Annotated in this window: 51 protein-coding genes (1 of these 51 running past the window's edge); 19 read left to right on the forward strand and 32 right to left on the reverse strand. The window is 72.2% G+C overall.

From position 1 onward, the window contains the following. Both A4R25_RS31075 and A4R25_RS09935 read right to left on the reverse strand, forming a co-directional pair. Window positions 1-729, reverse strand: a 729-nt coding sequence (locus A4R25_RS31075; RefSeq protein WP_197494888.1) for a transposase, incomplete at its 3' end; no start/stop codon positions are given. A 168-nt stretch (window positions 730-897) separates the two neighbouring features. Beyond that, window positions 898-2115: an NADP-dependent isocitrate dehydrogenase gene (locus A4R25_RS09935; protein WP_043328372.1), complete on the reverse strand. Its 1218-nt coding sequence runs from the start codon at window positions 2113-2115 to the stop codon at window positions 898-900. A 139-nt stretch (window positions 2116-2254) separates the two neighbouring features. On the opposite strand from A4R25_RS09935, the gene A4R25_RS09940 reads away from it, so the two are divergent. Further along, the gene (locus tag A4R25_RS09940) at window positions 2255-3052 is read left to right on the forward strand and encodes an MBL fold metallo-hydrolase (protein ID WP_064446554.1); all 798 of its coding nucleotides are present in this window, start codon (window positions 2255-2257) and stop codon (window positions 3050-3052) included. 151 nt (window positions 3053-3203) lie between these two features. Here A4R25_RS09940 and mdh read toward each other — a convergent pair whose 3' ends face one another. Next, window positions 3204-4154, reverse strand: coding sequence for a malate dehydrogenase (mdh, locus tag A4R25_RS09945; protein WP_064446555.1), 951 nt, complete (start codon window positions 4152-4154; stop codon window positions 3204-3206). Window positions 4155-4252: 98 nt separating this feature from the next. Beyond that, the gene (locus tag A4R25_RS09950) at window positions 4253-5116 is read right to left on the reverse strand and encodes a bifunctional methylenetetrahydrofolate dehydrogenase/methenyltetrahydrofolate cyclohydrolase (RefSeq protein ID WP_043328369.1); all 864 of its coding nucleotides are present in this window, start codon (window positions 5114-5116) and stop codon (window positions 4253-4255) included. Between the two features lie 390 nt (window positions 5117-5506). Between A4R25_RS09950 and A4R25_RS09955 the strand changes: the two genes are divergently transcribed. The 5 genes from A4R25_RS09955 (at window position 5507) to A4R25_RS09975 (ending at window position 11138) form a co-directional block, all read left to right on the forward strand. After that, window positions 5507-7105, forward strand: a complete 1599-nt coding sequence (locus A4R25_RS09955) for an ABC transporter substrate-binding protein (protein WP_064446556.1) — start codon at window positions 5507-5509, stop codon at window positions 7103-7105. An 89-nt stretch (window positions 7106-7194) separates the two neighbouring features. After that, window positions 7195-8133, forward strand: coding sequence for an ABC transporter permease (locus tag A4R25_RS09960; RefSeq protein WP_064446557.1), 939 nt, complete (start codon window positions 7195-7197; stop codon window positions 8131-8133). After that, a complete protein-coding gene (locus A4R25_RS09965) occupies window positions 8126-9082 on the forward strand; it encodes an ABC transporter permease (protein ID WP_064446558.1) in 957 nt (318 codons plus the stop codon). Before A4R25_RS09960 ends, A4R25_RS09965 begins: the two co-directional genes overlap by 8 nt. A 6-nt stretch (window positions 9083-9088) precedes the next feature. Next, window positions 9089-10126, forward strand: a complete 1038-nt coding sequence (locus A4R25_RS09970) for an ABC transporter ATP-binding protein (protein ID WP_064446559.1) — start codon at window positions 9089-9091, stop codon at window positions 10124-10126. Then, window positions 10110-11138 (forward strand): ABC transporter ATP-binding protein, encoded by a 1029-nt coding sequence (locus tag A4R25_RS09975; protein WP_064446560.1) that lies wholly within the window; start codon window positions 10110-10112, stop codon window positions 11136-11138. The genes A4R25_RS09970 and A4R25_RS09975 overlap by 17 nt, the downstream gene beginning before the upstream one ends. A 207-nt stretch (window positions 11139-11345) precedes the next feature. Here the strand turns inward: A4R25_RS09975 and A4R25_RS09980 are convergent, their stop codons facing one another. The 3 genes from A4R25_RS09980 to purN form a co-directional block, all read right to left on the reverse strand. Further along, window positions 11346-11786 (reverse strand): hypothetical protein, encoded by a 441-nt coding sequence (locus A4R25_RS09980; protein WP_064446561.1) that lies wholly within the window; start codon window positions 11784-11786, stop codon window positions 11346-11348. 147 nt (window positions 11787-11933) lie between these two features. Next, window positions 11934-13508, reverse strand: a complete 1575-nt coding sequence (gene purH, locus A4R25_RS09985) for a bifunctional phosphoribosylaminoimidazolecarboxamide formyltransferase/IMP cyclohydrolase (protein WP_064446562.1) — start codon at window positions 13506-13508, stop codon at window positions 11934-11936. Further along, window positions 13505-14125, reverse strand: a complete 621-nt coding sequence (purN, locus tag A4R25_RS09990) for a phosphoribosylglycinamide formyltransferase (RefSeq protein ID WP_064446563.1) — start codon at window positions 14123-14125, stop codon at window positions 13505-13507. The genes purH and purN overlap by 4 nt, the downstream gene beginning before the upstream one ends. Before the next feature lie 180 nt (window positions 14126-14305). On the opposite strand from purN, the gene A4R25_RS09995 reads away from it, so the two are divergent. Then, window positions 14306-14602: a CD225/dispanin family protein gene (locus tag A4R25_RS09995; RefSeq protein WP_043328361.1), complete on the forward strand. Its 297-nt coding sequence runs from the start codon at window positions 14306-14308 to the stop codon at window positions 14600-14602. Between the two features lie 35 nt (window positions 14603-14637). Next, window positions 14638-15183: a DUF4190 domain-containing protein gene (locus A4R25_RS10000; protein WP_043328360.1), complete on the forward strand. Its 546-nt coding sequence runs from the start codon at window positions 14638-14640 to the stop codon at window positions 15181-15183. Window positions 15184-15261: 78 nt separating this feature from the next. On the opposite strand, the gene A4R25_RS10005 is transcribed toward A4R25_RS10000, so the two are convergent. Then, the gene (locus A4R25_RS10005) at window positions 15262-16587 is read right to left on the reverse strand and encodes a DUF6350 family protein (RefSeq protein ID WP_043328359.1); all 1326 of its coding nucleotides are present in this window, start codon (window positions 16585-16587) and stop codon (window positions 15262-15264) included. Between the two features lie 159 nt (window positions 16588-16746). Between A4R25_RS10005 and A4R25_RS10010 the strand changes: the two genes are divergently transcribed. Further along, a complete protein-coding gene (locus A4R25_RS10010; RefSeq protein ID WP_043328358.1) occupies window positions 16747-17016 on the forward strand; it encodes a hypothetical protein in 270 nt (89 codons plus the stop codon). Between the two features lie 56 nt (window positions 17017-17072). Here A4R25_RS10010 and sucD read toward each other — a convergent pair whose 3' ends face one another. The 3 genes from sucD to A4R25_RS10025 all read right to left on the reverse strand — a co-directional run bounded on the left by sucD (window position 17073) and on the right by A4R25_RS10025 (window position 19980). Continuing rightward, window positions 17073-17960, reverse strand: coding sequence for a succinate--CoA ligase subunit alpha (gene sucD / locus A4R25_RS10015; RefSeq protein ID WP_030501510.1), 888 nt, complete (start codon window positions 17958-17960; stop codon window positions 17073-17075). Between the two features lie 2 nt (window positions 17961-17962). Then, entirely contained in the window at window positions 17963-19141 is a 1179-nt protein-coding gene (gene sucC, locus A4R25_RS10020) for an ADP-forming succinate--CoA ligase subunit beta (RefSeq protein WP_043328357.1), read from the reverse strand. 434 nt (window positions 19142-19575) lie between these two features. Next, window positions 19576-19980: a cobalamin B12-binding domain-containing protein gene (locus A4R25_RS10025; RefSeq protein ID WP_030501512.1), complete on the reverse strand. Its 405-nt coding sequence runs from the start codon at window positions 19978-19980 to the stop codon at window positions 19576-19578. A gap of 402 nt (window positions 19981-20382) precedes the next feature. Here A4R25_RS10025 and A4R25_RS10030 point away from each other — a divergent pair, with 402 nt between their 5' ends. Next, the gene (locus tag A4R25_RS10030; RefSeq protein WP_043328356.1) at window positions 20383-21093 is read left to right on the forward strand and encodes a M23 family metallopeptidase; all 711 of its coding nucleotides are present in this window, start codon (window positions 20383-20385) and stop codon (window positions 21091-21093) included. Window positions 21094-21352: 259 nt separating this feature from the next. Further along, window positions 21353-22114: a M23 family metallopeptidase gene (locus A4R25_RS10035; RefSeq protein WP_176722804.1), complete on the forward strand. Its 762-nt coding sequence runs from the start codon at window positions 21353-21355 to the stop codon at window positions 22112-22114. Between the two features lie 60 nt (window positions 22115-22174). Here the strand turns inward: A4R25_RS10035 and pcrA are convergent, their stop codons facing one another. Beyond that, window positions 22175-24568: a DNA helicase PcrA gene (gene pcrA / locus A4R25_RS10040; protein WP_064446564.1), complete on the reverse strand. Its 2394-nt coding sequence runs from the start codon at window positions 24566-24568 to the stop codon at window positions 22175-22177. A gap of 288 nt (window positions 24569-24856) precedes the next feature. Here pcrA and A4R25_RS10045 point away from each other — a divergent pair, with 288 nt between their 5' ends. Next, a complete protein-coding gene (locus tag A4R25_RS10045) occupies window positions 24857-25210 on the forward strand; it encodes a chorismate mutase (protein ID WP_064446565.1) in 354 nt (117 codons plus the stop codon). 73 nt (window positions 25211-25283) lie between these two features. Here the strand turns inward: A4R25_RS10045 and A4R25_RS10050 are convergent, their stop codons facing one another. The 7 genes from A4R25_RS10050 to A4R25_RS10080 form a co-directional block, all read right to left on the reverse strand. Continuing rightward, complete coding sequence (locus A4R25_RS10050) at window positions 25284-26300, reverse strand: ABC transporter ATP-binding protein (protein ID WP_043328351.1); 1017 nt, start codon at window positions 26298-26300, stop codon at window positions 25284-25286. Continuing rightward, complete coding sequence (locus A4R25_RS10055; RefSeq protein WP_043328350.1) at window positions 26293-27321, reverse strand: ABC transporter ATP-binding protein; 1029 nt, start codon at window positions 27319-27321, stop codon at window positions 26293-26295. Before A4R25_RS10055 ends, A4R25_RS10050 begins: the two co-directional genes overlap by 8 nt. Window positions 27322-27346: 25 nt before the next feature. Continuing rightward, entirely contained in the window at window positions 27347-28330 is a 984-nt protein-coding gene (locus tag A4R25_RS10060; RefSeq protein WP_064446566.1) for an ABC transporter permease, read from the reverse strand. 75 nt (window positions 28331-28405) lie between these two features. Further along, a complete protein-coding gene (locus A4R25_RS10065) occupies window positions 28406-29332 on the reverse strand; it encodes an ABC transporter permease (RefSeq protein WP_013288523.1) in 927 nt (308 codons plus the stop codon). 146 nt (window positions 29333-29478) lie between these two features. Further along, window positions 29479-31122, reverse strand: a complete 1644-nt coding sequence (locus A4R25_RS10070; protein WP_064446567.1) for an ABC transporter substrate-binding protein — start codon at window positions 31120-31122, stop codon at window positions 29479-29481. Window positions 31123-31705: 583 nt separating this feature from the next. Then, window positions 31706-32383 carry a response regulator transcription factor gene (locus A4R25_RS10075; RefSeq protein WP_030501521.1) on the reverse strand — a complete coding sequence of 226 codons (678 nt, stop codon included), beginning with the start codon at window positions 32381-32383 and terminating at the stop codon, window positions 31706-31708. 1 nt (window position 32384) lies between these two features. Beyond that, window positions 32385-33656: an ATP-binding protein gene (locus A4R25_RS10080; RefSeq protein WP_082930979.1), complete on the reverse strand. Its 1272-nt coding sequence runs from the start codon at window positions 33654-33656 to the stop codon at window positions 32385-32387. Between the two features lie 155 nt (window positions 33657-33811). On the opposite strand from A4R25_RS10080, the gene A4R25_RS10085 reads away from it, so the two are divergent. From A4R25_RS10085 to A4R25_RS10095, 3 genes are all read left to right on the forward strand, one after another. Then, window positions 33812-35653, forward strand: coding sequence for a PspC domain-containing protein (locus A4R25_RS10085; protein ID WP_064446568.1), 1842 nt, complete (start codon window positions 33812-33814; stop codon window positions 35651-35653). Continuing rightward, window positions 35650-36051, forward strand: a complete 402-nt coding sequence (locus A4R25_RS10090; RefSeq protein WP_064446569.1) for a hypothetical protein — start codon at window positions 35650-35652, stop codon at window positions 36049-36051. The genes A4R25_RS10085 and A4R25_RS10090 overlap by 4 nt, the downstream gene beginning before the upstream one ends. A 159-nt stretch (window positions 36052-36210) precedes the next feature. Then, window positions 36211-37458, forward strand: a complete 1248-nt coding sequence (locus A4R25_RS10095; protein ID WP_043330939.1) for a phosphatidylserine decarboxylase — start codon at window positions 36211-36213, stop codon at window positions 37456-37458. 57 nt (window positions 37459-37515) lie between these two features. On the opposite strand, the gene A4R25_RS10100 is transcribed toward A4R25_RS10095, so the two are convergent. The 3 genes from A4R25_RS10100 to A4R25_RS10110 all read right to left on the reverse strand — a co-directional run bounded on the left by A4R25_RS10100 (window position 37516) and on the right by A4R25_RS10110 (window position 40767). Next, complete coding sequence (locus A4R25_RS10100; protein WP_043328345.1) at window positions 37516-38430, reverse strand: phosphatidylcholine/phosphatidylserine synthase; 915 nt, start codon at window positions 38428-38430, stop codon at window positions 37516-37518. 346 nt (window positions 38431-38776) lie between these two features. Further along, window positions 38777-39688, reverse strand: coding sequence for an NUDIX hydrolase (locus A4R25_RS10105; RefSeq protein ID WP_064446841.1), 912 nt, complete (start codon window positions 39686-39688; stop codon window positions 38777-38779). A gap of 131 nt (window positions 39689-39819) precedes the next feature. Then, complete coding sequence (locus A4R25_RS10110; protein ID WP_043328344.1) at window positions 39820-40767, reverse strand: NUDIX domain-containing protein; 948 nt, start codon at window positions 40765-40767, stop codon at window positions 39820-39822. Window positions 40768-40911: 144 nt separating this feature from the next. Between A4R25_RS10110 and A4R25_RS10115 the strand changes: the two genes are divergently transcribed. After that, window positions 40912-41223 carry a PspC domain-containing protein gene (locus A4R25_RS10115; protein WP_043328343.1) on the forward strand — a complete coding sequence of 104 codons (312 nt, stop codon included), beginning with the start codon at window positions 40912-40914 and terminating at the stop codon, window positions 41221-41223. Between the two features lie 6 nt (window positions 41224-41229). Here the strand turns inward: A4R25_RS10115 and guaA are convergent, their stop codons facing one another. Both guaA and A4R25_RS10125 read right to left on the reverse strand, forming a co-directional pair. Beyond that, window positions 41230-42786 carry a glutamine-hydrolyzing GMP synthase gene (gene guaA / locus A4R25_RS10120; protein WP_064446570.1) on the reverse strand — a complete coding sequence of 519 codons (1557 nt, stop codon included), beginning with the start codon at window positions 42784-42786 and terminating at the stop codon, window positions 41230-41232. 119 nt (window positions 42787-42905) lie between these two features. After that, window positions 42906-44588, reverse strand: coding sequence for an FAD-dependent oxidoreductase (locus tag A4R25_RS10125; RefSeq protein ID WP_064446571.1), 1683 nt, complete (start codon window positions 44586-44588; stop codon window positions 42906-42908). Between the two features lie 140 nt (window positions 44589-44728). Here A4R25_RS10125 and A4R25_RS10130 point away from each other — a divergent pair, with 140 nt between their 5' ends. Next, window positions 44729-45829 carry an LCP family protein gene (locus A4R25_RS10130; protein WP_064446572.1) on the forward strand — a complete coding sequence of 367 codons (1101 nt, stop codon included), beginning with the start codon at window positions 44729-44731 and terminating at the stop codon, window positions 45827-45829. A 4-nt stretch (window positions 45830-45833) separates the two neighbouring features. Here A4R25_RS10130 and A4R25_RS10135 read toward each other — a convergent pair whose 3' ends face one another. The 4 genes from A4R25_RS10135 to guaB all read right to left on the reverse strand — a co-directional run bounded on the left by A4R25_RS10135 (window position 45834) and on the right by guaB (window position 51584). After that, window positions 45834-47291 (reverse strand): M1 family metallopeptidase, encoded by a 1458-nt coding sequence (locus A4R25_RS10135; RefSeq protein WP_064446573.1) that lies wholly within the window; start codon window positions 47289-47291, stop codon window positions 45834-45836. Window positions 47292-47379: 88 nt separating this feature from the next. Next, window positions 47380-48774, reverse strand: coding sequence for a M1 family metallopeptidase (locus A4R25_RS10140; RefSeq protein WP_064446574.1), 1395 nt, complete (start codon window positions 48772-48774; stop codon window positions 47380-47382). 98 nt (window positions 48775-48872) lie between these two features. Continuing rightward, on the reverse strand, window positions 48873-49991 hold the full coding sequence (locus tag A4R25_RS10145; RefSeq protein ID WP_064446575.1) for a GuaB3 family IMP dehydrogenase-related protein: 1119 nt from the start codon (window positions 49989-49991) through the stop codon (window positions 48873-48875). Window positions 49992-50021: 30 nt separating this feature from the next. Further along, window positions 50022-51584, reverse strand: coding sequence for an IMP dehydrogenase (gene guaB, locus A4R25_RS10150; protein ID WP_064446576.1), 1563 nt, complete (start codon window positions 51582-51584; stop codon window positions 50022-50024). Window positions 51585-51781: 197 nt separating this feature from the next. Between guaB and A4R25_RS10155 the strand changes: the two genes are divergently transcribed. Beyond that, entirely contained in the window at window positions 51782-52186 is a 405-nt protein-coding gene (locus A4R25_RS10155; protein ID WP_043328334.1) for a DUF5319 domain-containing protein, read from the forward strand. Between the two features lie 12 nt (window positions 52187-52198). Here A4R25_RS10155 and A4R25_RS10160 read toward each other — a convergent pair whose 3' ends face one another. Then, window positions 52199-53011: a response regulator transcription factor gene (locus tag A4R25_RS10160; RefSeq protein WP_064446577.1), complete on the reverse strand. Its 813-nt coding sequence runs from the start codon at window positions 53009-53011 to the stop codon at window positions 52199-52201. A gap of 252 nt (window positions 53012-53263) precedes the next feature. On the opposite strand from A4R25_RS10160, the gene A4R25_RS10165 reads away from it, so the two are divergent. Then, window positions 53264-53647: a WhiB family transcriptional regulator gene (locus A4R25_RS10165; RefSeq protein ID WP_013288543.1), complete on the forward strand. Its 384-nt coding sequence runs from the start codon at window positions 53264-53266 to the stop codon at window positions 53645-53647. Between the two features lie 347 nt (window positions 53648-53994). On the opposite strand, the gene A4R25_RS10170 is transcribed toward A4R25_RS10165, so the two are convergent. The 3 genes from A4R25_RS10170 to groES all read right to left on the reverse strand — a co-directional run. Beyond that, window positions 53995-55776 carry a molybdopterin-dependent oxidoreductase gene (locus A4R25_RS10170; RefSeq protein WP_373888004.1) on the reverse strand — a complete coding sequence of 594 codons (1782 nt, stop codon included), beginning with the start codon at window positions 55774-55776 and terminating at the stop codon, window positions 53995-53997. 60 nt (window positions 55777-55836) lie between these two features. Further along, the gene (groL, locus tag A4R25_RS10175) at window positions 55837-57480 is read right to left on the reverse strand and encodes a chaperonin GroEL (protein WP_064446579.1); all 1644 of its coding nucleotides are present in this window, start codon (window positions 57478-57480) and stop codon (window positions 55837-55839) included. 70 nt (window positions 57481-57550) lie between these two features. Then, on the reverse strand, window positions 57551-57671 hold the final stretch of the coding sequence (gene groES / locus A4R25_RS10180) for a co-chaperone GroES (RefSeq protein ID WP_018222648.1). It continues 194 nt past the right edge of the window; 121 of the gene's 315 nt are visible here — the last part of the coding sequence; its start codon lies beyond the right edge, outside the window; its stop codon occupies window positions 57551-57553.

Raw genomic sequence — 57671 nt, forward strand, 5'->3', positions numbered from 1 at the left:
CCAGGCCACGACGTGGAATGCATCGGCGCAGCGCACGGCGTTCGGGCAGCGCCGTCGGATAACGGTGGTGATCCAGTCCGCGCCGTCGGCGGACACGTGCGTGATCTTCGCGGCCCGCTCATCGCCGAGCAGGTCGAAGAACGCGTTGAGGGTCGCCGCGCTCTTGCCGGGCGAGGCCCAGACCAGCCAGCCGGTGTCATGATCGACCACCACGGTCAGGTAGCGGTGGCCCTTCTTGTAGCTGATCTCATCGATGCCGATACGGCGCAGTCCCTCAAGGCGGTCCACCGCGGCACCGGTGTCGGCCCACACCCGCGCCACGATCGCCCCGACGGTGCGCCAACTGATGCGCATCAGCTGCGACACCGCCGACTTCGCGGTATGCACCGCCAACCACGACACCATCTGGTCAAACGCCCGGGTGTGCCCTGCCCCATGCCGAGCCCACGGCACTGCCGCGACCACAACCCCGTGCTCCGGACACGACACCCGCGGCACGTGCGCCTCGATCACCGCTCGCACCACGCCCAGATCCAACGCCCGCCACCGACGACGAACCCCAGCGTCATAGCGGGCACACCGCCGACGACAGTGCGGACACCGCCGCGACGCGCCCTTACGCACCCGCACCCGAGCCACCACCACCGACTCGACCGGATCGAACTCCACGCCCTCGACAACCGCCTGCTCGACCCCGAGCAGCCCAGCCCATACCCTGGCAGAACGCACGCCGTTCTCCCGCCCATCAAGTTCTGACCTTCGACAAGCCAGAACCTAGGCAGGACAACGGCGTGCGCCATCAACGACGCGCCCAACCACCCACAGACACGTCACAAGACCCTTAAAAAGGGTCCCTTCTACAACGCGAGGCGTTAAGAAGGGGCCCTTCCTTACACGTCAGGCGGCGAGCCGGCGCGCCAGGTTCTCGTCGAGCGCGTTCATGAACTCGTCGGTGGTCAGCCACGGGGCGTCCCGCGAGATGAGCAGCGCGAGGTCCTTGGTCATCTGGCCGCCCTCGACGGTGTCCACGATGACCTTCTCCAGCGTGTTCGCGAACTCGGTGACCGCCGGGGTGCCGTCCAGCTTGCCCCGGTGGGCCAGGCCCCGGGTCCAGGCGTAGATCGAGGCGATCGGGTTGGTCGAGGTCTTCTCGCCCTTCTGGTACTGCCGGTAGTGCCGGGTGACGGTGCCGTGGGCGGCCTCGGCCTCGACGGTGCGGCCGTCCGGGGAGAGCAGCACCGAGGTCATCAGGCCGAGCGAGCCGAAGCCCTGCGCGACGGTGTCGGACTGCACGTCACCGTCGTAGTTCTTGCAGGCCCAGACGTACCCGCCCTCCCACTTGAGCGCGGCGGCGACCATGTCGTCGATCAGCCGGTGCTCGTAGGTGAGGCCGGCGGCCTCGAACTCGGCCTTGAACTCGTTCTCGAACACCTCGGCGAAGATGTCCTTGAACCGGCCGTCGTACGCCTTGAGGATGGTGTTCTTGGTGGACATGTAGACCGGGTAGTTGCGGTCCAGGCCGTACCGGAACGAGGCGCGGGCGAAGTCCCGGATCGACTCGTCGTAGTTGTACATGCCCATGGCGATGCCGCCGCCGGGGAAGTTGGCGACCTCCATCTCCATCGGGGTGCCGCCGTCGGCCGGGGTGTAGGTGATGGTCACCGTGCCCGGGCCGGGGACGACGAAGTCGGTGGCCTTGTACTGGTCGCCGTGCGCGTGCCGGCCGATGATGATCGGCTTGGTCCAGCCCGGGACGAGCCGCGGCACGTTCGACATGATGATCGGCTCGCGGAAGACCACGCCGCCGAGGATGTTGCGGATGGTGCCGTTCGGCGACCGCCACATCTTCTTCAGGCCGAACTCCTCCACCCGGGCCTCGTCCGGGGTGATGGTGGCGCACTTGACGCCGACGCCGTGCTCCTTGATGGCGTTGGCGGCGTCGACGGTGACCTGGTCGTCGGTGGCGTCACGGTGCTGGATCGACAGGTCGTAGTAGTGCAGGTCGACGTCGAGGTAGGGCAGGATCAGCTGCTCCCGGATCTGCTTCCAGATGATCCGGGTCATCTCGTCGCCGTCGATCTCCACGACCGGGTTGTTTACCTTGATCTTCGCCATCGGCCGGCGCTCCTCTCGGGGGACACGTGCTCAAGCAGTACGAGCGTACTGGAAACTGGCCGGCAGTCCCCAGGCGGCCCGGGTGGGCCGCCGGAAAAGCGGGCTGCGCCGTACCGCGACCCGCTGGCATCATCGTGCGATGCCGCGCAGCCGCACCCTCGGGTCTATCACGGTCACCGCGCTGTCCGACGGCGAGGGGCCCTTCTTCCAGCCCCGCGGCGAGGCGTTTCCCGGCGCCACCCAGGCGCACTGGGCGGCTGCCGACCGGCTCGACCCGGGCGCCGTCACCGCCGACGGCCGGTGGTGGCTGCGGTTCCGCGCGTTCGCGGTGCGGACCGGCGACGGGCCGGTCACGCTCGTCGACGCCGGCATCGGCCCGGCCGACTCGCTCGCCGCGAGCTGGGCGCCGGTCCCCGGCCGGCTGCCGGCCGAGCTGGCCGCCGCCGGGATCGATCCGGCCGACGTCCGCACCGTGGTCCTCACCCACCTGCACACCGACCACGTGGGCTGGGCCGGCGCGCTGTTCCCGAACGCGGACCACCTGGTACAGCGCGCCGAGCTGGACGCGCTGGAGCTGTTCCACCCGGAGCTGCCGGCCCGGCTGCTGGGGCCGTTGCGCGCCGCCGGCCGCCTGCGGGTGGTCGACGGCGAGACGCCCCTCACCCCGGGGGTACGGCTGCTGCACACCCCAGGCCACACGCCGGGTCACCAGTCGGTGCTCATCGAGGCGGACGACGAGCGCCTCCTGATCACCGGCGACCTGCTCGTGCACGCGATCCAGTTGGTCGCCCCGGAGCTGGCGTACGCCCACGAGGTGGACCCGGACGAAGCCCGCCACTCCCGCACGACCCTGCTGGCAACCCTCTCCCCCGCCACCCTGGCCACTCCCCACCTGACCGCTCCCTTCACCCCCCACCCCCGACCGGCTCGATCATGAGGTTGGCGGCGGAATTGGAGATCGAATACGCCGTCAACTTCATGATCGACGGGGAGAGCGGGGAGAACTGGGAGGGCGGGGAGAGACGCGGGCGGGACAGCGGAAGGCCCGCCGGCGGAAGCCGGCGGGCCTTCTGCGCAGTTGGTCGGGCTCACATGCTGGCGACGTCGCCCTGCTTGGCGCGGACGGCCTCGGCGGCCTCCTTCAGCGCGGCCAGCTCGTCGGCGTCCAGGTCGGTCTCGACGACCCGCTTCACGCCCTCGGCGCCGATCTCGGCCTCGACGCCCAGGTAGACGCCGGAGATGCCGTACTCGCCGTCGACCCAGGCGCAGACCGGCATGACCTCGCCGGAGTCCTCGGCCACTGCCTTCGCCATCCGGGCCGCGGCGGCGGACGGGGCGTAGTACGCCGAACCGGTCTTGAGCAGCGCGACGACCTCGGCGCCACCGTTGCGGGTCTTGACGACCAGCTCCTCGATCTGCTCGGCCGGCATGACGTCACGCAGCGGCTTGCCGTTCACGGTGCTCTTGGACGGCACCGGGACCATCGTGTCGCCGTGCGAGCCGAGCGTCAGGGTCCGTACCGACTTCACCGGTACGCTCAGCGCCTCGGCGACGAAGTTGGTGAAGCGGGCGGTGTCCAGCATGCCGGCCTGGCCGAGCACCCGGTTCTTCGGGAACTGGGTGGCGAGCTGGGCCAGCGCGGTCATCTCGTCGAGCGGGTTGGACACCACGATGACGACGGCGTTCGGCGCGTACTTGGCGACGTTCTCGGAGACCTGCCGGACGATCTTGGCGTTGGTCTCCAGCAGGTCCATCCGGCTCATGCCCGGCTTGCGCGGCAGGCCGGCGGTGATGACGACCACGTCCGAGCCCTCGATGGCGTCGTAGCCCTCGCCGTTCGGGCCGGTGGTGACGCCGACAACCTTGGTCTCGAAGCCCTCGACCGCGCGGGACTGGTTGAGGTCGAGCGCGAGACCCGCCGGCTTGCCCTCCACGATGTCGGTGATCACGACGGTGTCGAAGACGTCGTACTCGGCCAGGCGCTGTGCGGTGGTCGAGCCGTAGAAGCCGGCGCCGACGACAGTGACCTTCTTACCCATGGTCGTCCCACTCCCTGATCCCAGTCGGTTTTCCGGACCGTATCAGCCATCCTGGCACCGATCGGGCCAGGGGCGGACGGTTATGACCTGGGTGGGTGTCAGCCCGCCCGCTCGGCCCGTTCGACCACGTTGGTGAGCAGCATCGCCCGGGTCATCGGACCGACGCCGCCGGGCATCGGCACGAGCTTGCCGGCGACCTCGGCGACCTCCGGGTCGACGTCGCCGGTGTAGCGGCCCTTGCCGTCGTCGCCGATCACGCGCGTGATGCCGACGTCGACCACTGTCGCGCCCGGGTTGACCATGTCGGCGGTGAGCAAACCCGGTACGCCGGCGGCGACGATGACGACGTCGGCGGCGCGGGTGTGCGCGGCGAGGTCGAGCGTGCCGGTGTGGCAGAGCGTCACCGTGGCGTTCTCGCTGCGCCGGGTCAGCAGCAGGCCCAGCGGACGGCCGACCGTGTTGCCCCGGCCGACGACGGCCACGTTCGCGCCGCGCAGCGGCACGTCGTGGCGGCGCAGCAGCTCCACGATGCCGCGCGGGGTGCAGGGCAGCGGAGCGTCGTACCCGAGGACGAGCCGGCCCAGGTTGACCGGGTGCAGCCCGTCGGCGTCCTTGTCCGGGTCGATCGACTCCAGCGCGCGCTGGGTGTCGAGGTGCCCGGGGAGCGGGAGCTGGACGATGTAGCCGTGGCAGGCCGGGTCGGCGTTCAGCTCGGCCAGAGCCGCGTCGAGCTGCTCCTGGGTGGCGTCTGCGGGCAGCGTGACCCGCAGCGAGGCGATGCCGACCTCGGCGCAGTCGCGGTGCTTGCCGTTGACGTACGCCTGGGAGCCGGGGTCCTCCCCGACCAGCACCGTGCCGAGGCCGGGGGTGATGCCGCGTTCCGCGAGCGCCTTGACCCGGGCCCGTAGCTCGTCCTTGATCTCCGCCGCGGTGGCCTTGCCGTCCAGGATCGTCGCCGTCACGTCGTGATCGTCTCACGCCCGCTGGCGGGCCCGGACGACGACGGCCGACGATCACGCTGCGCAACGTGCGCTAAGTCACGGAGAGTCACCAATCACGGTGACGCCGCAGCCCGGTCACACCCGGACGGGCAGGGACCGGACAGCGGGAACAGCCGTCGCAGACCGCCCGGCCACGCGCGGACCGGAACAGAGGCAACCAGGAAAGAACCAGGCAGGAGCGAGGTTTAGCACGCGCGAGCGGCAACGACAAGACAGGGCGAACACGATCCGTCATCGATCAACCACGCGCCAGTTGTCGATGGGCCGAACCGCGACCTACCGTTACCGCTCGTTGCGCAGAGTCACCCAACGTCGGGACGACCGCGCAGCGTGAGGAGATGAGGAGACCCCATGCGTGTTCGTAGGCTCGCGGCCTGGGCCGCGCTCCCGCTCGCGGTGACGCTCGGCCTGACGGCCTGCGGCTCGGGCGGCGGCAGCGGCGGTGCCGGCAACCCCGACGCGGCCGTGCGGATCGAGATCGCCGAGCCGCAGCACCTGGTGCCCACAAACACCAACGAGACGAGCGGCTCCCAGGTCCTGTCGGCCCTGTTCAGCCCGCTCGTCGACTACGACGAGGCGAACAAGCCGCACGAGGTGGCGGCGGACTCGGTGACGACGTCGGACAACAAGGTCTGGACGATCAAGCTGAAGCCCGGCTACACGTTCCACAACGGCGAGAAGGTCACCGCCGACAACTACATCGACGCCTGGAACTACGGCGCGTACGCCCCGAACGGCCAGAACTCCAGCTACTTCTTCGAGAAGGTGGCCGGCTACGACGACCTCCAGGGCGAGACGCCGAAGGCGAAGACGCTCAGCGGCCTGCAGAAGGTCGACGACCTGACCTTCACCGTGACGCTCAACGAGCCGTACGTGGACTTCAAGTCGATGCTCGGCTACACCGCCTTCTACCCGCTGCCCAAGGCGGCCTTCTCCGCGCCGGGCGTACTGGCCGAGGGCTACGAGCAGGCCCCGATCGGTCAGGGCCCGTTCAAGATGAAGGGCAGCTGGCAGCACGACGCCAAGGTCGAGGTGGAGCGCTACGACGCCTTCCCGGGCCAGCAGCCCAAGGTCGCCGGTGTCGAGTTCCGCATCTACCAGCAGCCGACCGCCGCGTACGCGGACGTGCTGTCGGACAACCTCGACGTGATCAAGACGATCCCGACCGAGAACCTGTCCACCGCCGCGACCGACCTGGGCGACCGCTACCAGGAGAGCCCGGCCTCGTCGCTGCAGGTGCTGGCCTTCCCGACGTTCCAGGAGGAGTTCAGCAAGCCCGAGGTGCGCAAGGCCATCTCGATGGCGATCGACCGGGACGAGATCACCAAGTCGATCTTCAAGGACTCGCAGCGGCCGGCCCGCTCGTTCGTCTCGCCGGTGGTCGCCGGCTACCGGGAGAACACCATCGGCACCGCGGGCGCGTTCGACCCGGTCAAGGCCAAGGCCATGTACGAGGCCGCGGGCGGCCCGAAGAAGATCGAGCTGTCCTACAACGGCGACGGCGGCCACAAGGACTGGATCGACGCCACCTGCAACCAGCTCAAGGCCAACCTGGGCGTGGACTGCGTCGGCACCGCCGAGCCGAAGTTCGCGGACCTGCTGACCAAGGTCAAGAAGAAGCAGCCGGTCGGCCTGTTCCGGATGGGCTGGGTCATGGACTACCCGTCCATGGAGAACTACCTCGGCCCGCTGTACAGCAGCACCGGCTCGTCGAACTACTACGGCTACAGCAACCCGGAGTTCGACAAGCTGCTCGCCGAGGGCGCCCGCGCGGCGACCGAGGACGAGGCGATCAAGAAGTACCAGGCGGCGGAGGACCTGCTCGCGCAGGACATGCCGGTGATCCCGCTGCGGTACGGGCAGAACAACTTCGGCCACTCGACCAAGGTCAAGAACGTCCACGTGGACCTCTTCGACCGGGTGGACCTGCTGAAGATCGAACTCGCCTGACACCCTGCTGACGGGCCGGGCCACCCCCACCGGGTGGCCCGGCCCTGGCATTGGCCCACATTTACGCCGTTTTCGGCAGACTTGCCAGCATGCTCCGCTTCATCCTGCGGCGACTCCTGCAGATGGTCCTCGCCTTCTTCGGGACCACTCTGATCGTCTACGCGCTGATGTTCGCCGGGCAGGGCGACCCGATCCAGGCCCTCGCCGGGGAGCGGCCGGTGACCCCCGCGCAGCGGGCCTACCTGACCGAGAAGTACCACCTGGACGCGACAGGGATCGGCGGCTTCTTCTACCGCTACTTCAACTACCTCGGCGGCCTGGTCCAGGGTGACCTCGGGCAGTCGCTGACCGGGCGGCAGATCAGCGACATCCTCGCCGCCGCCTGGCCGGTCACCCTCAAGCTGGCGGTGATCGCGATGGCGGTCACGGTGATCTTCGGAGTCACCGCCGGCGTGATCGCGGCCATCCGCCGCTCCGGCGTGTTCGACCACGCCACGCTCGTGCTCACGCTGCTGGTGCTCGGCATACCCACCATCGTGCTCGCGCCGCTGGCGCAGTACTTCCTCGGCGTACGGTGGCCGATCTTCCCGCCCACCGCCGGAGCGCAACCCTCCTTCTACGCGCTGCTGCTGCCCGGCATCGTGCTCGGCTCGCTGTCCCTGGCCACCGCGCTGCGGCTGACCCGTACCTCGGTGACCGAGAACCTGCGCGCCGACTACGTCCGCACCGCCCGCTCGAAGGGCCTGCGGCGACGCCGCATCGTCGGCGTGCACGTGCTGCGCAACTCGCTCATCCCGGTGATCACCTTCCTCGGCGTCGAGCTGGGCAACCTGATGGGCGGCGCGATCATCACCGAGGGCGTGTTCAACGTGCCCGGCGTCGGCTTCAACCTGTTCCGCGGCATCCGCACCGAGGACGGCCCCCTGGTGGTCGGCATCGTCAGCGTGCTCGTCGTGGTCTACCTGCTCTCCAACCTGGTGGTGGACGTGCTCTACGCCGTCCTCGACCCGAGGATCCGCTATGAGTGACTTCGAGACGGTGGCGGCCACCGAGAACCAGGCGGCGCGGCGCGGCGTCTCCGGCGAACCGGGCACGCCCGGCCGGGCCGGGCGGCCGGAGCGGGCCCGCAGCCTGGCCGGGGACGCGTGGCGGGACCTGCGCCGCAACCCGGTCTTCTGGATCAGCCTGCTCCTGGTGGTGCTCGTCGCCGCGATGGCGGTGGCCCCCGGGCTGTTCGCCGCGAACGACCCGCGCGACTGCGTGCTCTCCCGCCAGCACGCCGGGCCGTCCGGCGGGGCCATCTTCGGGTACGACTTCCAGGGCTGCGACACGTTCGCCCGCGCGGTCTACGGCGCCCGCGCCTCACTGCTGGTGGGGGCGCTCTCCGCGCTGATCACCGGCGTGATCGCGCTCGTCGTCGGGATGCTCGCCGGCTACTTCGGCGGCTGGGTCGACGCGGTGCTCTCCCGGGTGATCGACATCGTGCTCGGCATCCCGCTGCTGCTCGCCGCGATCGTGCTGCTCAAGCGGGTCAGCACCAGCGGCGACACGGTACGGCTGTTCGCGGTGATCTTCGTGCTGGCGCTGCTCGGGTGGACCACCGCGGCCCGGGTGGTCCGCTCCTCGGTGATCACCGCCCGGGAGCAGGACTACGTGGCCGCAGCCCGGATGCTGGGGGCCGGCAACGGGCGGATCATGTGGCGGCACATCCTGCCGAACGCGCTCGCCCCGGCCATCGTGGTGCTCACCATCGCGCTCGGCTCGTTCATCGCGGCCGAGGCGACGCTGAGCTTCCTCGGCATCGGCCTGAAGGCGCCGACCATCTCCTGGGGCATCGACATCGACGCCGGGCGGGTGCACATGCGCGAGTCGGCGACGCCGCTGATCGTGCCGTCGGCCTTCCTCGCCCTGACCGTGCTCGCCTTCATCATGCTCGGCGACGCGATCCGCGACGCCTTCGACCCGAAGCTGCGGTGACAACCCATGACCCAGTCGTCGGCCCGGCCCACGCCGGCCTCGCCCACCCCGCCGGGCGGGCACCTGCTGGAGGTACGGGACCTGCACGTCGAGTTCCGCACCCGCGAGGGCGTGGCCCGGGTCATCAACGGGGTGACGTACCACCTGGACGCCGGGGAGACGCTCGCGGTGCTCGGCGAGTCCGGCTCCGGCAAGTCCGTCACCGCCCAGGCGATCATGGGCATCCTGGACACCCCGCCCGCGTACGTGCGCGGCGGGCAGATCCTCTACCAGGGGCGGGACCTGCTGACCCGGCCGGAGGAGGAACGCCGTCAGATCCGGGGCACCGAGATCGCGATGATCTTCCAGGACGCGCTGTCGGCGTTGAACCCGGTCTTCCCGGTCGGCTGGCAGATCGGCGAGTCGCTGCGCGAGCGGGCCGGGATGTCCCGGGCCGACGCACGCAGGCGCACGATCGAGCTGATGGACCTGGTCCGGATCCCGGCCGCGGCGAAGCGGCTCGGCGACTACCCGCACCAGTTCTCCGGCGGCATGCGCCAGCGGGTCATGATCGCCATGGCGCTGGCTCTCGACCCGAAGGTGCTGATCGCCGACGAGCCGACCACCGCGCTGGACGTGACGGTGCAGGCGCAGATCATGGACCTCCTGGCCGACCTGCGCCGCGACCTCGGCACGGCGCTCATCCTGATCACCCACGACCTGGGCGTGGTCGCCGGTGTCGCGGACCGGATCGCGGTCATGTACGCGGGCCGCATCGTCGAGCACGCCGACGTGCACGCGCTGTACCGGGCGCCGGCCCACCCGTACACGAAGGGGTTGCTGGAGTCGATCCCGCGCCTGGACGTGCGCGGCCAGGAGCTGTCGAGCATCCGCGGCCTGCCGCCGAACCTGATGGCGATCCCCTCCGGCTGCCCGTTCCACCCCCGGTGCCCGTACGTCCAGCAGGTCTGTGTGGACGAGGTGCCGCACGACCTGGTGCTCGGCGACGGGCGGACCAGCGCGTGCCACTTCGCGCAGGAGGTGCACGATGACAGCGCCGGCTGACGCCACGAAGGTGCGCGGCGAGACCATCCTCTCCGTCGACCACCTGGTCAAGCACTTCCCGATCAGCCAGGGCGTGCTGTTCAAGAAGACCATCGGCCAGGTCAAGGCGGTCGACGGCGTCTCCTTCGAGCTGCGGCGCGGTGAGACGCTCGGCGTGGTCGGCGAGTCCGGCTGCGGCAAGTCCACGCTGGCCCGGCTGCTGATGCGCCTGGAGACGCCCACCGCCGGGCGGGTCACGCTGGAGGGCCGCGACCTGCTCCGGGCCGGCGGGGCGGAACTGCGCCGGCTGCGCCGCAACATGCAGATGGTGATGCAGGACCCGTACACCTCGCTGAACCCGCGCATGACTGTCGGCGACATCGTCGGCGAGCCGTTCGAGATCCACCCGGAGGCGGCGCCGAAGCGCAGCCGGCGGCAGCGGGTGCAGGAGCTGCTGGACGTGGTCGGGCTCAACCCGGAACACGTCAACCGGTACCCGCACCAGTTCTCCGGCGGCCAGCGGCAACGCATCGGCATCGCCCGGGCGCTCGCGCTGCGGCCCGAGATCATCGTCTGCGACGAGCCGGTGTCGGCGCTCGACGTCTCCATCCAGGCCCAGGTGATCAACCTGTTGGAGCAGCTCCAGGACGAGTTCGGGCTGTCGTACATCTTCATCGCCCACGACCTGTCGGTGGTGCGGCACATCTCCGACCGGGTCGCGGTGATGTACCTGGGCCGGATCGTCGAGATCGGCACCGAGGAGCAGATCTACCAGCGGGCCACCCACCCGTACACCCAGGCGCTGCTGTCGGCGGTCCCGGTGCCCGATCCGGAGGCCCGCGACCGGCAGACCATCATCCGGCTCAGCGGCGACGTGCCCAGCCCGGCCGACCCGCCGTCCGGCTGCCACTTCCGGACCCGCTGCTGGAAGGCCGAGGAGGTCTGCGCGGTCCAGGACCCGCAGACCGTGCCCCGGGCGGCGGACCCGCACCCCAGCGCCTGCCACTTCGCCGAGGTCCGCACCGACGTGTGAGCGTGACGAAGGCCCCGTCCCCCGGAGGAAGAGGGGGCGGGGCCTCCGCTGCGGCGGGTTGGGCGTGGACCCGGGGCGATCCCGGCGGCGTTGAGGCGCGCCGCCGTACGTGATCGGTGTCCCGCGACGGAACCGCCGGGTCGACGCGGCGGTCCGGTGCGGCTCGGGTGAGGTGTCCCGGCGTGCGGGTCCCGGGTCCGGCGTGGCTCAGGCGGCCGGCGGGGCGCGCGCGGCGAGCGGGCCGCGCGGCGGCAGCGGCACGACCGGCGGCCGGGGCGCGGGCACGACGGGTTCCGGCACGGCCGGACCGGCCACGCGCTGGAGCGCGGCCGGGGCCAGGTCGTCCGGTCCGTCGGCGTAGCCGAGGCCGCCGCCGTGGTCGTGCCACGGCCCGGCGGCAAGCTCCGACCAGGAGATTCCGGGGTACGCGGTACGCAGCGCGACCGGGCTCGTTCCGGCGGACGGCGCGGCGGCGAGCGTTCCGGCAGGCGGCGCGGCGGCGGGCGTATCGGCGGGCGGCGCGGCGGCGAGCGCGGCAACGATCGGGGCGGGGGCCGGTGCGACGGCGGGCGCGGCGGCCGATCCCAGTCCGGCCAGGACGAAGGCCAGCGTGACGACGACGGCGGTCAACCGGTCGCGAACGCGCATGGCACACCTGCCGGTCTCACGGGCGGCGGAGACGGTCGATCGTCGCCGCGCACACGCTAGCAACCGGTTCCGGCGGCGGGCAACGGCCCGGCGTCCGGGTGCGTCCGTCGGGTGGACGACCGACGCACCCGGGCGACTACGGCCTGGTCAGTGGAAGAAGTGCCGCGTCCCGGTCAGGTACATGGTGACGCCGGCCGCCTTGCAGGCCGCGATGGTCTCCTCGTCCCGGATCGAGCCGCCCGGCTGGACGATCGCCCGTACCCCGGCGTCGATGAGGATCTGCGGGCCGTCGGCGAACGGGAAGAACGCGTCGGAGGCGCAGACCGAGCCGCGGGCCCGCTCGTCGCCGGCGCGGCTGACCGCCAGCCGCGCCGAGTCCACCCGGTTGACCTGACCCATGCCGACGCCGACGGTGGCGCCGTCGCGGGCCAGCAGGATCGCGTTGCTCTTGACCGCGCGGACCGCCCGCCAGGCGAACGCCAGGTCGCGCAGCGTCGCGGAGTCGGCCGGGTCGCCGGTGGCCAGCGTCCAGCCGGACGGGTCGTCGCCGGGCGCGTCGACGGCGTCCCGCGACTGCACCAGCACGCCGCCGCTGACCTGCCGCCACTCGGCGGGCCGCACAGCGAACTCGGGCGCCCGCAGCAGGCGGAGGTTCTTCTTGGCCCGCAGCAGCTCCAGCGCGTCCTCGTCGAAGCCGGGCGCCACCAGCACCTCGGTGAAGATCTCCGCGACCTGGCCGGCCATCGCCGCGTCGACCGGCCGGTTCACCGCGATCACCCCGCCGAACGCGGAGACCGGATCGCAGGCGTGCGCCTTGCGGTGCGCCTCGGCCACGTCCGCGCCGACCGCGATGCCACACGGGTTGGCGTGCTTGATGATCGCCACCGCCGGCTGGTCCGGGAAGTCGTTGGCGGCCCGCCAGGCGGCGTCCGCGTCGACGTAGTTGTTGTAGGACATCTCCTTGCCGTGCAGCTGCTCGGCCTGGGCCAGCCCGGCCGGCGCGCCCGGATCGGTGTAGAGCGCCGCCGCCTGGTGCGGGTTCTCGCCGTACCGCAGCACGGCCTGGCGGCGCAGCGCCAGCCCGGCGAACTGCGGCCAGCCGTCCTCGGCCGGCGCCACGGTGGTGGCGAACCAGTCGGCCACCGCCACGTCGTAGTCGGCGATGTCGGCGAAGGCCCGGGCGGCGAGCGCCCGGCGCTGGGCGATCGTGAAACCGCCGTCGGCGAGCGCGGCCACCACCGCCGGGTACGCGGCCGGGTCGGTCACCACCGCGACCGAGGCGTGGTTCTTCGCCGCGGCCCGCACCATCGCCGGGCCGCCGATGTCGATCTGCTCGACACACTCTTCGGTGTCGGCGCCGGAGGCGACGGTGGCCTGGAACGGGTAGAGGTTGGAGACCAGCAGGTCGATGCCGGCGATGCTGTGCTCGTCGAGCTGGGCGGCGTGCGCGTCCTTGCGCAGGTCCGCGAGGAGACCACCGTGGATCTTCGGGTGCAGCGTCTTGACCCGCCCGTCGAGGATCTCCGGGAAGCCGGTGACCTGCTCGACCGGCGTGACCGGCACCCCGGCGCCGGAGATCGTCGACGCGGTGCTCCCGGTCGACACGATCTCCACGCCGGCCTCGTGCAGGGCGCGGGCCAGCTCGGCCAGGCCGGTCTTGTCGTAGACGCTGACCAGCGCGCGCCGGATCGGGCGGCGGCCGGCGTCCTCAGTGGCGTTCACGGGATGGTGACCTTTCTTCCGGTGATCGTCCAGCCTTCACGGACCAGGCGGCCGACCTGCTCGACGAGCTGGCGCCGCTCGGCGGACTTGATGCGCTCGGTGAGCGTGTCCTCGTCGTCGCCGTCGAGCACCGGCACGGCGACCTGGGCCACGATCGGCCCGGTGTCCATCCCGGCGTCGACGAAGAACAGCGTGGCCCCGGTGACCTTCACGCCGTACGCCAGCGCGTCACGGGGGCCGTGGATGCCGGGGAACGCCGGCAGCAGCGTGTTGTGCGTGTTGAGGTAGCGGTCGCCGAACGCGGCCAGGAACTCCGGCCCGACCAGCTTGAGGAACCCGGCGCTGATGACCAGGTCCGGCCGGTGCTCGGCGACCCGCGCGGTGAGCGCCTTGTCCCAGTCGGCGCGGGTGGGGTGGTCCTTGAGCCGCTCGACGAAGGACGGCACGCCGGCGGCGGCGGCCCGGTCCAGGCCGGCGATCCCGTCCCGGTCGGCGCCGACGGCGACGACCCGGGCGCCGAAGCCGGGGTCGGCGGTGGCGTCCAGCAGCGCCTGGAGGTTGCTGCCGGAACCGGAGACGAGGACGACGAGGCGGGCGACGGACGCGGGCTCGGTCACGCGGCAACCCTATCGGGCAGGTCAGGCGCCCCGGCCTCGGGGCGGCGGCTCAACGGTTGACCTCCCGGGTGGCGTGCTCGCGGTACGCTGCCGGTCGCCCGGTGTCCGGCCTCGCGCCCGGCCCGCACCCCCACGAAGAATCCGGCACGCCGCGTGCCGTCGGACCGAGGAGTACGTCGCATGCAGCCCGGATACCCCCCGCAGCAGCCGCAGCAGATCGACAACAACATGACGATGTCCATCGTCGCGATCTTCCTGTTCTGGCCGCTCGCGATCCCGGCCATCATCAACGCGTCGAAGGTCAACCCGCTGATCCAGCAGGGCGACTACGCCGGCGCCCAGGCTGCCGCCGCCGAGTCCAAGAAGTGGTCCAAGTGGGCCCTCATCGCCGGCCTGGCCTGGATCGCCATCATCGTGGTGGGATGTTGCCTCCTCGGCGGCCTGGCTGGTATCGCCGGCAACAGCGGCAGCAACTGACGCACAACCGAACCGAACCTGAGGAGCACCCAGACATGCAGCCCGGTTACCCCGGCCAGGACCCGTACGGCCAGCAGCCGAACCAGGACCCGACCGCTCAGCCGAACGACCCGTACGCCCAGCCGCCGCAGGCCCCGCAGTACGGCCAGCAGCCGCAGTACGGGCAGCAGCCGACGTCGGGCCAGCCGTACGGCCAGCCCACCTCGGGTCAGCCCGCCTACGGCCAGGACCCGTACGCGCAGCAGCAGCCGCCGTACGGTGCCGCGCCGCAGTACCCGACCGCCGGCTACCCGGCCGGCCCGGCGCAGGGTCAGGGCCAGAACAACACCATGGGCCTGGCCGGCATGATCGTCGGCATCGCCTCGATCGTGCTCGGCCTGTGCTGCCCGCTGCTGGGTGTCCCGGCCGGCATCGTGGCGGTCGTCCTCGGCGTGCTCGGCCAGAAGAAGGTCCAGGCGGGCGAGGCCAGCAACGCCGGCCAGGCACGGGCCGCCCTGATCTGCGGCGCCGTCGGCGTGGTCGTCGGCATCGTCAGCGCCATCGCGGGCGCTGCGATCAACATGAACAACTTCGGCGCCTGACCGTCGTTCGAACGAGGGGCGTCCGGCAACCGCCGGGCGCCCCTCGCGCGTCTCTCTCCCCGCGCGGCGCCGGACGGATCAGCGGGGCGCCGGGGTGGCGCGGGGCGGGGGTGCCGGACGCGCCGGGCGGGTCAGGGTGCGGGTGGCGGCCGCGCCGAGTACCGCGCCCACCGCGATCACCAGGGTGGCCACCACCGCCACCGGCCAGGGCGACGGGCCGACCTCGGCCAGCCGTCCGCCGCCGAGCGGCCCGCCGGAGACCGCCGCGACCAGCCCCAGCAGCACGCCGGCCACCGGTCCGGCGAGCGCGGCCGGCCCGAGCAGCGCCGGCCAGGCCACATCGGCCCGTTCCTCGGCGGCCGCCCGGATCAGCCGCCGGGCCAGGAGCCAGCCGGCCGCCATCGCGGCCAGCACCGGCACCGCGAGCAGCGCGGCGCCGAGCCCGTCCATCGGGCCGCGCGGCAGGCCGGCCAGCAACGGTACGGCCGGCAGCGCGCCGACCGACACCTCACTCGTGCGGACGGCGGTGTCGGTGCCGACGGCGAACCCGGGACCGAGCAGGTAGCTGGCCGACCAGGCGATGGCGTTCGGCGCGTACGCGAGGCTGACCAGGGTGATGCCGGCCTGACCGGCCACTCCGGTCCGGTAGGCGCCGATCATGTCGGCCGCGTCGCCGCCGCCGGTGGCCACCGCCAGTCCGGCCGCCCCCGCGCCCGCGCCGAGCAGCAGCAGCGCCGCGACCAGGCCGGTACGCAGGCCGTCGCGCAGCGGCGGTGGGCAGCGCGCGGTCAGCAGCGCCCAGACGCCTGTGGTGCGCAGCGCCCCGACCAGGGCGGCCGGCACGCCGAACGCGGCGAACGTGAGCGCGGCGGTGACCGGGGAGACCCGCAGCCCGCCCGCGTCGACGGCGAACGCGGCGAGCGCGCCGAGCAGCGCGTACGCGATCCCGACGGCGGCCGCGACGGTGAGCGCCTGGCGGGGCGAGCCGGCCCCGCGCGCGCCGACGGCCCGGCTGACGTGCACGCCGGCGCGGGTGAGCCGCCAGACGGCGAGCGCGCTCAGCGCGAGCGGGATCAGGCCCAGCGGCCCGGCTGTGGTCTGCAGCGGCACGCCGTGCCCGAGCAGCCAGCCGGCCAGGCCGGCGCGCAGCGCGCCGCCGAGCGAGCCGGCGTCCTCGCTGAGCTGGGCCAGGCCCAGCACGACGGAGACCGGCAGCCACGAGGTCAGCGCGGCCCAGAGCGCCGCCACCCCGGCCGCGACGGGCAACGGCGCCCGGCTGCGCGGCTCCTCGCCCGAGCGCGGCGCGGGCACCCGCGCGGCCGGGCGGGCGCGGCCGGGTGGCCGTTCCCCGGCTCGGGGACCGGAAGCCGGACGGCGTGGCTGGTCAGGGGTGACACGTGACATCGGGTCTACTCTGGCACGCCGCGGGAAGGACGGCAGTCCGATACCGGGTCGGCAGCGCGGCGAGTTCGCCGAACCCCCGCCTCAGCGGTGGTGATCCGGTCTAGCCTCGGCCTCAGACGCGACCATTCCCGTCGCGGCGCCTACCGTTCGGAGGAAGCCGTGCACGCTCCGTATCCGCCACCACCGCCGCCGCCGGCCGTCGGCCGGGACCGGACCACGCTCTGGGGCGTCCTCGGCATCGTCTTCGGCCTGTTCTGCTGCGGCATCCTGGGCATCGTCTTCGGCGCGCTGTCGATCCGCGACGCGCGGCGCAACGGCAAGTCGCAGCTGCTCGGCTGGCTGGCCATCGCGTTCGGTGTGATCAACATCGTCGCCAGCGCCATCGTGCGGGCCCGGGGCAACTCGTACTACCCGTACTGGTACCGCTGAACGCGAGGGGGCCGGCCGGTTCCCCGGTCGGCCCCCTCGGCGCGTGGTACGGCCGCTCAGCGGCCGGACATGAGCTCCCGCATCAGGTTGGCGGTCTCGGTCGGGGTCTTGCCGACCTTGACGCCCACCGCCTCCAGCGCCGCCTTCTTGGCGTCGGCGGTGCCCGCCGAGCCCGAGATGATCGCGCCGGCGTGACCCATGGTCTTGCCGGGCGGGGCGGTGAAGCCGGCGATGTAGCCGACCACCGGCTTGGTGACGTTGGCCTTGATGAACTCGGCCGCCCGCTCCTCGGCGTCGCCGCCGATCTCACCGATCATGACGATCGCGTCGGTCTCCGGGTCCGCCTCGAAGGCGGCCAGGGCGTCGATGTGGGTGGTGCCGATGATCGGGTCACCGCCGATGCCGACGCAGGTGGAGAAGCCGATGTCGCGCAGCTCGTACATCATCTGGTAGGTCAGCGTGCCGCTCTTGCTGACCAGGCCGATGCGGCCGGAGCCGGTGATGTCGGCCGGGATGATGCCGGCGTTGGACGCGCCCGGCGAGGCGATGCCCGGGCAGTTCGGGCCGATGATCCGGGTGCGCTCGCCCTTGGACTTGTTGTACGCCCAGAACGCGGCGGTGTCGTGCACCGGCACGCCCTCGGTGATCACCACGGCCAGGTCGATGCCGGCGTCGATCGCCTCGACCACGGCGGCCTTGGTGAACTGCGGCGGCACGAAGATGACTGTGACGTCCGCGCCGGTGGACTTCATCGCGTCCGCGACGGACGCGAAGACGGGCAGCTCGGTGCCGTCGAAGTCGACGGTGGTGCCGGCCTTGCGCGGGTTCACGCCGCCGACCACGTTGGTGCCGGCGGCGAGCATCCGCCGGGTGTGCTTGGAACCCTCGGAACCGGTCATCCCCTGCACGATGACCTTGGAGTCCTTGGTCAGCCAGATAGCCATTGTCAGACCCCCGCAGCTGCCAGCTCGGCGGCCCGCTCGGCCGCGCCGTCCATGGTGTCGACCCGCTGGATCAGCGGGTTGGCCGCGCCGTCGAGGATCGCCCGACCGGCCTCGGCGTTGTTGCCGTCGAGACGGACGACGAGCGGCTTGGTGGCCTTCTCGCCGCGCTGCTCCAGCAGCGCCAGCGCCTGCACGATGCCGTTGGCGACCGCGTCGCACGCGGTGATGCCGCCGAAGACGTTGACGAAGACGCTCTTGACCGACGGGTCGGACAGGACGATCTCCAGGCCGTTCGCCATCACCTCGGCGCTCGCGCCGCCGCCGATGTCGAGGAAGTTGGCCGGCTTGACGCCGCCGTGCCGCTCGCCCGCGTACGCGACCACGTCGAGCGTGGACATGACCAGGCCCGCGCCGTTGCCGATGATGCCGACCTCGCCGTCGAGCTTGACGTAGTTGAGGTCCTTGGCCTTGGCGGCCTGCTCCAGCGGGTCCACCGACGCCTGGTCGACCAGGGCCTCGTGGTCCGGGTGCCGGAACGCGGCGTTCTCGTCCAGCGTGACCTTGGCGTCCAGGAGCAGCAGCTTGCCGTCCTTGGTGGTGGCCAGCGGGTTCACCTCGACGAGCGTGGCGTCCTCGGCGACGAACGCCTGCCACAGCTTCACCGCGACGTCGACGACCTGGTCGGCGACCTCGGCCGGGAAGCCGGCCGCGGTGACGATCTCCCGGGCCTTCGCCTCGTCGACGCCGGTGTTGGCGTCGATCGGAGCCTTGACGACCTTCTCGGGCGTCTCGGCGGCGACCTGCTCGATGTCCATGCCGCCGGCCACGCTGGCGATGCAGAGGAAGGTGCGGTTCGCCCGGTCGAGCAGGTAAGAGAAGTAGTACTCCTCGGCCACGTCCGCGGTCACGGTGATCATGACCTTGTGGACGGTGTGACCCTTGATGTCCATGCCGAGGATGTCGGTGGCCCGGGCCACCGTCTCCTCCGCGCCCTCGGCCAGCTTCACGCCGCCGGCCTTGCCGCGGCCACCGACCTTCACCTGCGCCTTGACGACCACCCGACCGCCGAGGCGTTCGGCGATCGCGCGGGCCTCCTCCGGGGTAGTGGCGACGCCGCCGGCGAGCACGGGCAAGCCGTGCCGCTCGAACAGGTCCCGCCCCTGGTACTCGTACAGGTCCACGTTTGCGCGTCCCGTCCCGTCTCCGCGGCGCGCCGTCGCGCCGCCACCAGCGTTGGAAAATCAGTTTGACGCCTGTCATCAGAAGAGACAGGCCATTTGCCGCAGCCTAACGAGATGGGAACCGGCGGCAACCGAGCGGGTGCGGGGTGTGCGGTAATGCACAGCCCTCTTCGGCCGGCACCGGTTTCCGGCGGCGCCGGCACGCGGCGGCGGCCGCGGTTGTCAGCCGTCCGGGGGATGTGCCGGACCGGGCGTAACCGCCGGTCGGGGGCGTCGTTGAGTGTGATGTCGGAGCGCTGGTCAAGCGCGACGACGGGAGCGGCCGATGCCCTGTCGGTCGAGGGGTGGCGGCGGGGCATCGTGCATAGAGGGGCCGGGCGTGTGAGGGGTGCGTCCGGCCCCTCCCCCGTGCCCGGAGCCGCAAATGCGGCGGGTCAGCCGACCGGCTGGGCCACGTTCTCCCGCACCCATTCGACGATCGACCCGGTGGTCGCGCCGGGGGTGAAGATCTTCGCGACGCCGAGCCGCTCCAGCTCCGGCAGGTCGGCCTCGGGGATGATCCCGCCGCCGAACACCACGATGTCGGTGGCCTCGCGCTCGGCGAGCAGTTCGAGGACGCGCTTGAACAGCGTCATGTGCGCGCCGGAGAGCACGGACAGGCCGACCGCGTCCGCGTCCTCCTGGATGGCGGTCTCCACGATCTGCTCGGGCGTCTGGTGCAGGCCGGTGTAGATGACCTCCATGCCCGCGTCGCGCAGGGCACGCGCGACGACCTTCGCGCCCCGGTCGTGGCCGTCCAGGCCGGGCTTCGCGACGACGACCCGGATACGAGAGCTCATCTGCGCACACCTTTCACCAGGACACTGACCTGAACGAACGGTAACCCGGCGGAGCGGGGGGCGGAAAGCGGGGCCCGGACCGTCCCACGCCCGGGCTACCCTCCTACCGCTCAGGCGCGGACGCGGAAAGCCGGACACCTCCGCCGATCGGTCACTGTCCGCGACGAATGGACAGTCGGAGGCCCATCCGACCGGCGGCACGAGACATGACAAGCCAGGATGGAAACGGACATAACGAATCGCCAGTTCGGCGCTTCGGCTTGTGACAGGAGTGGCAGTTGGCTAACGTGTCCACGGTTGTCATCAGGTCCACGGACGGGTGACGACGCGACACCGGAGGTTCCACCGAGCTTCACCGAACGGTCCGGAGTCGCATCGGATCCCCGACAACGGAGGGTGTGCGTGCGCCAGCGCCTGTCGTCTGAGCCCGATCGCTATCGCGGCCGCCGTCGCGTACCCACCCCCCCGCGGAGCCGCTACGCGGCGGTGGTCACCACCGCGTTCGTCGGCGCCGGCATCGTCGCCATCGGCGCGAACGCCCTTCCTGACGCCAAGAGCGTCAACCCCTCGGTCCTCGACGAGCTCCGGCAGGCCTCGGTCGCCAGCCAGGACGCGGCGGCCCGTGCCGACAGCGCCGACCGCGCGTCCCGGTCCGACCGCACCGACAGCAAGATCACCGAGCAGGACCCGTGGCTCCTGCCGCTGCACGGCTACGACTTCAAGTCCCCCTACGGCATGCGCTGGGGCAAGCTGCACACCGGCATCGACCTGGTTGCGCCGGAGGGCACGCCGTACAAGGCGGTCCACGCCGGGACGGTCACCAAGGCGGGCTGGTTCGGCGGCTACGGCTACGCGGTGATCGTGAAGCACTCCGACGGCACCGAGGCCATCTACGGCCACTCCTCCGCCGTGTCGGTCAAGGAGGGCCAGGAGGTGAAGGCCGGCGACCAGCTCGGCCTGGTCGGCAACACCGGCCACTCCTACGGCTCCCACCTGCACCTGGAGATCCATGTCAAGGGCCAGCCGCAGGACCCGGTGGCGTTCCTCAAGGAGCGCGGAGTGGACATCCAGCTCGAAATCGAAGCGATTTACGGCGACGTAGCCGCCTCCTGACGCTCAGTACGCCCCGTCACCGCCCGGATCACACGATCCGGGCGGTTTCGTTTGGCGGAAGTCTGCCACGTCACACCCGCCGGTGTGAGCGGGACCACATCGGTAGGTGATCGTCTTCGCCGATGAACCGCCCGTCCGGTCCGCAACCGGGCACGCCGCGACGGCCCGCAGCCATTGCTCCGGCCACCCGATACCCGCCACCACCTGCGCCGACACCAGTATTTCGTGGTCACGTGCCCCTCGACTGGTGAAGGATCCCGTGCAGCACAGCAGCCCCACCCCGGACAACGCTCCCGCCCGGCACCGGCGTCCGCGCCGCGCCCGGCGCACCGCATACGTGGTCACCGGCGCGGTGGCCCTGCTCGGCCTCGGCATCGGCGGCGTGGTCACCGTCGCCGACCGGTCCGCGCCGACGCCGGCCGCCGTCGACCTCGGCGTACAGGCCCGCGTCGACGACGCGGCCCGCGCCGACCGCTCGGCCCGCGAACCGATCACCCCGTCCGCCGTCCCCGCCAGCCCCGCGCCGAGCCCGAGCGCGACCACCCCGGCGCCGAAGAAGACGGCCACCGCCAAGCCCAAGCCGAAGAAGACCGTGGCGAAGAAGGCGGTGGCGAAGAAGCCGACCTGGGTCATCCCGATGAAGGGCGCGGACATCACGTCCTGCTACGGGCCCCGCTGGGGCACCCAGCACGCCGGCATCGACTTCGCCATGCCGGCCGGCACCCCGATCCACGCCGCCGCGGCGGGCACCGTGGTCAAGGCCGGCGACGTGGGCGACGGCTACGGCATCTCGGTCTTCATCGACCACCACAACGGCTACCTGACCCACTACGCCCACCAGAGCCGGCTCGCCGTCGCCGTGGGCGACAAGGTCACCGCCGGTCAGGTCATCGGCTACGAAGGCTCCACCGGCGACTCCACCGGCCCGCACCTGCACTTCGAGGTGCACCAGGGCGCCATGTGGAACCAGATCGACCCGGCGCCGTTCCTGCGCGCACGGGGCATCGACGTGGCCTGCTGACCGCGCCACGACAGGGGCAGGGCCCGGTCCGGCCACGAGCCGGACCGGGCCCGCTCACGCTCAGAGCTTGTCGATCGGGGCGTGCCGCAGCACCAGCCACATCGTCTGGTCGCCGAAGTCGATCTGCGCCCGGGCGCCCGGCCCGGCCCCCTCCACCGCCAGCACCCGGCCCAGGCCGTACCGCTGGTGGTTGACCCGGTCCCCGGCCGAGACCTTCGGGGCCTGCTTCAGCTCACTCGCCGTGGACAGCCGGCTGGCGTCCACGCCCAGCCGCTTCGCCAGCTCGGTCGCCTTCGGCGTGCCGCCGGCGAAGCCGCCGCGGCCCAGGCGGTCCGCCCGGCCGCCGACGCCGCCGCCCCCGCCACCCCACGAGGTGTACGACCCCTCGGTGCGCTCCCAGCGGACCAGCTCCGGCGGCAGCTCCTCCAGGAACCGCGACGGCGGGTTGTACGCGGGCGCGCCCCACGCCGACCGGGTCACCGCGCGGGACAGGTAGAGACGCTGGCGGGCCCGGGTGATGCCCACGTACGCCAGCCGCCGCTCCTCCTCCAGCTCCCGGGTGTCGCCGAGCGAGCGCAGGTGCGGGAAGACGCCGTCCTCCAGGCCGGTCAGGAAGACCACCGGGAACTCCAGGCCCTTGGCCGTGTGCAGCGTCATCAGCGTGACCACGCCCTGGTGGTCCGGGTCGTCGGAGGGGATCTGGTCGGCGTCGGCGACGAGGGCCACCTGCTCCAGGAACCCGGCCAGGGTGGCCCGCTCGTCCTCGGCGCCGAGCGCCTCGATCCGTTCGGTGTACTCCCGGGCGACGCTCACCAGCTCCTGGAGGTTGTCCACCCGGCCGGCGTCCTGCGGGTCGAGGCTCTCCTCCAGCTCGGCCAGGTAACCCGAGCGGGTCAGCACCGCCTCCAGCACCTCCTCCGGCGTGCCGGTGGCGGCCAGCTCCCGCGCCGCGTCGAGCAGCGCGACGAACTCGGCGATGCCGTTCGCGGCCCGGGTGGAGATGCCGGGTGCGTCCTTGGCCCGGCGCAGCGCGGCGCCGAAGGAGATGCGGTCGCGCGCGGCCAGCGCCTCCACGCACGCCTCGGCCCGCTCGCCGATGCCCCGGCGCGGGGTGTTCAGGATCCGCCGCAGGCTGACCGTGTCGTCGTCGTTCACCACCGCGCGCAGGTACGCGAGCGCGTCGCGGACCTCCTTGCGCTCGTAGAAGCGCACCCCGCCGACCACCTTGTAGGGCAGGCCGACCCGGATGAACACCTCCTCGAACACGCGGGACATGGCGTTGGTGCGGTAGAAGACGGCCACGTCGCCCGGGCGGGTGTCGCCGTCGTCGACCAGCCGGTCGATCTCGCGGGCGACCCAGTCGGCCTCGGCGTGCTCGGTGTCGGCGACGTACCCGACGATCTGCTCCCCGGCCCCGGCGTCGCTCCACAGCCGCTTCGGCTTGCGCGAGGTGTTGCGGTCGATGACCGCGTTCGCCGCGTTGAGGATGGTCTGGGTCGAGCGGTAGTTCTGCTCCAGCAGGATCGTGCGGGCGTCGGTGAAGTCCCGCTCGAACTCCAGGATGTTGCGGATGGTCGCGCCGCGGAACGCGTAGATCGACTGGTCGGCGTCACCGACCACGCACAGCTCGGCCGGCGGGATCCCCTCGGTGCCGGAGACCAACTCCTTGATCAGCACGTACTGGGCGTGGTTGGTGTCCTGGTATTCGTCGACCAGCACGTGCCGGAACCGCCGCCGGTAGCTCTCCGCCACGTGCGGGTGCGACTGGAGCAGGTGCACCGTGGTCATGATCAGGTCGTCGAAGTCCAGCGCGTGCGCCTCGCGCAGCCGCCGCTGGTAGAGCGTGTACGCCTCGGCCAGCGCCCGCTCGTTCGGCCCCTTGGCCCGGCCGGCGAACTCCTCCGGGTCGACCAGCTCGTTCTTCAGGTTCGACACCTGGGCGGCCAGACCCCGGGCCGGGTAGCGCTTCGGGTCCAGGTCCAGCTCGCGGGCGACCATCTGCATCAGCCGGCGCGAGTCGTCCGCGTCGTAGATCGAGAACGTCGACTTCAGGCCGGCGTGCTCGTGCTCGGCCCGCAGGATGCGTACGCACGCGGAGTGGAACGTCGACACCCACATCATCCGGGCGCGCGGGCCGACGAGCGCGGCCACCCGCTCCTTCATCTCGCCGGCGGCCTTGTTGGTGAAGGTGATCGCGATGATCTCGCCGGGATGCACGTCCCGGGCGGCGAGCAGGTAGGCGATCCGGTTGGTCAGCACCCGGGTCTTGCCGGAGCCGGCGCCGGCCACGATGAGCAGCGGGGAGCCGGCGTGGGTCACCGCGTCCCGCTGGGGGCCGTTCAGGCCGTCGAGGAGGGCCTGCGGGTCCGACCCGGGGGCCCCGGGGCGGCGCGGCGGGGTCGGCCGGGACTCCGGCGCAGGCGGGGACGCGGGGATGTCGAAGAGAGGATGCATCGCAGTCCGAGTCTATGCCGTCGGCCGGACACTTCCCCGCCCGCGCGGCCGGTCGGCGCCCGGCGGCACGTCTCACCTGTTGGTGCGTCTTCTTGCGCGCCCGCCCGGGTGGTCGGCATACTCGACGACGTGTTCGATCAGCGCTTCTACTTTTACTACGGCACCGGGAGTCCGGCAGCCGTGGGTCGCGCCTGATCACAGACCTACGAAACGCCCCGGGCTCGGAGAGCCCGGGGCGTTTCCGTCCCGGGATCCGGGTACCGGGCCCGAGCCCCGAGAGGGACGACGATGATGACTGACGTGGTGGAGTCCAGCGGCAGCCCGGCGCGCAACGGCCGGCCGACCGACGCCGACCCGAGCGGCGCCGCGGCGTCCCGGACCGGCACCGACGACGCGACGGCCGCCGAGCGGATCGGTGAGATCCGGCGGCGGATCGACGAGATCGACAGCACGCTCATCGCGCTCTGGCAGGAGCGGGCCGCGCTCTCCCAGGAGGTCGGCGCGACCCGGATGGCCTCCGGTGGGACCCGGCTCGTGCTCTCCCGCGAACGGGAGATCCTGGAGCGGTTCCGGGCCGAGCTCGGCGCGGACGGCACCCAGCTCGCGCTCCTGCTGCTGCGCGCCGGTCGCGGCCCGCTGTGACGCCGTGACGCCCCCGGATACGACGAACCGCCTACCGGCGTCGAGTTGACGCCGGCAGGCGGTCCGGTTCGGTTCAGGCCGCGTCGTGGGTGACGACGATCTCCCGCTTCTCCGCGAAGTGGCAGGCGCTCGGGTGGTCCGAGCCCGGCCGGATCTGGAGCAGCGGCACCTCCTGGGCGCAGACGTCCTGCGCCTTCCAGCACCGGGTCCGGAACCGGCAGCCCGAGGGCGGGCTGACCGGCGAGGGGACGTCGCCCTGGAGCCGGATGATCGCCTTGCTCTCCCGCACCGTCGGGTCGGGCACCGGCACCGCCGACAGCAGCGCCTGGGTGTACGGGTGGGTCGGACGCTCGTAGATCTCGTCCTCGGTGCCGATCTCCACCATCTTGCCCAGGTACATCACCGCGACCCGGTCGGAGAGGTGACGCACCACCGACAGGTCGTGGGCGATGAAGACGTACGACAGGCCGAACTCGCCCTGGAGCTTCTCCAGCAGGTTCATCACCTGCGCCTGGATGGAGACGTCCAGCGCCGACACCGGCTCGTCGCAGACGATCACCTCGGGCCGCAGCGCCAGCGCCCGGGCGATGCCGATGCGCTGCCGCTGGCCGCCGGAGAACTGGTGCGGGTACCGGTTGATGTGCTCCGGGTTGAGGCCGACCAGGTCGAGCAGCTCCTTGACCTTGGTGCGCCGGCTGCCGCGCGGAGCCACCTCGGGGTGGATCTCGAACGGCTCGCCGATCAGGTCACCCACCGTCATCCGGGGGTTGAGCGAGGTGTACGGGTCCTGCATCACCAGCTGGATCTGCCGGCGCAGCCGCCGCAGCGCGCCACCGGAGAGCTTGGAGATGTCCTGGCCCTTGTAGAGCACCTGGCCGCCGGTCGGCTTCTCCAGGTTCATCAGCACCCGGGCCAGCGTGGACTTGCCACAGCCGGACTCGCCGACCACGCCGAGCGTCTCGCCGGCCTTGAGGTCGAAGGAGACGCCGTCGACCGCCTTGACGTGGCCGATGGTCTTCTTGAACACCACGCCCCGGGTCACGGGGTAGTGCTTGACCAGGTCACGAACCTCGATGATGTTCTCAGTCACGGTTCACCAGTTCCTCGGCGAAGTGGCAGGCGCTGGCCCGGCCGTTGCCCAGTTGCAGCAGCGGTGGGACCTTCTCCCGGCACACCGGCTGCGCCATCGGGCAGCGCGGGTTGAACGCGCAGCCCGGCGGGATGTTCATCAGGTTCGGCGGGAGGCCCTTGATCGTGCGGAGCTCCTGGCCCTTCTCGTCCATCCGCGGGATCGAGTTGAGCAGGCCGAGCGTGTACGGGTGTGCCGGCTTGCGGTACAGGTCGTAGACGTCGGCTTCCTCGACGATCCGACCGGCGTACATGACCGCGATCCGGTCCGCGACGTCGGCGACCACGCCGAGGTCGTGGGTGATCAGGATCATGCCCATCTGCCGTTCCCGCTGGAGCTCACCGAGCAGGTCCATGATCTGGGCCTGCACGGTCACGTCCAGGGCGGTGGTCGGCTCGTCGGCGATCAGCACCTCGGGGTCCAGCGCCAGCGACATGGCGATCATGGCGCGCTGCCGCATACCGCCGGAGAACTGGTGCGGGTAGTTGCTGAACCGGCCCTTGGCGTTGGGGATCTTCACCTGGTCGAGCATCTCGATCGCGCGCTTCTTGGCGTCCGAGCGGCTCATGCCGCGCCGGATGCGGAACTGCTCGGCGATCTGGAAGCCGACTGTGAAAACCGGGTTGAGGGCCGAGAGCGAGTCCTGGAAGATCATGGCGATGCCCTCGCCCCGGATCCGCCGCCGCTGCTCGGGGGACATGGTGAGCATGTCCTTGCCGTGGAAGCGGACCTGGCCGCCGGTGACGAACCCGGGCGGGGTGTCCAGGATGCCCATGATGGTCTGCGCGGTGACGCTCTTGCCGGAGCCCGATTCGCCGAGCACGGCGAGGGTCTCCCCCGCGTCGACGTGGTACGTGACTCCGTTGATGACCTTGGCGACGCCGTCCCGGGTACGGAACTCCACCCGAAGGTCGTCGACCTCGAGCAGCCGGCCCGAGGGGCGACCGGATCCGTCGGCGCCCGGCGCGGACTGCTCGGACACGAGAATGTCGGACAACTCAGTTCCCCTATCGAAGCTTCGGGTCGAGGGCCTCGCGGACCGCCTCGCCGAGCATGACGAAGCTCAGCACTGCGGCGACGAGGAACGCGGAGGGGAAGAACAGCAGGTACGGCGAGACCCGGATGTAGTTCTGCGCCTCGCTGATCATGATGCCCCAGGAGACGACCGGGGTCTTCAGGCCGATGCCCAGGAACGAGAGCGTGGCCTCCGCGCCGATGAACGAGCCGACCATGATCGTGCCGTAGACCAGAAGCGGGGCCAGGCAGTTCGGCAGCAGGTGCTTGAGGATGATCCGGCCGGTGCTGGCGCCGAGCGCGCGGGCCGCGACGATGTAGTCGGCCTCCTTGGTGGCGAGCACCGAGGAGCGCATCAGCCGCATCACCACCGGCCAGCTCAGCACGCTCAGGGACAGGATGACCAGGCCCATGATCGTCCACTCGCCGTTGTCGCTGCCGGACCCGTTGAACGTGGTCAGGATGACGATCGAGCCGAGCACGAACGGCAGGCCGAAGAAGATGTCCGCGACACGGGACAGCACCGCGTCCACCCAGCCGCCGCGGTAGCCCGCGATGATGCCCATCGTGCCGCCGACGAGCAGCGTCAGGACGGTGGAGACCACCGCGACCACGATCGAGGCGCGGGCGCCGTAGATGACCCGGGCGTAGACGTCGCGGCCCTGCACGTCGTAGCCGAACCAGGCGGCCGACGACGGCTCGACCCGGCTGCGGTCCAGCGAGCCGTTGACCGCGTCGCCGGAGGTGAACAGCCACGGGAACGCAGCCATCACGAGGAAGACCAGGATGATCGTCGCCGAGATCCAGAACAGCGGCTTGCGGCGCAGGTCGATCCAGGCGTCACCGAGCAGGCCACGCGGCTTGTTCTGCTTCGCGCTCTCCGGCAGGCCCGCGTTGGTGGGCGCGCCCGACCCCGCCTCGGTGGGCATGGTCGCGGGCGGCGTCGACACGATCGACGCGGTGTTCGGGTCACTCATGCCCGTACCTCGCTGCGCTCGGCGCGGGCGTGGTTGCCCGCGCAGACTGCTGGGACGTTTCGTACGCTGCGGCGGTCACTCATAGCGGATCCTCGGGTCGAGGGCGGCGTAGAGCAGGTCCACCACCAGGTTCATGATGAGATAGACGAGCACCAACACCACGACGATGCCGACAACGGTAGCGCTCTCCTTGGTGACGATCGAGCGGAGCACCTGCCGGCCGATGCCGTTGATGCCGAAGATGCCCTCCGTCACGATCGCGCCACCCATCAGCGCGCCGAGGTCGGTGCCGAGCAGGGTGACCACCGGGATGAGCGAGTTGCGCAGCAGGTGCACGCCGACCACGCGGCGCATCGGGAGACCCTTGGCGATCGCGGTGCGGACGTAGTCGGCACGCCGGTTCTCGGCGATGCTCGTACGCGCGACCCGGGCGATGTACGCCATCGATGCGCTTCCGAGCACGAAGCCCGGCACGATCAGTTCACTGAACCGCATCTCGTTGGACACGGTCGGGTTGATGATGCCCCACTTCACGCCGAGCAGCCACTGCAGCACGAAGCCGATGACGAAGACCGGGAGGGCGATCAGGAAGAGGGTGGAGACCAGGACCAGGTTGTCCAGGAAGCCGTTGCGCCGCAGGCCGGTGAGGATGCCGGCGCCGAGACCGATCACGGCCTCGATGGCGAGGGCGACCACCGCCAGCTTCAGGGTGTTCGGGTACGACGTGGCGATGATGTCGCTGATCTCGCGACCGCCGAACGTGATACCGAAGTCACCCTGCAGAAGGTTCTTCATGTAGCTGGCGTACTGCACCCAGATCGACTCGTCGAGGTTGTACTTCTCGGTCATCATGGCGCGGTAGTTCGGCGGGCAACCGCGGTCGCCGCACTTGCCGGCGAAGGGGTCACCGGGCACTGACCAGACGAGCCAGTAGATCAGGAACGTCGTACCGATGAACACCGGCACGAGTTGCAGCAGCCGTCTCAAGAGATAACGGCCCATGGGGTGGTCCTCCAGACAGGGAGCGCCGGGGCGGGCCGGCGCGGCGGCGACAACGTTGCGAGGGGTTCGTTGTACACCCCCTCGCGGAACGGCCCCGGGTCGGGCTCACCGGTAGGCGAGCCCGACCCGGGGTCAGAGCGTTCGGATCAGAGCTCGACCGAGGTGATGTCGAGCTCGCCGACGTTGGTCAGCTCGAGCTTCTTGATCTTCTCCGAGTGGCCGGACTGCTGGCCACCGAAGTAGATCGGCATCGACGGAACGTCCTGGTCGATCAGCTTGACGGCCTCAGCGAACTTCTTGTGGGCCTCCTCGATGCTGGGGGCCGCGGTGGCCTCCTTGGCGAGGGCGTCCACCTGCGGGTTGCTGTACTTGCCGTCGTTCGAGGAACCACCGGTGACGTAGAGCGGGTTGATCCAGTTCTCCACGTCCGGGTAGTCCTGCTGCCAGCCGGCCCGGTACGCGCCGGTCATCTTGTAGGCGTTGATGTTGGCGCGGAAGACCGCGAAGGTCGGCACGCCGACGGCGACCGCGTCGATGCCCAGGTTGGTCTTGATCTGCTGGGCGACGGCCTCCATCCACTCCTTGTGGCTGGCGTCCGCGTTGTACGACAGGGTCAGCTTGCCCTGGAAGCCACCGGACTCGGCGTAGAGCTTCTTGGCCTCGGCCACGTCGAACTTGCAGGCGGTGCAGTTGCCCGGCTCGGCGCCCGGGGTCAGCGGGTTGGCCCAGCTGTCGGCCGGCTTACGGGTACCGAAGAAGATCTTGTCGGTGATCGCCTGCCGGTCGATGGACAGCGAGATCGCCTTGCGCAGCTTCGGGTTCTGGAAGCGCTTGTCGTAGATCGGGAAGGCGATGATGCCGGTCGACGGGGTGGTCGAGGACATGGCCCGCTCGGCCAGGTCGGTCTTCCACTTGTCACCGGCCAGCGCGGAGACCGGAACCTGCTGCTGGAAGTCCAGGTTGCCGGCGAGCAGGTCGTTGTAGGCCGCCGTGTCGTCCTGGTAGATCTTGACGGTGACGTCCTTGATCTTCATCTTGTCGCGCAGGCTGTAGTCGTCGAAGCGGGTCAGCTTGATCTCGACGTCGTCCTGCCAGGAGACGAGCTTGACCGGGCCGTTACCGATCGGCTTCTTGCCGAACTCCGCCGGGGTGGTGGAGAAGAAGGCGTCCGGCAGCGGCACGAAGGCGCTGTAGCCGAGCTTGGTCGGGAACACGGCGGTCGGCGCGTTCAGCGTGACCTCGAAGTTCCAGTCGTCGACGACCTTGAGGCCGGACATGTCCTTGGCCTTGGGCTCCGGGGCCTTCTGCGGGCCGTCCGGGCCGTCCGGGTCCTCGGTGTAGACCTCGTCGAAGCCCTGGATGTCGGAGAAGAAGGAGGCGTTCTGCGCGCCGTTCGGGCCGTACGCCGCCCAGTTCCAGGCCTTGACGAAGCTCTCGGCCTTGACGGTGGTGCCGTCGTGGAACTTGGTGTTCTGCTTGATCTTGATCTTGAAGACCTTCGAGTCGCTCGTCTCGATCGACTCGGCGAGCAGGTTCTGCGGCGCCCCACCGTTGTTGGGGTACTCGACCAGACCGCTCCACATCCAGTCGATGATCGCGCCGCCACCGGTCTCGGTGGTGTTCGCCGGAACCAGGGGGTTCTCCGGCTGGGTACCGTCGATGACGATCGCGCCGTCCGAGCTGGCGCCGGCGTCGCCACCGTCGTTGTTCCCGCTGGAGCAGCCGGACGCGACGAGCGCGAATGCCGCGCCCACCGCGAGCGCGCCGCTCGCCCGCTTCGAGACTCTCATTCCGAGGGGCCTCCTCTTTCTTAACCTGGTTCCGTCGTGGGTTTCACGCACGTTTGGGGGTGACACCACCGGCGACCCGGACAAGCCGGACGTCGGTTTACCGCAGAGGATTTCGGGACACCCCAGGGGTACCGATCCGCCGGGCGCCACACCTTGGACGTGGGCACCGCGCAGGGTCGACAACCACGCGGCGACGCTGGTGGCGGCGTCCACGTGGTCGGCAGGCCCGACGAGATGCCTCACACCGGGGGGTGAGGTGCTGCCACTGTGACACCCACCGGCCCTTTCCGTGAAGGTGCCGTTATCAAGACGTTAGTTGCCCGCCACGTTGCCGATACTTGAGAAAAGATCACAAAGCGTACGGACGATAGGGCCCTGAACAGGCAAGACGGGCACATGGAGGTTGACGGGCATCCCTGCCGCCCGCATGCGCTGTGACGTGGACCGCGCCCGCTCCGGGCCGTCAACGGGCGCACGGCTGCGGCTTTTTTGTCCGTCCGGAGGATACCGACGTCGACTGTGCGGACAACAACGACCCCCCGGGGGGACGATGCCTCCCAGGGGGTCGCCGAGCGACGTGAGCTCAGACCAGGCGGCGGTCGGCAGCCCAGCGGGACAGCTCGTACCGGTTCGACATCTGGAGCTTGCGCAGGACGTTGGAGACGTGCGTCTCGACCGTCTTGATCGAGATGTACAGCTCCTTGGCGATCTCCTTGTAGGCGTACCCGCGGGCGAGCAGCCGGAGCACCTCGCGCTCCCGGTTGGTGAGCTGGTCCAGCTCGGGGTCGGCCACCGGCGCGTCCGGCCGGGACGCGAACGCGTCAAGCACGAACCCGGCCAGCCGGGGGCTGAACACGGCGTCGCCGTCGGCCACCCGGCGGATCGCGTCGGTCAGCTCCTCCGGGGAGATCGTCTTGGTGACGTAGCCCCGCGCGCCTGCCCGGATCAGCCCGATCACGTCCTCGGCGGCGTCGGACACGCTCAGCGCGAGGAACCGCACCTGCGGGTGGGTACGCCGCATCGCCTCCAGCACCGCGCGGCCGCCGCCGTCGGGCATGTGCACGTCGAGCAGCACCACGTCCGGCGCGGTGGCCGCGATCCGGGTCACCGCCTCGGCCACCGAGCTGGCCTCGCCGACCACCTCGACCCGCGCGCCCAGCTCGGCGCGCACGCCGGCCCGGAACATCGCGTGGTCGTCGACGAGGAAGACCCGCAGCGGCCCGCGCGGCGCCGTGCCCTCGACCGGTTCCTGCTCGGACATGTCACCTGTCCCTTTCCGCCGTGGAGCCGGAGCCGCTGATCGGCAGGATCAGCCGGACCTCGGTCCCTTCTCCCGGCTCGGACCGGATCTCCGCCCGGCCGCCGTGCCGCTTCATCCGCCCGATGATCGATCCTCGGACGCCGTGCCGGTGATTCTCCACCGTATCCGGGTCGAAGCCCTTGCCCCGGTCCCGGACGAAGACGCTCACCTGCTCCGGCTCCACCTCGGCGTAGAGCGACACGGTCTGCACACCGGCGTGCCGGGCCGCGTTGACCAGGGCCTCCCGGGCGGCGGCCACGAGCGCGCCGACCCGCTCGTCGGTCTCCCGGTCGCCGACGACCACCGCCTCGACAGTGATGGCGAACGTGTCCTCCACCTCGGCGGCGGCCTGCTCCAGCGCGGCCGCGAACCGCTCGGTCGGCGAGGCGGTCGGCTTGTAGAGCCAGTTGCGCAGCGAGCGCTCCTGGCCACGGGCCAGCCGCTGCACCGTCTTGACGTCGCTGGCGTTGCGCTGGATCAGGGCCAGCGTGTGCAGCACCTGGTCGTGGACCATGGCGGCCAGCTCGGCCCGCTCCTGCTCGCGGATGCGTCCCTCCCGCTCCGAGCGGAGCTGGTTCCAGGTCCGCCAGAGCACCGGGCCGGTCACCACGCCGACGCCGGCCAGCCCGACCAGCGCGAAGATCACGCCGTTGAGCACCGCGTCGAAGTTCTGCGCCGGGGAGTAGACGGCCGCCACGCCGATGATGCCGACCGCGACGAGCACGCCGCCGCCGATGAAGCGCAGCACGAACGCGCGCCGGTCGGTCTCTTCCACCACCGCGCCCAGCCAGGGCACCGCCGCGTCGCCCCACTGCCGGCGCCGCTCCGGCCCGGACTGGTGCCAGATGACGCCCGCGCCGACCGCGATGATCGCCACCAGCCAGCCGGCGGTGCCGGCCGCGCCCACCGAGTTGAAGGCGAAGACCTGCAACAGCAGTACGCCCAGCCCGATCGCCACGAACGGCAGCAGCTGGGTCAGGTCACGGCGCGGCGGGACGGCGGTGTCGCCGGGGCGGGGTGGCACCACCGCCCAGAAGGCGGCGTACAGCAGCAGCCCGAGGCCGCTGAGCCCGAGCAGGACCATGAACGCCATCCGCACCCGCAGCACCGGGATGCCCAGGTGCTCGGCGATGCCCGCGGCCACCCCGGCGGCCAGCCGGTGCTCGGTGGCCCGGTAGAGGCGCGGGGCGTGCGGGGCAGGGGTGCTGCTGATCGGAAACTCCCAGGTCGAGATGGAGAGGGCGGCGGCGCCGACGCTCAGATCGTCACACGGCGGCGACGTCCCGGACCACGGGGACGCCCCGGACTTTCGCCACCGGCGGATCTCAGGGTGGGGTCAGGGTCGGGTCCTGAGGCAGTCCGGGCGGCCGGGCAAGCAGTATCGGAGGCATGACCGAGGACGCTGCCCGTCCGCCCCGCCCCTGGGCGGCAGCACAGGACGCCCCGCCGCCGCCCCCACCGGGGTCGGCGCCCCCCACCGACCACGCGACCACGCCGCCCGGCGGCGGCGCGCCGTTCACCGGCCCGCCACCCGGGGGGTACGCCCCGCCGCCCGGCGCCGCCGGCTTCACCACCCGGTACGGGCTGGTGCGCCCCCGCGAGGGCCGCTACCTGGCCGGGGTGTGCGCCGCCATCGGCCGGGCCACGAACACCGACCCGGTGCTGTGGCGCGTGCTGCTGGCCGTGCTCGGCTTCTTCGGTGGCATCGGCATCATCGTGTACGTCGCCGGCTGGCTGATCATCCCCGGCGAGGGCGACACCGCCTCCCCGGTGGAGGCCATGCTCGGCCGCGGCCGGTCCAGCATGTCCCCGATCACCGTGATCGTGCTCGGCATCGTGGTGGCGCTCGGCTTCGCCTACGTCGTCACCGACGGGTTCCGGGCCATCCTGCTGGGCGCGGTGATCCTGATCGGCGGCGCGCTGCTGCTCAACCGCGAGCAGCGCGGCCCGGGGCAGCGGCCGGCTCAGCCGGCACCGCCGCCCGGCCCGGTGCCGGGTCCGGTGCCGCCGGTGGCCTGGCCCGCGCCGCCGGCCCCGGGCACGTGGACCGCGGGGGCCGCCGGGCCGCCGTGGACCGCCGCGCCGCCGGTCGGTACCACGCCACCGGTACGCCCCGAAGCGGCGTCGTACGCCGCCCACGCCGAGCCCGGCTACCCGCCGGCCGGCCGCACCGAGCCGGGCTATCCCCCGGCGCCCGCCTCCGAGCCCGGCTACCAACCGGCGTCCCCGTCCGGCCCGGGCCACCCGGCGACGCCGGGGCGCGAGCCGGGCCTGCCGGAGGCCGGGACGAGCTACCCGACGCTCCCGGCGCCGGGCTGGCCCGCCGCGGCCGGCACCCGGCCGGGCTGGTCCGAGCCGACGACCGCCGCGATGCCGCCGGTGAGCGGTCCGGTCGCGGACACCGCCACCTGGCCGGCCTACGGCGCGGCGCACTCCTGGCCGGGTGCGCCAAACACCGGCGCCCCGCTGGGTGAGCCGGCCGCCGTGCCGCCCCCCGCGCCGGTGGGCGCGCCGCTGCCGCCCGGCGGATACCGCCCGCCGTTCGCCCCGCACGGCCCGTACGCCGGGTCGCCGCCCTCGCCACCGCCGGGCCGGCCGCCGCGACCGCCGAAGCGGCCCAAGGAGCGGTCCCCGCTCGGCGCGATCACGTTCTCGCTGATCTTCCTGGCGCTGGGCGTGGTGGCCATGCTCGACCTGCTCGACGTCTTCCCGGTCGGCGCCGCCGGCTACTTCGCCGCGGTGCTCGCCACCATCGGCCTCGGCCTGCTCGTGGGCACCTGGTTCGGCCGGGCCCGCTGGCTCATCGCCCTCGGCCTGGTGACCGCGGCGGCGCTCGGCATCGCCACCGTCGCCGAGTCCTACGACCGGGTGCGCGGCATCGACGGCAACGTCACCTGGGCGCCGACCGACCTGCGCGACCTGGCCGACCGGTACGAGAACAACCTCGGTGACGCCGTACTCGACCTGCGTGGGATCAACTTCGACAAGCAGGACGTGCAGGTGACCCTCGACGTGAACCTCGGCAACGCCACAGTGGTCGTACCGCCGGACGTGGACGTGACAACCGTCGCCGAGGTGAACGCCGGTGACGCCTCGGTCTTCGGCAAGCGCAGCGGCGGGCTCGGCAACCGCCAGTGGGAGAGCACCGACACCGGCGCCGACGGCCCCGGCGGGGGCAAGCTGCGCCTCTACATCCACGTGAACGCCGGCAAGCTGGAGGTGACCCGATGAAGGCGCACCGCACCGACATCGTGTCGTTCGCTTTCGGACTCGTCTTCCTCGGCCTGTCCGTCTGGTGGCTGCTGGCCCGCATCCTCGGGCTGTCCGTACCTCCGGTCGGCTGGTTCCTGGCCGGCGGCCTGGTCCTGATCGGGTTGCTCGGGCTGATCGGCGCGCTGCGCTCGGGGCGGGCCGCGGAGCAGCCCGCGCCGACGGAAGCGACGGTCTCCGCGCCGTACCGGGACGACAGCCCGGCCGGCGACGGCGAGACGACGTCCGACGTGGCCGACGAGTGGGCCACCGAGGCGACGACCGACGACGCGGGGCCCGCCACCCGCGAGATGCCGGCGGTGGACCCGCCGGCGGACGAGACACGCGAGGAACGGCGTACGCCGGGCGACCCGGCCTGACCGCGCCACTGCGGGGCCCTCGGAACGCGGCCTATGCTGGTCGGCGGAGATCTCGCCTCCGCCGGCCGGCCCGCGCACCCGACCACGCCGGAGCCGCCGGTCGGGTCGCCGGAGAGCCGCCGCCCGTCCGTCCGCTACCTCGTCAGGAGCCCGCCCGACATGACCCAGTCCCCCGCCGTGCGCGTCACCGGTCCCTCCGGTGCGGTCCGCATCGGCGAGCGCGCCGCCCGCACGCTCGTCAGCGAGTTCGCCCGGCGTAACGACCCGAAGGCCGGCCTGCTGGTCGGCGCGACTCCGGAGTCCGCGGTGCTGGCCGCGGCGATCGAGGCGCTGCTACCCGGCGACCGGCTCACAGTGGTGCCGGCGGAGGGCGCCGCGGCGGCCGCGCTGCGGGAGCACGTCACCGCGCAGGGCCGTTGGGTCGCCGACCGGGTACGGGTGGTCGACACCCTCGCCGAGGCGGACGCCGCCGCCGTGGTGGTCGTCGCCGAGCCGTTCACCGGCACCGCCGAGCAGGCGCGTGCCGCTGTGGACGGGCTGACGAAATACCTGGCCGACGGCGCGGTGCTGAGCGTCGCCGCGCCGCTGTTCCGCACCGAGGGCGCGGACGGCGAACTGGACCGACAGGGCGTGCTGCACGGCGTACGCACCGACCTGGTGCTGCGCAACACCCCGCCGGTACGCGTGCACCACCTGCGGTTCACCCCGGCGCCGGTCGCGCTCGCGGCCTCGCTGTCCCCGGCGTACCGGCCGTCGAGCGTGCCGCTGACCCGGGGCATGCACATCGACTCGAACGGGGTGGCCGCCGCCGGCATCACGCTCGGCCTGGCCGCCCTGGCCCGGGCCGCCCGCCCGAAGTCGAAGCTCTGGCTGCTTCCGGCGCTGGCCGCCGCGCCGGTGGCCGCGTTCTTCCGGGACCCGGAGCGGGACGTGCCGGAGGACCCGTCGGCAGTGGTCGCCTCGGCGGACGGCCAGGTGCTCTCCGTGCAGCGCCTGCAGGACGAGCGCTTCGGCGACGGCGAGTGGCTGCGGATCGCGGTGTTCCTGTCCGTGCTGGACGTGCACGTCAACCGCGCCCCGGTGGCCGGCAAGGTGGTGGACTACTTCGTCGCCGACGGCGGGTTCGTCAACGCCATGAAGCCTGATGCCGAGCACAACGTGGCGGCGTACACGGTGCTGGACACCGACCACGGCACCGTGGTCGTGGCGCAGCGCACCGGGCTGATCGCCCGCCGGATCGTGCAGCGGGCGCCGGTCGGTTCGCTGCTGGCCCGGGGTGAGCGCTTCGGCCTGATCCGGTTCGGCTCGCGTACCGACGTCTACCTGCCGGCCGACGCGGCGGACCCGCTGGTCGGTCCGGGCGACAAGGTGGTCGGCGGCGCGACGGTGATCGCCCGCTGGCGCTGAACGCCGGACACGAAGAAGGGGCGCCGCTGCGGCGGCGCCCCTTCTGTCGTTCTCGGATCAGGCGGTACGGCGCTGGTGCAGCCAGAGCAGCGGCCCGCTGACCAGGTAGCCCACCACCACGAGGGCGAACGTGAGCCGGATGTCGACGAGCGCGCCGATCACCGGGGCCAGCCAGAGCCACGGCGGCAGCTTCAGCAGCCGGGCGAGCTTGGCGTACGGGAAGCTCGACACCATGGCGAAGGCGAGCAGCGCCACGCCGGCCACCATCACCAGGCCGGGGACCGGCACGCCGATGGCCACGGTCAGGGCCAGCACTGCCGCCGCCATGGTAGTCGGCACACCGCAGAAGAAGCGGCCGTCCTTCGGCGAGACGTTGAACCGGGCGAGCCGGATCGCCGCGCAGGCGGCGACGAGCGCGCAGGAGACCGCGGCGGCTGCCGGGGGCACCGAACCGGCCAGCGAGGCGTAGACCACCACCGGCGCGGCGAGGCCGAAGGAGCACATGTCGGCGAGCGAGTCCATCTGCGCGCCGAACGGGCTGGCCACGCCGAGCTTGCGGGCCAGCGCGCCGTCGAGGCCGTCGAACGCGACGCACGCGATCAGGCAGATCGCGGCGATCTGCACGTCACCGCGCATGGCCAGGAAGATGGCCAGCATGCCGAGCATGAGGCTGCTCAGCGTGCACGCGTTGACGAGCGCGAACTTGACCCGGCGGGCGGCGGTGCGCTCACCCGGCAGGAGCGGGATCGACATCGCCGATGACTCGTCGTCGACCGGGGCGGCCGGGGCGAGCGCCGGGCTGACCGGGCGTACCACCTCGATGTCGGTGTCGAGCCGGCCGTAGCGGAGACGCTGGCGGTCTGCGTAACGGTGGTCGGGGGTGACCAGGTCGGTCCCCGGAACGGCCGCGCCGTCCCGGCGGCCCACCCGGACCAGCAGCACCTGGCGGGCGAACGTGCTGCTGCGGCGCAACCGGCCCGCCCAGCGACGCCCTGCGGGGCGCGGACTGTCAGTCGTACGACGCCGGCGCCATGGGGCTCTCGGCACGTTTCCTCCATCACCGGATCGGCTGGCCGCCCTCGACGGGGCGGGTGTCCGGCTGTCTCGTGCCGGACCTTTCGGGTCCGGCAGCCCTTTTGCGGAGTACACCATTGCACAGGGAACAGGGGCTTGGCGATAGCTGCCGGCGGTACTTATATCTCCCTTAACCGCACGAACCGCTCAATCATTCCCATCTCGGGCTTCAACGTCCGTTTTTGTCGGCCAACCCTTCCTTCCGACTGTACCGGAGGTCACCCAGGGCGGCTCGGCGAGCGATTCACCTCACCCGCTGCCCGGTGGCGCGGGCCGCCACGTCGGTCATCGACAGGCCGCCGACCTGCTCCGGCGCGAACCAGGCCGCCCGGGCGGTGGAGCCACCGGCCAGCTCGGTCACCACCGCCTCGGTCGGCGCGTCCACGCGTACCCGGTAGATCACCCGGATGCCGTGCCAGTCCAGCGGCCGGCCCTCCGGGCCGAGCGCGGCCGGGTTGTGCAGGTTGTCCACCGCCATCAGGTCGACCACCCGGCCCAGCTGTCCGGCCTCCTCGACCAGCTCACGCAGCAGCCCGGTGGCCGGCTGCTCGCCGTGGTCGGTGCCGCCGCCGGGCAGGTGCCAGCGGCCCGCGCCCGGGTAGCCGTCGGCGATCATGGTGAGCAGCACCCGGTCGGCCGGATCGGTGACCAGCCCGTACGCGGCGAAGCGCTGCCGTCGGTCGACGGCCGGCCCGGCCGGGTCGACGGGCAGCCCGCGGGGCATGTCGGCCGGCAGCGGAGTCACCGGCAGGCCGAGCAGCTCGGCAGTGAACACCATCAGCGGGAGGCCCGCCGCCTCCTGCGGGGTGAACCAGCCCACCTCGTCGGTGCCGCCGGCGGGCTCGGGTCGCAGCCGCCCGCCGCGCGCCTCGACGTCGAAGATCAGCCGGTCGGTGTGCATCGCGACGTTCTCGGCGCGGAACGCGGTCACGTCGGCGACGGCGGCCCGGATCGCGCCGGGCGCGACGGTCAGCCCGGTCTCCTCGGCGAACTCGCGGACCACCGCGTCGGCCGGGTGTTCCGCGTGCTCGACGCCGCCGCCGGGCAACTGCCACACCCCCGGGTACGGGCACTTCGCCGAGCCACGCGCCAGCAGCACCCGCCCCTCGGAGTCCCGCAGCATCCCGTACGCCCCGACCCGCCGCTGCTGCTCCACCCGCACCACTCCCCCGCACCCGAGCGCCCCACTCCGTCGATCATGAGGTTAGCGGTACCGGGGCGGACATTTCCCGCCGTCAACTTCATGATCGCCGAAGTGGGGCGCGGGTGTGAGCGGGTCGGGTGGGTCTAGAGGAGATGGGCGGCCTGGACCGCCTCGGCGGTCACCTCGGTGAGGCGGTCGGTGGGCAGGGCGCCGAGTTCCTCGCGCCGGAACCAGCGGGCTTCGCAGGTGGAGCCGCCGACGTCGGCCACCGTGGGCGGCGCCGGCTGGTCGACCACAACCCGGTAGAAGGCGCGTACGCCGTGCCAGTCGATCGGGTAGCCCTCCGGGCCGAGCGAGGCGGCGTCCCGGTGGCTGGCCACGCCGAGCAGCTCGACCAGGCGGCCGGTCTGCCCGGTCTCCTCGACCAGCTCCCGGATCAGCGCCGCGCCCGGCTGCTCGCCGTAGTCGGTGCCGCCACCGGGCAGGTGCCAGCAACCGGCGCCCGGGTAGCCGTCGGACACCCGGGTCAGCAGCACGCGCTCCTCCGGGTCGGTCACCACCGCGTACGCGGCGAAGCGCTGCGCCCGGTGCAGCCCGTCCGGGCCGGGCACGGCGTAGAACGAGGGGAACTCGGGCACCTCCTCCGGCACGATGTCGTCGGTGGAGGTGGGCAGGCCCAGCGCACGCGCGGTGAACGACCGCAGCGGCAGCTCCCGGGCCTCGTCGAGGGTGAACCAGCGGGCCAGGTCGGTCGGGCGGTCGATCCGCTCGGTGAGCGTCCCGCCGCGTACCGAGACGGTGTAGAGGAGGCGGTCGGTGTGGATCGTGATGCGCCGCTCGGGCAGGGCCCGCATGTCGGCGAGCACGTCCTGGAGGCCGGCGACGGCGACCGAGAGCCCGGTCTCGGCCGCGGTCTCCCGGACGACTGTGTGCTTGGGGTCCTCACCGTGGTCGACCGCTCCTCCGGGGAGCGACCAGGTGCCGGGGGTGCCGGAGCGCTCCGATGCGCGGACCAGCAACACTCGGCCGTTTGAATCAGCACAAACTGCGTATGCCGCGATCCTGCGGAGCGGCTCCAGCGAGGTGGTCACGGGATCAAATTCTCCCCGGAGCGGGTTACCGGGATCGAAAAGAGTCAGATTCCTGACTCTTCGCTGGCGTCTCAGGGACGCATCAGGGTAGGGCTCCGGGCGGTCACCGAGGTCGCCCGCCGCGGCGCGCGGGACCGTGGAGACATGACCTCTCCGAATCCCTCCCACGCCCCGTACAAGCAGCTCCGCCGCCCGGTCAGCGACCGCATGATCGCCGGCGTGGCGAGCGGCCTCGGCCGCTACTTCGCCGCCGACCCCACACTGATCCGGGTGATCTTCGCGACCGCCACGGTGCTCACCGGCGGGCTCGCCGCGCTCGCGTACCCGATCATGTGGTTCCTGATGCCCGAGGAGCCGGCCGGCGCGCCCGCCTGGCCGCACCCGCCGGGCACCGCGCCCGGGTGGCCGCCGGTCCCGCCGACCGGGCCGGACGCCGGACCGCCGCCCGCGGCCTGAGCGGCGTCACTCCCACTCGATGGTGCCCGGCGGCTTGCTCGTCACGTCCAGGACCACGCGGTTGACCTCGGCGACCTCGTTCGTGATCCGGGTGGAGATCCGGGCCACCACGTCGTAGGGCAGCCGGGACCAGTCGGCGGTCATCGCGTCCTCGCTGGAGACCGGGCGTAGCACCACCGGGTGACCGTAGGTGCGCCCGTCACCCTGCACCCCGACGCTGCGGACGTCGGCCAGCAGCACCACCGGGAACTGCCAGACGCCCCGGTCCAGGCCGGCAGTGGTCAGCTCCTGCCGGGCGATCAGGTCGGCCTTGCGGAGCACGGCGAGACGCTCCTCGTCGACCGCGCCGATGATCCGGATGGCCAGGCCCGGGCCGGGGAACGGGTGCCGCCAGATCATCGCCTCGGGCAGGCCCAGCTCCAGGCCGATCGTGCGAACCTCGTCCTTGAACAGCGTGCGCAGCGGCTCGACCAGTGAGAACTTCAGGTCCTCGGGGAGGCCGCCGACGTTGTGGTGGCTCTTGATGTTGGCGGTGCCGGTGCCGCCGCCGGACTCCACCACGTCCGGGTAGAGCGTGCCCTGCACCAGGTATTCCACGTCGCCGTGCGCCGCGATCTCCCGGGCGGCGGCCTCGAAGACCCGGATGAACTCCCGGCCGATGATCTTGCGCTTCTGCTCCGGGTCGGTCACCCCGGCCAGCGCGCCGAGGAACCGCTCCCGGGCGTCGACCACCTTCAGCTTGATGCCGGTGGCGGCGACGTAGTCCTTCTCGACCTGCTCGGCCTCACCGGCCCGCAGCAGGCCGTGGTCCACGAACACGCAGGTGAGCTGGTCGCCCACGGCACGGTGCACGAGCGCCGCGGCGACCGCCGAGTCGACGCCGCCGGAGAGACCGCAGATGACCTCCTTGTCGCCGATCTGCTCGCGGATCCGGGCGACCTGCTCGTCGATGATGTTCGACGGCGTCCACGTCGGTTCGATGCCGGCGATGTCGTACAGGAAGCGGGTGAGCATCTCCTGGCCGTGCGCGGTGTGCCCGACCTCCGGGTGGAACTGCACGCCGGCGCGGCGGCCGGCCAGGTCCTCGAACGCGGCGACCGGGGCGCCCGCCGACTCGGCGGTGACGGTGAAGCCCTCCGGCGCCTCGGTGACGCAGTCGCCGTGGCTCATCCAGACCGGCAGGTCGGCCGGGAGGTCGCGCAGCAGCACACCGGGCTCGGTCAGGCGCGGGCGCAGCGGGGTGCCGCCGTACTCGCGGTTGCCGGTGCGCGCGACGGTGCCACCGAGCGCCTGGGCCATGGCCTGGAAGCCGTAGCAGATGCCGAAGACCGGCACGTCGGCGGTGAACACGCCGGCGTCGATCTGCGGCGCGTCCGGCGCGTACACGCTGGCCGGACCGCCGGACAGGATGATCGCGGCGGGGTTCTTCACCAGCATCTCGGACACCGGCATGGAGTGCGGGACGATCTCCGAGTAGACCTTCGCCTCGCGGACGCGGCGCGCGATGAGCTGGGCGTACTGGGCTCCGAAGTCCACCACGAGGACGGGGCGAGGCGTGCTCATGTGCGCAAAGCCTACCGACAGTCACCGGGCGCGCGGACGCGCCCCGGCGGTGTGGCGGGGTGAATGTGTTAACAGGGGCCCCTTCCTCTACCGGAGGCGTTAAGAAGGGGCCCTTCCTTTCACCGCAGGGCGGCGGGGGCGTGCGCGGGGACGGCCGGCCGCCGCGGCGGGACCGGCGCGACCCGGGTGTACGGGGAGCCGAGCGCCGGACGCGGGTCCGCCTCGTCCTTGTTCGGCCAGTACGACATGGCCCGCTCGGCCTGCGCGGTGATCGTCAGCGACGGGTTGACGCCCAGGTTCGCCGAGACCGCCGCGCCGTCCACCACGTGCAGCCCCGGGTGGCCGTACACCCGGTGCCAGGGGTCGATGACACCCTCGTCCGGGGAGGCGCCGATGACCGCGCCGCCGAGGATGTGCGCGGTCACCGGGATGTTGAACGGCTCGGTGACCGCCCCGCCCGGGGTGCCGCCGATCTCCTCGGCGAGCAGCCGGGCCGCCGTGTTGCCGGCCGGGATCCAGGTCGGGTTGGGCGCGCCGTGGCCGGGGCCGGAGACCAGCCGGCCCCGGCGGTAGCGGGTGGTCAGCGAGTTGTCGACCGACTGCATGACGAGCGCGATCACGGTGCGCTCGGACCAGCGGCGTACGGACAGCATCCGCGCCGCCAGCAGGGGCTGCCGGACGATGCTGCCCAGCCAGCGCCGGGCGCGGCGGGGACCGCCGTCGACGAGCAGCGACTGGAGCAGGCCCATCGCGTTGGAGCCCTTGCCGTACCGGACCGGCTCGATGTGGGTCTGCGGGTCGGGGTGGAACGAGCTGGTGATCGCCACCCCCTCGGTGAAGTCGAGGCCGCGCTTCCGGGCCGCGCCGGGCGCCACCGAGGCGCCGAGGATGGCCTCGGAGTTGGTGCGGGTCAGCTCGCCGAGGCGGGGCGAGAGCGCCGGCAGCGCGCCGGTCGCCTTCATCTCGTGCAGCAGCCGCTGGGTGCCGAGCGCGCCGGCCGCGAAGACGACCTGGTCGGCGTGGATCACCTCGCGCCGCTTGCGCAGCCACGCGCCGGTGCGTTCGGTGTGCACCGCGTACCCGCCAGCCGGGTCGGGGCGCACGGCGGTCACGGTGGTCAGCGGGTGCACCTGCACGCCGAGCCGCTCGGCCAGCCAGAGGTAGTTCTTCACCAGCGTGTTCTTGGCGCCGTGCCGGCAGCCCGTCATACAGGACCCGCAGTGGCTGCACCCGGTGCGGTCCGGGCCGGCCCCGCCGAAGTACGGGTCGGCCACTCGCTCGCCCGGCCGCCCGATGTGCACGCCGACCGGCGTCGGGTGGTAGGTGTGCGCCACCCCCATCCGCTCGGCCACCGCGCGGACGGCCCGGTCCGCGCGGGTGTCGATCGGGTACGTGGTGACGCCGAGCATCCGCTTCGCCTGGTCGTAGTGGCGGGCCAGTTCGTCGCGCCAGTCGGTGATGTCGCGCCACTGCGGGTCGGCGTAGAACGCGTCGAGCGGCTCGTAGAGCGTGTTCGCGTAGACGAGCGAGCCGCCGCCCACCCCGGCGCCGGAGAGCACGAGCACGCCGCCGCCGGCCTTGCGGTCGGCCGAGCGCAGCAGCGTGATCCGCTGGAGCCCGAAGCAGCCGAGCCGGGGCGCCCAGAGGAACCGTCGCGCCCGCCAGGACGTACGCGGGAACTCGTCGTCGGCGAAGCGCCGCCCGGCCTCCAGGACGCCGACCGAGTAACCCTTCTCGGCCAGCCGCAGCGCGGTGACGCTGCCGCCGAACCCGGACCCGATGACGACCACGTCGTAGCGCATGGACGCATCATTACCGACGAGTAGCTATAGCGCCAACGAGACCTTTTCGCACATCATGCAGAGCGCTCGATCGCCGGGATTCCCACCACTGCAACCTCTGGGCCCTCCTGGCGCGTCGAATCACACGGGGAGGCACGAACGTGACGAGACGACGCCTGCTGGGCCTGGCCGCGCTGGTGGCCGCGCTGCTGGTCGCCACCGGAGCGGTGGTGACCACCCGGCTGGTGGCGAACCGTCCGGCCGCCCCGGCCGCCGGCCCGAGCACCACGCCACCGGCCTCGCCGACGCCCGCCCCGACCACCGCCAGCCCGACGCCGCCGCCCGGCGCCGACCTGAAAGGCCCGCTCAACCTGCTGCTCGTCGGCGTCGACACCCGGGTCAGCATCCCCGGCTGGGAGCCGCACGCCGACGCGGTGCTGCTGCTGCACGTACCCGCCGGGCTGGACCGGGCGTACCTGTTCTCGCTCCCCCGCGACCTGGTGGTGGACATCCCCGCCTACCCGAAGGCGCGCTACCCGGGCGGCCGGACCAAGCTCACCCACGCGATGAGCTACGGCAGCCGGGTGCCGGGCGACAAGGCCAACCCCAGCACCGCCCAGGGGTACGAGCTGCTGCGCACCACCGTCTCCCGCTACACCGGGCTGCGCATCGACGCCGGCGCGGTGATCACGTTCGGCGGCTTCGACAAGCTGGTGGACACGCTCGGCGGGGTGGACCTCTACGTCGACCAGCGGGTCGAGTCCCGGCACCGCCGCCCGGACGGCACCATGCGGACGCTGACCGGCGGCGGCTACACCGGGCCGCAGATGGTCTACGAGAAGGGCACCCGCCACCTGACCGGCTGGCAGGCGCTGGACTACGCGCGGCAGCGCTACACCGCGGGCGGCGACTACACCCGGCAGCGGCACCAGCAGCAACTGCTCCGGGCGCTGGCCCGCAAGATCGTCGACCAGGGCACCGCGCGCGACCCGCAGCGGGTCGAGCAGGTGGTCGCCGCGCTCGGCAAGACCCTGGTGTACGCCGGAGGCGGCCGCGACCTGGTCGACTTCGCGTACGCCCTCGGTGGCCTGCCCGCCGACCGGCTCACGCTCGTCGTGCTGCCCGGCGCCGGGGTGAGCAGCGGCGGCGCGTACCGGGGCGAGCAGCTCAAGCCGCTGGGCCGCGACTTCCTCACCGCGCTGCGCGACGGGCGGGCCGACGCCTTCCTGACCGCCCACCCGTCGCTGCGCGTCAAGAACTGAGGACCTACAGCGGTTTCGGGGCGGGCGGGCGCTCGGTGCCGTACAGCCACGGGTCGAAGACCTTCGCCAGCTTCTTGCCCGAGACCCGCTCGGCCAGCGCGACGAAGTCGGCTGTGGTGGCGTTGCCGTTCTTCCGCTCCGCCGCCCAGGTACGCAGGACGGTGAAGAACGCGGTGTCGCCCACCGCCACCCGCAGCGCGTGCACAGTCATCCCGCCCCGGTCGTAGACCGAGCGGCTGAACAGGTTCTCCACCCCCGGCTTGCCCGGCGGCGTCCGCCACACCTGCGAGCCGGCGTTCGCGTACTTCTGCTCGAACGTGCGCTGCACTGTGGTCGAGCCGCTGTGCTCGGCCCACAGCCACTCGGCGTACGTGGCCAGCCCCTCGTTGAGCCAGATGTCCTGCCAGCGCTGGATCGACACGCTGTTGCCGTACCACTGGTGGGCCAGCTCGTGCGCGACCACGCCGGTGTTGTCGCCCTGCCGGAAGAAGCTGGCCGAGTAGACCGGACGGCTCTGCGTCTCCAGCGCGTACCGGATCCGGTCGTCGTCGATCACCACGCCGCCGTACGAGTCGAACGGGTACGGCCCGAAGACGCTCTCCAGGTAGTCGGCGACCTCGACGGTACGCGCGATCGACCGGTCCGGGGCGCCCTGGGGCAGCTGCGTGGTGACCGCGCTGTACACCGGCCGCCCCTTGTGCTCGCCGGTGGTGACCCGGAACTTCCCGATCGCCACGGTGGTCAGGTAGCTGGCCGCCGGCGCGCCCTCCGACCATTTCCAGGTGGTCCAGTCGCCGCTTGTCGACTTCCCCTTCGGCACGCCGTTGGAGACCGCCGTCAGTCCCTTCGGGACGGTGATCTCGAAGTCGTAGGTCGCCTTGTCCGACGGGTGGTCGTTCACCGGGAACCAGGTGCTCGCCGACTCCGGCTGACCGAGCGCGATCGCCCCGTCCGAGGTGTGCAGCCAGCCGCCCTCGCCCAGCGACTCGGTACGCAGCGGCTCCGGCCGCCCGTCGTACCGGATCTCGGCGGTGAACCCGTTGCCGGAGGTCAGCCCGGTGGCCGGGGTGACCACCAGTTCGTTGCCGGTACGGCTGTGCCGGGCGGCGGCGCCGTCCACAGTCACCGAGCGGACGGTCAGCCCGGCCAGGTCCAGGTTGAACGCGGACAGGTCGGCGGTCGCGGTGGCCCGCATCGTGGTGGTGCCGCTGAGCTTGTCCGTCTCCGGGTCGTAGCGCACCTTCACCGTGTAGTGCGCGACGTCGTAGCCACCGTTGCCGTAGCGCGGGAAGTACGGATCGCCGGCGCCGGCCGCGCCCGGTGCGAAGCTGCGCGAGGTCGCCGGCGCCGGGCCGGCCGGGGTCGACGGACCCGGGTCCGGCTCGGCCGAACCGCAGCCGGCCACCAGCAGCGTGCCGCAGGTCAGCAACCCGATCCGTCGTCGTGCGCCGCGCCGCGTCATCGCCTCGATCCCTCCCGGGGCCGTTCGGCGGCCCCCGCCCACGGGCCGCTCCGACGCGGCAGCCTACCCAGCGGCGGTCACGCGTGCGTCACGGCAGTCCCGGCGGCGTGCCGCCGACCAGCCAGGCGTCCAGCAGCGTCCGCAACGGCCGCCCCGACGTGCGTTCGGCGTACCCGACGAAGTCGGCGGTGGTGACGTTGCCGTTGCGGTGCTGCGCCAGCCAGCCGCGCAGCACCCGGTAGAACGTCTCGTCGCCGACCGCGCGGCGCAGCGCGTGCACCGCGAGCGCGCCCCGCTGGTAGACCGCGTCGCCGAACATCCCGGACCGGCCCGGGTCGACAGTGGGCTTCGACCAGTCGGTGTCCGCGTACCGCTCGGCGACCGTCTGCGCCACCGTCCGGCCGCCGTCGTGCTCGGCCCAGAGCCATTCGGCGTACGTGGCGAAGCCCTCGTTGAGCCAGATGTCGCTCCACCGGGCCACCGAGACGCTGTCGCCGAACCACTGGTGGGCCAGCTCGTGCGCGACCACTTCGGTGTTCGGGCGGTCGCCCCGGAAGAAGCCCGGCCCGTAGACCGGCCGGCTCTGCGTCTCCAGCGCGTACCGGATGCGCTCGTCGGCCACCACGATCCCGCCGTACGCCTCGAACGGGTACGGGCCGAAACGCTCGGCCAGGAAGTCGGCGATCTCGCCGGTGCGGGCCACCGACGCAGCGGCCGGCCCGTCCGCGGGCAGCGCCTCGGCGACGGCGGTGACCAGCGGCTTGCCCGCGTGCGTCCCGGTGCTGACCCGGTAGTCGCCGATCACCAGCGTGCTCAGGTAGCTGGCCATCGGCGCGCGCTCCGACCAGCGCCAGGTGGTCCATCCGCCGCTTGAGGTCTTGCCCTCCGGCACGCCGTTCGCGAGCGCGGCGAGCCCGTCCGGCACGGTGATCGTGAAGTCGTAGGTCGCCTTGTCCGACGGGTGGTCGTTGACCGGGTACCAGGTGCTCGCCGACTCCGGCTGGCCGAGCGCGATCGCGCCGTCCGGTGTGGCGTGGAAGCCGCCGTCGCCGAGTTCGGCGTTCGGCAGCGGTTGCGGCACCCCGCCGTACGTCACCTCGACGGTGAGCCGCTTTCCCGACGGCAGCCCGCGCGGCGGGGTGACGATCAGCTCGGCGCCGTCGTGGCGGTGCTCGGCCGCCTCCCCGTCCACCCGGACCCGCTCGACGTCCAGCCCGGCCAGGTCGAGCTGGAACCGGGACAGCGCACGGGTGGTGGTGGCGGTCAGCGTGGCGGTGCCGGCGAGCCTGTCGCCGGCCGGGTCGTAGCGCACGTCGAGCGCGTAGTGGCCCACGTCGTAGCCGCCGTTGCCGGCCCCCGGCACGTACGGGTCACCGGCGTCCGCCGCGCCCGGCCGGAACCCGTTGTCGTCGCCGCCCGTGCATCCGCTCACCGCGAGCGCCGCCGCCACCAGCCCTGCCGCCCAGATCCGCCCCCGTCTCACCCGGCGAGCCTAGACGCGCGACGGCGCGGGCGGGGCCGGAACACGTCCGGGCCGCCGCCCGCGCCGTCATGCGGTGCTCAGCCGGTGCTCAGCGGTGCTCAGCGGTCGAGGACCAGCCCGACCTTCTGGAACTCCTTGAGGTCGCGGTAGCCGCACTTGGCCATCGCGCGGCGCAGGCCGCCGAAGAGGTTGAGCTGGCCGTCCGGCTCGTCGGCCGGGCCGAACAGCAGCTTCTCCATCGAGCCGAGCGGCTCGCCGGCCACCTCGAACGCGCCCCGGGGCAGCGACGGGTGGCTGGCCGCGGAGTGCCACCAGGCGCCACCGGCCGGGGCCTCCTCGCAGAGCGACAGCGGCTCGCCGAGCATCACCGCGTCCGCGCCGCAGCCGAGTGCCTTGGCGATGTCGCCGGAGGTCTGCATGTCGCCGTCGGCGATCAGGTGCACGTACCGGCCGCCGGTCTCGTCCAGGTAGTCGCGGCGGGCAGCGGCGGCGTCGGCGATCGCGGTGGCCATCGGCACCCGGATGCCGAGCACCGACTCGGTGGTCGACCAGTCGTCGCCGCCGATGCCCACGATCACGCCGGCCGCGCCGGTACGCATCAGGTGCAGCGCGGTCTTGTAGTCGGTGCAGCCGCCGACGATGACCGGCAGGTCGAGGTCGGCGATGAACTCCTTGAGGTTCAGCGGCTCGTCGGTGGTGGAGACGTGCTCGGCCGAGACGAGCGTGCCCTGGATGACCAGGATGTCCACGCCGGCGTCGAGGATCACCGGGGCCAGCGCGAGCGTGTGCTGCGGCGAGACCCGCACCGCCACCGTGCCGCCGCCCTCACGCAGCTCGCGTACCCGCTCGGCGATCAGGTCGGGCCGGATCGGCTCGGCGTAGACCTCCTGGAGGCGCTTGGTCGCCCGCGCCTCCTCGCCGAGACCGGCCAGTTCCTCCAGCACCTTGGCCGGGTTCTCGTACCGGGTCCAGAGGCCCTCGACGTTGAGCACGCCGAGGCCGCCGAGCTGGCCCAGCCGGACCGCCGAGGCGGGGCTCATGGTCGCGTCCGAGGGGTGGCCGACGCAGGGGATGCCGAACTGGTACGCGTCGAGCTGCCACGCCGTGGAGACGTCGTCGACGTCCCGGGTGCGGCGGCTCGGCACGATGGCGATGTCGTCCAGGTGGTAGCCGCGCTGCGCGGTCTTGCCCAGCCCGATCTCGACCACGTCACGCATGAGGGACTCCAGGTGGTTGGGGGTGGTGGGTCAGCGGGAGTGGTAGTTGGGCGCCTCGACCGTCATCTGGATGTCGTGCGGGTGGCTCTCCTTGAGCCCGGCCGCGGTGATCCGGATGAGCTGGCCACGCCGGTGCAGCTCCGGGATGCTCTCCGCGCCCACGTACCCCATGGCGGCGCGGAGGCCGCCGATGAGCTGGTGGGCGACCGCGGACAGCGGACCCCGGTAGGGCACCTGGCCCTCGACGCCCTCCGGGACCAGCTTGTCCTCGGCGAGCACGTCCTGCTGGAAGTAACGGTCCTTGGAGTAGGACTTGCCCTGGCCACGCGACTGCATCGCGCCGAGCGAGCCCATCCCCCGGTACGCCTTGTACTGCTTGCCGTTGATGAAGATCAGCTCGCCGGGGCTCTCCTCGCAGCCGGCCAGCAGGCTGCCGAGCATCACCGTGTCGGCGCCGGCGACGAGCGCCTTGGCGATGTCGCCGGAGTATTGGATGCCGCCGTCACCGATCACCGGCACGCCGGCCGGGCGGGCGGCACGGGCCGCCTCCATGATCGCGGTGATCTGCGGTACGCCGACCCCGGCCACGATCCGGGTGGTGCAGATGGCGCCCGGGCCGACGCCCACCTTCACGCCGTCCGCGCCGGCCTCGACGAGCGCCTTCGCGCCCGCGTACGTGGCGATGTTGCCGCCCACGATGTCGATGCTGACGTCCCGCTTGAGCCGGGCCACCATCTCCAGCACGGCCCGCTGGTGCCCGTGCGCGGTGTCCACGATGACCACGTCCACGCCGGCGTCGACGAGGGCACGGGCCCGCTTGTAGCCGTCCTCGCCCACGCCCACCGCGGCGGCGACCCGGAGCCGGCCCGCGTCGTCCTTGGTCGCGTTCGGGTACTGCTCGCTCTTGGTGAAGTCCTTCACCGTGATCAGGCCGCGCAGCTTGCCGCCCGCGTCCACGATCGGCAGCTTCTCGATCTTGTGCTGGCGCAGCAGGCCGAGCGCGTCGTCCTTGCTCACGCCGACCGGGGCGGTGATCAGCGGGGTGCGCGTCATGATCTCGCGGACCGGCGTGGCCGGGTCGGAGACGAAGCGCATGTCGCGGTTGGTGACGATGCCGACCAGCTGGCCCTGCCCGTCGATCACCGGCACGCCGGAGATGCGGTAGCGACCGCAGAGCGCGTCGACCTCGCGCAGCGTGTCGTCCGGGCTGGCGGTCACCGGGTTGGTGATCATGCCGGACTCGGAGCGCTTCACCAGGTCGACCTGGAGCGCCTGGTCCTCCACCGACAGGTTGCGGTGCAGCACGCCGATGCCGCCCTGGCGGGCCATGGCGATCGCCATCCGCCCCTCGGTGACCGTGTCCATCGCGCTGGACAGCAGCGGCACGGTCAGCTCGATGTTGCGGGTCAGGCGGGTACGGGTGTTCACCCGGCTGGGTACGACGTCCGACTCGCCCGGCTGGAGCAGGACGTCGTCGAAGGTCAACCCGAGCGGTACCACCCGGGCCGAACCGGCCGGCAGCTCGGGCAGATGGCCACCCAGCTCCCCGCCGTCGGTGCCGGCCGGGATCTCGGTGCTGGGCGAATTCTCCACGATTGCTCCCCTGAGCTGGTCGATCGGGCTGCAGCGAGGCGGCGCGCGGGGGCACCGGCAGGCGCCTGGTGACGGCGCGTCGCCTCATCGTACCCACTGGCCCGTTCCCGTCCGGGCAGCGGCGGGCCCGGGGGTAGGCCGGGCCACAGCGCGGCCTGGGGCGGGCTTTCCGGCGGCCCGGGGACTACGGTGAGGGGGTGCACGACGAGCCCATCGACCCGTTCAACGGCGACCCTGCCGATCCGGCTGCCGGTCTGCACGATCCCGGCGACGACGACGCGCTCGACCCGCTGACCGACGTCGAACGCCAGGACGTGCTGGAGGACCTCGCCGATCTGGAGATCTACCAGGCGCTGCTCCAGCCGATCGGGGTGCGCGGCCTGGTGATCGAGTGCGAGGACTGCCGCGAGCCGCACTACTTCGACTGGGACCTGCTGCGCGGAAACCTGCGCCACCTGCTCAACTCGGGGCGCCCCCGGGTGCACGAACCGGCCTACGACCCGGACCCGGACCATTACGTGAGCTGGGACTACGCCCGTGGCTACGCCGACGGCGTGCACGACACGCTCACCGAGGGCACCGACGATTCCGCGTCGGAGTGACTCCGGCCCGGGTCAGGCGACGAGGCCGGCCCGGAATCCGGCCGCCACGGCGTGTGCCCGGTCCCGCGCCCCGAGCTTGCGGAACAGCCGTCGGGCGTGCGTCTTGACCGTGTCCTCGGAGACGAACAACTCCCGCCCGATCTCCGCGTTGCTCTTGCCCTCGGCCATGCCGAGCAGCACCTGAAGCTCCCGCTCGGTCAGCCCGATGGCACCACGCGGCGTCCGGGCCGGGCGCTGACCGGCGGCCGGGCGGGCCGCCTCCGCCGCGTCGGCCGCCGCCGGGTCCTCCGCGTCCTCACCCCGCTGCACCGGCACCACTGTGGGCAGGCCGGCCGCGTCCACCGGCGCCGCCGCCGGCCAGCCGGGCCCACCCGGGGTACGCCCCGCCGACCGGGCCGGACCGCCGACCGCTGCCGCGTCCCGGGCGGTGTCCGCCACCCGGTGCCTGTTGCTCCGCCCGGGAGCGGAGAGCAGCAGCAGCGCCTTGGCGACCGCGCTGGTCAGATCGTGGTCGGCGTTCTGGATCAGGCCGCGCGCTCCGGCGCTGATGGTGGCCGCCGCCGACTCCGACTCCTCGGCCCCGAGCAGCAGCACCGCCGCCTGCGGCGCGCGGGCCAGCACCCGGCGCACGAAACCGGCGCTGTCCGGGCGGGTCAGCGCGGTGTCGGCGAGCACCACGTCCACCGGGCGCTCCGCGAGCCGCAACATCACCTCCGGATCGGAGACGGCCGTCCGGACGACGCCGGACAGCCCGAGCCGCGCCGCCGCGGAGGTCAGATGCTGGGCCGCCAATGGTGTCCGAACGCACACAAGAACACTACGCACAGTGGTCTCCTCTCCGACTCAGAGCAGACCATGCGGAGGTGGGCTCGGGAGGGGGTTCCGGGCAATCATCCGAACTTTTCCGACAGATGGGGCATATGCCACCGACTGTCCGAGGTTTTCGATCACAGATGTGTGAGGCGCGGACCGCTCGGGTACCGAGGGGTTCATCCGGAACCGGCATCCCGCGCGGACCGCCGCCCGGTAGCTGGCCACGAACATTCTCCGCGGTGCCGCGCGGGAGGAGGGGTGCTGATGTCGAACGTACGTAGGCTGCCTGGACCGATCGACGAGCTCTGGGACTGGCAGCGGCTCGGGGCCTGCCGTGGCCGCGACAGCGCGCAGTTCTTCCACCCGGACGGCGAGCGCGGCTCCTCCCGGCTGCGCCGCGAGATGGGCGCCAAGTCCGTCTGCCGCGCCTGCCCGGTACGCGCCGAGTGCGCCGCCCACGCGCTCTCCGTACGCGAGCCGTACGGCGTCTGGGGCGGGTTCAGCGAGTCCGAGCGGCTGCGGCTGCTCGCGCTCGGCTGGGAGGACCTGGCCGACCGCCGCCAGACCAAGGTGGACATCGCCCGGCTGGAGGCGCGCCTCGGCCGCCCGCACAACACCGCCGTGCCGGACCAGCGCAAGGTCGCCTGACCGGCTTCACGACCCCCGACGCCGCGCCCCGGATCCCGGGGCGCGGCGTCGTGTCGTGGCCCGGGGCATCCGCTGGCCCCCGCACCCCGGCGCGGCGAAGGCCGCCGCTGGGCGACTCGCCTACCGTTTCGAATACCAGGATCGGCGTTCCAGAGGCTAGGACACCACATAGATCTTGGTATGAAACGGCCCTTATAGGGGCCGTTTCATACCAAGATCTCTTTCGTGAGCGCTCGGGAGTCTGGACTCAGGCCGGAGCCAAGCGGCGCGCACCCGATCGGCAGGCACCCGCCAGTGGCACGGGCAGGCCATCTCCCCACCGAGAGCGGTCCTCGCGACGGTGCGGGTCAGGTGACTGTGACCCTTACCGTGTGCCATCCCGTCGCGCCGTCCGGGCCGACCGGGGCGCGCTGTTCCGTCTGGGTCTCGCCGGTGCTGTCGGTCGCCCGGACCTGGAGCGTGTGCTCGCCCGGTGTGGCGTCCCACCGCCAGGACCACTGAACCCAGGTGTCCGCCGACACCGCCGGGGCGAGCGTCGCCTCCTGCCAGGGGCCGCCGTCGACACGTACCTCGACGCGCCGCACGCCCCTGTGCTGCGCCCACGCCACACCGGCGACGGTCACCGCACCGGCGGCGGGACGGCTGCGGGGCCGGGGCGTGTCGATCCGGGACTGCGTCTTGACCGGACCCTGCGCTGACCAGCCGCGCGGCACCCAGTACGCGTCGAAGTCGGCGAAGCTGGTCAGCTCCAGCTCGGTGATCCACTTGCACGCGGAGACGTACCCGTAGAGGCCCGGCACCACCATCCGCACCGGGAAGCCGTGCTGGATCGGCAGCGGCTCGCCGTTCATGCCGACCGCGAGCAGCGCGTCCCGCCCGTCGCGCAGCACCGAGGTGGGCGTGCCGCACGTCCAGCCGTCGACGGCGCGCCCGACGACCTGGTCCGCGCCGTCCTCCGGGTCGGCCTCGTCCAGCAGGTCCTTGATCGGTACGCCGAGCCAGCGCGCGTTGCCGATCAGGTCGCCGCCCACCTCGTTGGAGACGCAGGCGAGCGTCACGTAGCGCTCGACCAGCGGGCGGGCGAGCAGGTCGTCGAAGCTCAGCTCGATCGGGTTGCGGACCCGCCCGTGGATGCGCAGCCGCCAGGTGACCGGGTCCACCTGCGGCACCACCAGCGCGGTGTCGATCCGGTAGAACTCCCGGTTCGGCGTGACGTACGGCGCGAGCCGGGACAGCGACAGGTCCGCTCCGGCGGGCACCGGTGGGGCGGGCGCGACCGGGGCGGGCAGCGTCACCGCGTCCCGGGCCGCCGATACGCCGCGCCGGCCGGCCAGCCAGTGCCCGCCCAGCCCGGCCACCGCCGCCGCGCCGGTGAGCAGCCCGGCACCACGCAGGAACCGCCGCCGCGACTCCGCGTCGTCGTGCCGGACCGGCTCCCAGCCGCCCGGCGTCTCCCCCTCCCGGGCCAGCGCGGCGACCGCCGGAGGCGGGGCGGATGGCGGGGGCGACGCGGACGGCGGCTCGCTGTCCGCCGAAGCGGCCCCGTCGCGCTCCGCCGGACCGGTCCCGGCCCGGTCGCGTCGCACGGCGTCGGACCGGTCACGCCCCGGTCGCTTCCGATGCGCCGGGTCGGCGCTCAGCGGGCCGGCCACGAACGCCCACAGCGTCAGCGCGCCCAGTCCGCCGCCGACCAGTGAGGGCAGCGCGTCGAAGGCGTCCGCGCCGGCCCGGGTCAGCGCGGCGGCGGCACCGAGCGCGGCGAACGCGGCGATGCCGGCCAGGCCGATCACCAGCCGCCGGGCCGCTGCCAGGCCCAGCAGCGCGCCGAAGACGGCCAGCAGCAGCGCCGTCCCCATCAGCAGCGCGATCTTGTCGTACGTGCCGAAGACGTCGATGGCGAACTGCTTGAGCGGCTCGGGCACCAGGTCGACGACGAGTCCGCCGACGGCGACGAGTGGAGCGGACCGGGGGCCGGTCAGGACCGCCACGGGTTCGGCGGCGCCGAGCGCCACCACGGCGGCGACGACACCGGCCGACGCCGCCCGGCGGGGGGAGAGGGTGCTCACGGGCTCCAGTCTGGTCGCCCCGCGGGCCCGGCTGCCAATCTCGTCAGCGATCCGTAAGGACATATGCGTCAGGGCACACCACCGGGTCGGCGGTGTGCCCTGACGTCGGGCGTACTCCTCGGGTCAGAAGCCCGGGCCGTGCTGGTGGCCGTGCCCGTGCGAGTGGCCGTGGCCACCGGCGGCCGGCTCCGGCTCGGCCGGCTTCTCCACCACGAGGCTCTCGGTGGTGAGCAGCAGGCCGGCGATCGAGGCGGCGTTGCTGACCGCGTTGCGGGTCACCTTCACCGGGTCGATGATGCCGGACTTGGCCAGGTCGACGTACTCGCCGGTGGCGGCGTCGAGGCCGTGGCCCCAGTCCTTGCCGACGACCTTCTGCACCACCACGTAGCCGTCGTGGCCGGCGTTCTGGGCGATCCAGCGCAGCGGCTCGACGAGCGACTTGCGCACGATCGAGACGCCGACCTTCTCGTCACCGGTGAAGCCCAGGTCGTCGTCGAGCGCGGGCAGGATCTGGGCCAGGGCGGCGCCGCCACCCGGGACCGTGCCCTCCTCGACCGCGGCCTTGGTCGCGGCGATGGCGTCCTCGATGCGGTGCTTGCGCTCCTTCATCTCGACCTCGGTGGCCGCGCCGACCTTGATCACGGCGATGCCGCCGGAGAGCTTCGCCAGCCGCTCGGCCAGCTTCTCCCGGTCCCACTCCGAGTCGGAGGCCTCGATCTCCTTGCGGATCTGGGCGACCCGGTCGGCGACCTCGGAGGCCTGCCCGCCACCGTCGACGACAGTGGTGTTCTCCTTGTCGACCACGACGCGGCGGGCGGTGCCGAGCACCTCCAGGCCGACCTGGTCGAGCTTGTAGCCCAGCTCCGGGGCGACCAGCTCGGCGCCGGTCAGGATCGCCATGTCCTGGAGCATCGCCTTGCGGCGGTCGCCGAAGCCGGGGGCCTTGACCGCGCAGACCTTGACGGTCTTGCGCAGCGCGTTGACCACGAGCGTCGACAGGGCCTGGCCCTCGACGTCCTCGGCGACGATGAGCAGCGGCTTGTTGTTCTGGAGAACCTTCTCCAGCAGCGGCAGCAGCTCCTCGATCGCCGAGATCTTCTGCGTGGTGATCAGGATGTACGGGTCCTCCAGGACCGCCTCCTGCGCCTCCAGGTCGGTGACGAAGTTCGGCGAGATGAAGCCCTTGTCGAACTGCAGCCCCTCGGTCACCTCCAGCTCGGTGACGAGCGCGGAGCCCTCCTCGACGGTGATGACGCCGTCGCGGCCGACCTTCTCCATCGCCTCGGCGATCAGCTCGCCGATCGCGGCGTCCTGCGCGGAGACGGTCGCGACGTGCGCGATCGACTCCTTGCCGGCGACCTCGACGGCCTTGCCGAGCAGCGCCTCGGAGACCTTGGCGGCCGCCGCGTCGATGCCCCGCTTCAGGCCGGTCGGGTTGGCGCCGGCGGCCACGTTGCGCAGGCCCTCGCGGACCATGGCCTGGGCCAGCACGGTGGCGGTGGTGGTCCCGTCGCCGGCGACGTCGTTCGTCTTGGTCGCCACCTCCTTGACCAGCTGCGCGCCGAGGTTCTCGTACGGGTTGGTGAGCTCGATCTCCTTGGCGATGGTCACGCCGTCGTTGGTGATCGTGGGCGCACCGAACTTCTTGTCCAGGACGACGTTGCGCCCGCGCGGGCCGAGGGTGACCTTGACCGCGTCCGCGAGGGCGTTGACACCGTGCTCGAGCAGGTGCCGGGCGTCGTCCGAGAAGCTGAGGATCTTCGCCATCAGTATCCCTTCGAAGCGACGTTGCCCCGGCCCGGCGAGCCGGACCGGGGCAACGACACTGATCGGTTGCTTACTTCTCGATGACCGCGAGGACGTCGCGGGCGGAGAGCACCAGGTACTCCTCGCCGGCGTACTTGACCTCGGTGCCGCCGTACTTCGAGTAGAGGACGGTGTCGCCGACCTTCACGTCG

The organism is Micromonospora sp. NBRC 110037, from assembly GCF_001652995.1.
GTDB classification, from domain to species: domain Bacteria; phylum Actinomycetota; class Actinomycetes; order Mycobacteriales; family Micromonosporaceae; genus Micromonospora; species Micromonospora chalcea.

Coding starts and splice junctions, on each gene's coding strand:
- A4R25_RS09935 (WP_043328372.1), bottom strand. CDS start 2,115: ATGGCGAAGATCAAGGTAAACAACCCGGTCGTGGAGATCGACGGCGAC.
- A4R25_RS09940 (WP_064446554.1), top strand. CDS start 2,255: ATGCCGCGCAGCCGCACCCTCGGGTCTATCACGGTCACCGCGCTGTCC.
- mdh (WP_064446555.1), bottom strand. CDS start 4,154: ATGGGTAAGAAGGTCACTGTCGTCGGCGCCGGCTTCTACGGCTCGACC.
- A4R25_RS09955 (WP_064446556.1), top strand. CDS start 5,507: ATGCGTGTTCGTAGGCTCGCGGCCTGGGCCGCGCTCCCGCTCGCGGTG.
- A4R25_RS09960 (WP_064446557.1), top strand. CDS start 7,195: ATGCTCCGCTTCATCCTGCGGCGACTCCTGCAGATGGTCCTCGCCTTC.
- A4R25_RS09965 (WP_064446558.1), top strand. CDS start 8,126: ATGAGTGACTTCGAGACGGTGGCGGCCACCGAGAACCAGGCGGCGCGG.
- A4R25_RS09970 (WP_064446559.1), top strand. CDS start 9,089: ATGACCCAGTCGTCGGCCCGGCCCACGCCGGCCTCGCCCACCCCGCCG.
- A4R25_RS09975 (WP_064446560.1), top strand. CDS start 10,110: ATGACAGCGCCGGCTGACGCCACGAAGGTGCGCGGCGAGACCATCCTC.
- A4R25_RS09980 (WP_064446561.1), bottom strand. CDS start 11,786: ATGCGCGTTCGCGACCGGTTGACCGCCGTCGTCGTCACGCTGGCCTTC.
- A4R25_RS09995 (WP_043328361.1), top strand. CDS start 14,306: ATGCAGCCCGGATACCCCCCGCAGCAGCCGCAGCAGATCGACAACAAC.
- A4R25_RS10000 (WP_043328360.1), top strand. CDS start 14,638: ATGCAGCCCGGTTACCCCGGCCAGGACCCGTACGGCCAGCAGCCGAAC.
- A4R25_RS10005 (WP_043328359.1), bottom strand. CDS start 16,587: ATGTCACGTGTCACCCCTGACCAGCCACGCCGTCCGGCTTCCGGTCCC.
- sucD (WP_030501510.1), bottom strand. CDS start 17,960: ATGGCTATCTGGCTGACCAAGGACTCCAAGGTCATCGTGCAGGGGATG.
- A4R25_RS10025 (WP_030501512.1), bottom strand. CDS start 19,980: ATGAGCTCTCGTATCCGGGTCGTCGTCGCGAAGCCCGGCCTGGACGGC.
- pcrA (WP_064446564.1), bottom strand. CDS start 24,568: ATGCATCCTCTCTTCGACATCCCCGCGTCCCCGCCTGCGCCGGAGTCC.
- A4R25_RS10045 (WP_064446565.1), top strand. CDS start 24,857: ATGATGACTGACGTGGTGGAGTCCAGCGGCAGCCCGGCGCGCAACGGC.
- A4R25_RS10060 (WP_064446566.1), bottom strand. CDS start 28,330: ATGAGTGACCCGAACACCGCGTCGATCGTGTCGACGCCGCCCGCGACC.
- A4R25_RS10065 (WP_013288523.1), bottom strand. CDS start 29,332: ATGGGCCGTTATCTCTTGAGACGGCTGCTGCAACTCGTGCCGGTGTTC.
- A4R25_RS10070 (WP_064446567.1), bottom strand. CDS start 31,122: ATGAGAGTCTCGAAGCGGGCGAGCGGCGCGCTCGCGGTGGGCGCGGCA.
- A4R25_RS10075 (WP_030501521.1), bottom strand. CDS start 32,383: ATGTCCGAGCAGGAACCGGTCGAGGGCACGGCGCCGCGCGGGCCGCTG.
- A4R25_RS10085 (WP_064446568.1), top strand. CDS start 33,812: ATGACCGAGGACGCTGCCCGTCCGCCCCGCCCCTGGGCGGCAGCACAG.
- A4R25_RS10090 (WP_064446569.1), top strand. CDS start 35,650: ATGAAGGCGCACCGCACCGACATCGTGTCGTTCGCTTTCGGACTCGTC.
- A4R25_RS10095 (WP_043330939.1), top strand. CDS start 36,211: ATGACCCAGTCCCCCGCCGTGCGCGTCACCGGTCCCTCCGGTGCGGTC.
- A4R25_RS10115 (WP_043328343.1), top strand. CDS start 40,912: ATGACCTCTCCGAATCCCTCCCACGCCCCGTACAAGCAGCTCCGCCGC.
- guaA (WP_064446570.1), bottom strand. CDS start 42,786: ATGAGCACGCCTCGCCCCGTCCTCGTGGTGGACTTCGGAGCCCAGTAC.
- A4R25_RS10125 (WP_064446571.1), bottom strand. CDS start 44,588: ATGCGCTACGACGTGGTCGTCATCGGGTCCGGGTTCGGCGGCAGCGTC.
- A4R25_RS10135 (WP_064446573.1), bottom strand. CDS start 47,291: ATGACGCGGCGCGGCGCACGACGACGGATCGGGTTGCTGACCTGCGGC.
- A4R25_RS10145 (WP_064446575.1), bottom strand. CDS start 49,991: ATGCGTGACGTGGTCGAGATCGGGCTGGGCAAGACCGCGCAGCGCGGC.
- A4R25_RS10165 (WP_013288543.1), top strand. CDS start 53,264: ATGTCGAACGTACGTAGGCTGCCTGGACCGATCGACGAGCTCTGGGAC.
- A4R25_RS10170 (WP_373888004.1), bottom strand. CDS start 55,776: ATGTCCTTACGGATCGCTGACGAGATTGGCAGCCGGGCCCGCGGGGCG.
- groL (WP_064446579.1), bottom strand. CDS start 57,480: ATGGCGAAGATCCTCAGCTTCTCGGACGACGCCCGGCACCTGCTCGAG.